Annotated in this window: 44 protein-coding genes and 8 pseudogenes; 26 read left to right on the forward strand and 26 right to left on the reverse strand. The window is 72.8% G+C overall.

What is annotated here, in order from left to right; genetic code table 11:
- Window positions 1-43: 43 nt before the first annotated feature.
- Complete coding sequence (locus ABT048_RS35975) at window positions 44-316, forward strand: hypothetical protein (protein ID WP_350525824.1); 273 nt, start codon at window positions 44-46, stop codon at window positions 314-316.
- Between the two features lie 30 nt (window positions 317-346).
- Here the strand turns inward: ABT048_RS35975 and ABT048_RS35980 are convergent, their stop codons facing one another.
- From ABT048_RS35980 to ABT048_RS36010, 8 genes and pseudogenes are all read right to left on the reverse strand, one after another.
- Entirely contained in the window at window positions 347-880 is a 534-nt protein-coding gene (locus tag ABT048_RS35980) for a CbrC family protein (RefSeq protein ID WP_350525825.1), read from the reverse strand.
- A 169-nt stretch (window positions 881-1,049) separates the two neighbouring features.
- Window positions 1,050-2,220 (reverse strand): annotated as a pseudogene (locus ABT048_RS35985) (ISKra4 family transposase); the annotation flags it as partial.
- Between the two features lie 70 nt (window positions 2,221-2,290).
- Window positions 2,291-2,617: a hypothetical protein gene (locus ABT048_RS35990; protein ID WP_350525826.1), complete on the reverse strand. Its 327-nt coding sequence runs from the start codon at window positions 2,615-2,617 to the stop codon at window positions 2,291-2,293.
- Window positions 2,618-3,092: 475 nt separating this feature from the next.
- A complete protein-coding gene (locus ABT048_RS35995; RefSeq protein ID WP_350525827.1) occupies window positions 3,093-3,764 on the reverse strand; it encodes a deaminase in 672 nt (223 codons plus the stop codon).
- 395 nt (window positions 3,765-4,159) lie between these two features.
- The gene (locus ABT048_RS36000; RefSeq protein WP_350525828.1) at window positions 4,160-4,813 is read right to left on the reverse strand and encodes a tRNA-specific adenosine deaminase; all 654 of its coding nucleotides are present in this window, start codon (window positions 4,811-4,813) and stop codon (window positions 4,160-4,162) included.
- 345 nt (window positions 4,814-5,158) lie between these two features.
- Window positions 5,159-5,644 (reverse strand): annotated as a pseudogene (locus tag ABT048_RS41765) (hypothetical protein); the annotation flags it as partial.
- Between the two features lie 107 nt (window positions 5,645-5,751).
- On the reverse strand, window positions 5,752-6,060 hold the full coding sequence (locus ABT048_RS36005) for a hypothetical protein (protein ID WP_350525829.1): 309 nt from the start codon (window positions 6,058-6,060) through the stop codon (window positions 5,752-5,754).
- 863 nt (window positions 6,061-6,923) lie between these two features.
- On the reverse strand, window positions 6,924-7,664 hold the full coding sequence (locus tag ABT048_RS36010) for a rhomboid family intramembrane serine protease (RefSeq protein WP_350525830.1): 741 nt from the start codon (window positions 7,662-7,664) through the stop codon (window positions 6,924-6,926).
- 1,597 nt (window positions 7,665-9,261) lie between these two features.
- On the opposite strand from ABT048_RS36010, the gene ABT048_RS36015 reads away from it, so the two are divergent.
- Window positions 9,262-9,861: a hypothetical protein gene (locus ABT048_RS36015; RefSeq protein WP_350525831.1), complete on the forward strand. Its 600-nt coding sequence runs from the start codon at window positions 9,262-9,264 to the stop codon at window positions 9,859-9,861.
- A 319-nt stretch (window positions 9,862-10,180) separates the two neighbouring features.
- On the opposite strand, the gene ABT048_RS36020 is transcribed toward ABT048_RS36015, so the two are convergent.
- Window positions 10,181-11,296, reverse strand: coding sequence for a serine hydrolase domain-containing protein (locus ABT048_RS36020; RefSeq protein ID WP_350525832.1), 1,116 nt, complete (start codon window positions 11,294-11,296; stop codon window positions 10,181-10,183).
- 92 nt (window positions 11,297-11,388) lie between these two features.
- On the opposite strand from ABT048_RS36020, the gene ABT048_RS36025 reads away from it, so the two are divergent.
- The 4 genes from ABT048_RS36025 (at window position 11,389) to ABT048_RS36040 (ending at window position 14,617) form a co-directional block, all read left to right on the forward strand.
- The gene (locus ABT048_RS36025; RefSeq protein ID WP_350525833.1) at window positions 11,389-12,279 is read left to right on the forward strand and encodes an AraC family transcriptional regulator; all 891 of its coding nucleotides are present in this window, start codon (window positions 11,389-11,391) and stop codon (window positions 12,277-12,279) included.
- Between the two features lie 128 nt (window positions 12,280-12,407).
- A complete protein-coding gene (locus tag ABT048_RS36030; protein ID WP_350525834.1) occupies window positions 12,408-12,968 on the forward strand; it encodes a DIP1984 family protein in 561 nt (186 codons plus the stop codon).
- A gap of 295 nt (window positions 12,969-13,263) precedes the next feature.
- A complete protein-coding gene (locus ABT048_RS36035) occupies window positions 13,264-13,869 on the forward strand; it encodes a TetR/AcrR family transcriptional regulator (protein ID WP_350525835.1) in 606 nt (201 codons plus the stop codon).
- Between the two features lie 103 nt (window positions 13,870-13,972).
- On the forward strand, window positions 13,973-14,617 hold the full coding sequence (locus tag ABT048_RS36040) for a cysteine hydrolase family protein (RefSeq protein WP_350525836.1): 645 nt from the start codon (window positions 13,973-13,975) through the stop codon (window positions 14,615-14,617).
- Window positions 14,618-14,730: 113 nt separating this feature from the next.
- Here the strand turns inward: ABT048_RS36040 and ABT048_RS36045 are convergent.
- The 3 genes and pseudogenes from ABT048_RS36045 to ABT048_RS36055 all read right to left on the reverse strand — a co-directional run.
- Window positions 14,731-14,868, reverse strand: a pseudogene (locus tag ABT048_RS36045) (IS982 family transposase); the annotation flags it as partial.
- 38 nt (window positions 14,869-14,906) lie between these two features.
- A complete protein-coding gene (locus ABT048_RS36050) occupies window positions 14,907-15,407 on the reverse strand; it encodes a hypothetical protein (protein WP_350525837.1) in 501 nt (166 codons plus the stop codon).
- An 11-nt stretch (window positions 15,408-15,418) separates the two neighbouring features.
- Window positions 15,419-16,519, reverse strand: coding sequence for an AAA family ATPase (locus ABT048_RS36055; RefSeq protein ID WP_350525838.1), 1,101 nt, complete (start codon window positions 16,517-16,519; stop codon window positions 15,419-15,421).
- A gap of 784 nt (window positions 16,520-17,303) precedes the next feature.
- On the opposite strand from ABT048_RS36055, the gene ABT048_RS36060 reads away from it, so the two are divergent.
- A complete protein-coding gene (locus ABT048_RS36060; RefSeq protein ID WP_350525839.1) occupies window positions 17,304-19,295 on the forward strand; it encodes an Ig domain-containing protein in 1,992 nt (663 codons plus the stop codon).
- 512 nt (window positions 19,296-19,807) lie between these two features.
- The gene (locus ABT048_RS36065) at window positions 19,808-19,993 is read left to right on the forward strand and encodes a hypothetical protein (RefSeq protein WP_350525840.1); all 186 of its coding nucleotides are present in this window, start codon (window positions 19,808-19,810) and stop codon (window positions 19,991-19,993) included.
- A gap of 52 nt (window positions 19,994-20,045) precedes the next feature.
- Here the strand turns inward: ABT048_RS36065 and ABT048_RS36070 are convergent, their stop codons facing one another.
- Together ABT048_RS36070 and ABT048_RS36075 are read right to left on the reverse strand one after the other, a co-directional pair.
- Window positions 20,046-22,070: a sensor histidine kinase gene (locus ABT048_RS36070; protein WP_350525841.1), complete on the reverse strand. Its 2,025-nt coding sequence runs from the start codon at window positions 22,068-22,070 to the stop codon at window positions 20,046-20,048.
- A 417-nt stretch (window positions 22,071-22,487) separates the two neighbouring features.
- The gene (locus ABT048_RS36075) at window positions 22,488-22,913 is read right to left on the reverse strand and encodes a hypothetical protein (RefSeq protein WP_350525842.1); all 426 of its coding nucleotides are present in this window, start codon (window positions 22,911-22,913) and stop codon (window positions 22,488-22,490) included.
- A 435-nt stretch (window positions 22,914-23,348) separates the two neighbouring features.
- Between ABT048_RS36075 and ABT048_RS36080 the strand changes: the two genes are divergently transcribed.
- The 3 genes and pseudogenes from ABT048_RS36080 to ABT048_RS36090 all read left to right on the forward strand — a co-directional run.
- Window positions 23,349-24,167: a hypothetical protein gene (locus ABT048_RS36080; RefSeq protein ID WP_350525843.1), complete on the forward strand. Its 819-nt coding sequence runs from the start codon at window positions 23,349-23,351 to the stop codon at window positions 24,165-24,167.
- A gap of 123 nt (window positions 24,168-24,290) precedes the next feature.
- A pseudogene (locus ABT048_RS36085) lies at window positions 24,291-24,605 on the forward strand (hypothetical protein); the annotation flags it as partial.
- A gap of 56 nt (window positions 24,606-24,661) precedes the next feature.
- A pseudogene (locus ABT048_RS36090) lies at window positions 24,662-24,957 on the forward strand (2'-5' RNA ligase family protein); the annotation flags it as partial.
- A gap of 56 nt (window positions 24,958-25,013) precedes the next feature.
- On the opposite strand, the gene ABT048_RS36095 reads toward ABT048_RS36090, so the two are convergent.
- The 4 genes from ABT048_RS36095 to ABT048_RS36110 form a co-directional block, all read right to left on the reverse strand.
- A complete protein-coding gene (locus tag ABT048_RS36095; RefSeq protein ID WP_350525844.1) occupies window positions 25,014-25,520 on the reverse strand; it encodes a flavin reductase family protein in 507 nt (168 codons plus the stop codon).
- A 104-nt stretch (window positions 25,521-25,624) separates the two neighbouring features.
- Complete coding sequence (locus tag ABT048_RS36100) at window positions 25,625-26,824, reverse strand: PLP-dependent aminotransferase family protein (protein ID WP_350525845.1); 1,200 nt, start codon at window positions 26,822-26,824, stop codon at window positions 25,625-25,627.
- 96 nt (window positions 26,825-26,920) lie between these two features.
- Entirely contained in the window at window positions 26,921-27,376 is a 456-nt protein-coding gene (locus ABT048_RS36105; RefSeq protein ID WP_033354340.1) for a nuclear transport factor 2 family protein, read from the reverse strand.
- A 205-nt stretch (window positions 27,377-27,581) separates the two neighbouring features.
- Window positions 27,582-28,646: an aldo/keto reductase gene (locus ABT048_RS36110; protein ID WP_350525846.1), complete on the reverse strand. Its 1,065-nt coding sequence runs from the start codon at window positions 28,644-28,646 to the stop codon at window positions 27,582-27,584.
- Between the two features lie 393 nt (window positions 28,647-29,039).
- Here ABT048_RS36110 and ABT048_RS36115 point away from each other — a divergent pair, with 393 nt between their 5' ends.
- The 5 genes from ABT048_RS36115 to argJ all read left to right on the forward strand — a co-directional run bounded on the left by ABT048_RS36115 (window position 29,040) and on the right by argJ (window position 35,779).
- The gene (locus ABT048_RS36115) at window positions 29,040-30,755 is read left to right on the forward strand and encodes a thiamine pyrophosphate-binding protein (RefSeq protein WP_350525847.1); all 1,716 of its coding nucleotides are present in this window, start codon (window positions 29,040-29,042) and stop codon (window positions 30,753-30,755) included.
- A gap of 2 nt (window positions 30,756-30,757) precedes the next feature.
- Window positions 30,758-32,329 carry an asparagine synthase-related protein gene (locus ABT048_RS36120; RefSeq protein WP_350525848.1) on the forward strand — a complete coding sequence of 524 codons (1,572 nt, stop codon included), beginning with the start codon at window positions 30,758-30,760 and terminating at the stop codon, window positions 32,327-32,329.
- Between the two features lie 113 nt (window positions 32,330-32,442).
- The gene (speB, locus tag ABT048_RS36125; RefSeq protein ID WP_350525849.1) at window positions 32,443-33,393 is read left to right on the forward strand and encodes an agmatinase; all 951 of its coding nucleotides are present in this window, start codon (window positions 32,443-32,445) and stop codon (window positions 33,391-33,393) included.
- Window positions 33,390-34,364, forward strand: a complete 975-nt coding sequence (cs1, locus tag ABT048_RS36130; protein WP_350525850.1) for a clavaminate synthase Cs1 — start codon at window positions 33,390-33,392, stop codon at window positions 34,362-34,364. Before speB ends, cs1 begins: the two co-directional genes overlap by 4 nt.
- A gap of 233 nt (window positions 34,365-34,597) precedes the next feature.
- Window positions 34,598-35,779, forward strand: a complete 1,182-nt coding sequence (argJ, locus tag ABT048_RS36135) for a bifunctional glutamate N-acetyltransferase/amino-acid acetyltransferase ArgJ (RefSeq protein WP_350525851.1) — start codon at window positions 34,598-34,600, stop codon at window positions 35,777-35,779.
- Window positions 35,780-35,920: 141 nt separating this feature from the next.
- On the opposite strand, the gene ABT048_RS36140 is transcribed toward argJ, so the two are convergent.
- Window positions 35,921-36,946, reverse strand: coding sequence for an alpha/beta fold hydrolase (locus tag ABT048_RS36140; RefSeq protein ID WP_350525852.1), 1,026 nt, complete (start codon window positions 36,944-36,946; stop codon window positions 35,921-35,923).
- A 194-nt stretch (window positions 36,947-37,140) separates the two neighbouring features.
- Window positions 37,141-38,325, reverse strand: coding sequence for an LLM class flavin-dependent oxidoreductase (locus ABT048_RS36145; RefSeq protein WP_030554721.1), 1,185 nt, complete (start codon window positions 38,323-38,325; stop codon window positions 37,141-37,143).
- A 211-nt stretch (window positions 38,326-38,536) separates the two neighbouring features.
- Between ABT048_RS36145 and ABT048_RS36150 the strand changes: the two genes are divergently transcribed.
- Window positions 38,537-39,901, forward strand: a complete 1,365-nt coding sequence (locus tag ABT048_RS36150) for an aminotransferase family protein (RefSeq protein ID WP_350525853.1) — start codon at window positions 38,537-38,539, stop codon at window positions 39,899-39,901.
- Window positions 39,902-39,980: 79 nt separating this feature from the next.
- Here ABT048_RS36150 and ABT048_RS36155 read toward each other — a convergent pair whose 3' ends face one another.
- From ABT048_RS36155 to ABT048_RS36165, 3 genes are all read right to left on the reverse strand, one after another.
- The gene (locus ABT048_RS36155; RefSeq protein WP_350525854.1) at window positions 39,981-43,205 is read right to left on the reverse strand and encodes an ATP-binding protein; all 3,225 of its coding nucleotides are present in this window, start codon (window positions 43,203-43,205) and stop codon (window positions 39,981-39,983) included.
- A gap of 682 nt (window positions 43,206-43,887) precedes the next feature.
- A complete protein-coding gene (locus ABT048_RS36160) occupies window positions 43,888-45,120 on the reverse strand; it encodes an MDR family MFS transporter (protein ID WP_350525855.1) in 1,233 nt (410 codons plus the stop codon).
- Between the two features lies 1 nt (window position 45,121).
- Complete coding sequence (locus tag ABT048_RS36165; RefSeq protein ID WP_350525856.1) at window positions 45,122-46,390, reverse strand: ATP-grasp domain-containing protein; 1,269 nt, start codon at window positions 46,388-46,390, stop codon at window positions 45,122-45,124.
- Window positions 46,391-46,975: 585 nt separating this feature from the next.
- Between ABT048_RS36165 and ABT048_RS36170 the strand changes: the two genes are divergently transcribed.
- The 7 genes and pseudogenes from ABT048_RS36170 (at window position 46,976) to ABT048_RS36200 (ending at window position 53,054) form a co-directional block, all read left to right on the forward strand.
- Window positions 46,976-48,388 (forward strand): discoidin domain-containing protein, encoded by a 1,413-nt coding sequence (locus ABT048_RS36170; protein WP_350525857.1) that lies wholly within the window; start codon window positions 46,976-46,978, stop codon window positions 48,386-48,388.
- Window positions 48,389-48,390: 2 nt separating this feature from the next.
- Window positions 48,391-49,686 (forward strand): MFS transporter, encoded by a 1,296-nt coding sequence (locus tag ABT048_RS36175; protein WP_350525865.1) that lies wholly within the window; start codon window positions 48,391-48,393, stop codon window positions 49,684-49,686.
- On the forward strand, window positions 49,683-50,714 hold the full coding sequence (locus ABT048_RS36180; protein WP_350525858.1) for a TolB family protein: 1,032 nt from the start codon (window positions 49,683-49,685) through the stop codon (window positions 50,712-50,714). Before ABT048_RS36175 ends, ABT048_RS36180 begins: the two co-directional genes overlap by 4 nt.
- A pseudogene (locus tag ABT048_RS36185) lies at window positions 50,693-50,972 on the forward strand (MerR family transcriptional regulator). The gene ABT048_RS36180 and the pseudogene ABT048_RS36185 overlap by 22 nt, the downstream one beginning before the upstream one ends.
- Before the next feature lie 130 nt (window positions 50,973-51,102).
- Window positions 51,103-51,465: a GvpU-like protein gene (locus tag ABT048_RS36190; protein WP_350525859.1), complete on the forward strand. Its 363-nt coding sequence runs from the start codon at window positions 51,103-51,105 to the stop codon at window positions 51,463-51,465.
- A gap of 150 nt (window positions 51,466-51,615) precedes the next feature.
- Window positions 51,616-52,302 carry a VanZ family protein gene (locus ABT048_RS36195; protein WP_350525860.1) on the forward strand — a complete coding sequence of 229 codons (687 nt, stop codon included), beginning with the start codon at window positions 51,616-51,618 and terminating at the stop codon, window positions 52,300-52,302.
- A 416-nt stretch (window positions 52,303-52,718) separates the two neighbouring features.
- Complete coding sequence (locus ABT048_RS36200) at window positions 52,719-53,054, forward strand: hypothetical protein (protein ID WP_350525861.1); 336 nt, start codon at window positions 52,719-52,721, stop codon at window positions 53,052-53,054.
- Between the two features lie 40 nt (window positions 53,055-53,094).
- Here the strand turns inward: ABT048_RS36200 and ABT048_RS36205 are convergent.
- Both ABT048_RS36205 and ABT048_RS36210 read right to left on the reverse strand, forming a co-directional pair.
- Window positions 53,095-53,613, reverse strand: a pseudogene (locus tag ABT048_RS36205) (transposase); the annotation flags it as partial.
- A 231-nt stretch (window positions 53,614-53,844) separates the two neighbouring features.
- On the reverse strand, window positions 53,845-54,519 hold the full coding sequence (locus tag ABT048_RS36210; protein WP_350525862.1) for an SMI1/KNR4 family protein: 675 nt from the start codon (window positions 54,517-54,519) through the stop codon (window positions 53,845-53,847).
- 573 nt (window positions 54,520-55,092) lie between these two features.
- On the opposite strand from ABT048_RS36210, the gene ABT048_RS36215 reads away from it, so the two are divergent.
- Together ABT048_RS36215 and ABT048_RS36220 are read left to right on the forward strand one after the other, a co-directional pair.
- Window positions 55,093-55,572, forward strand: coding sequence for an SGNH/GDSL hydrolase family protein (locus ABT048_RS36215; protein WP_350525863.1), 480 nt, complete (start codon window positions 55,093-55,095; stop codon window positions 55,570-55,572).
- A 95-nt stretch (window positions 55,573-55,667) separates the two neighbouring features.
- Window positions 55,668-55,898 (forward strand): SGNH/GDSL hydrolase family protein, encoded by a 231-nt coding sequence (locus tag ABT048_RS36220; protein ID WP_350525864.1) that lies wholly within the window; start codon window positions 55,668-55,670, stop codon window positions 55,896-55,898.
- 110 nt (window positions 55,899-56,008) lie between these two features.
- On the opposite strand, the pseudogene ABT048_RS36225 reads toward ABT048_RS36220, so the two are convergent.
- Window positions 56,009-56,094 (reverse strand): annotated as a pseudogene (locus ABT048_RS36225) (IS5/IS1182 family transposase); the annotation flags it as partial.

Here is a 56,094-nt window from a genome sequence, read left to right on the forward strand (position 1 = left end):
GCGGGTACTTCATCGGTGCAGCCATGGCAGAGGCTCCCTTCTCATGGCCCATCAGGCCATCTCCGGCAACCTTCCGCACGTCGGGGGAACCTCAGTCCGCGGCCTGGGCGACCCCGACCGCGCCACGCTCGGCGACGGCCTGGTCCACCTCACCTGGCCCAACCACCTGGGCGTCCAGGAGCTCCAGCAAGGCGGCCGCCCGGTCGGCTGGATCGAGGAGTACGACGTCCAGCGCGGCATCTGGACCGCCCTAATCGACAGCAGCCTCGTCGCCAACGCCGCCAGCGGCGAACCCCTTCGGGTGCAGTTCCCTTGAAGGGAAAGGCCCGTGCAGGGCTGCGCCTGGCTATGAAGCGTCGGCGTAGGCGAGGTGGGTGCCGCAGACGGTGCAGCGGAAGAGCATCGCGCTTGCGCCCTGCCCGAGGTGGGTCAGGAAGCTCTCGTGCTGGGATGCGTCGTGCCAGCCGCTGATCCGTAGGTCGGTTCGAAGCTGGTCGAGTGCCTCGGGGTGGGCTGTGAGTTCGGTGTATCCGACCTCGCCGATAAAGGCGGCCGCGTCGTTGCAGTGGACGAGCCAGTGCGGGTCCTGCCAGGCGTGGAAGCCCGGGGTGCGGCGAGTGACGTGCTCCAGGGTCTCCTCGCTGACGCCGTCGAGTCCGTATGAGTCGGTGAATTCACCTTCGAATCGTTCGGCGGCGCTCCCGTCGGCGATGCACCAGGGGCAGAATCTCCCGCTGACGTCCTGCGCCGTATAGAAGGTAGCGGTGTAGATCCAGCCCGTGGCGCGCTCGCAGCAGGCACAGGTCTCGGCGCTCTCGCGGATGGATCCGCTGGCGACGGGATCAGGGTGGTAGCGGAAGGCGGGCAGGCTGGCGCTCACTGCTGGGCCTGCCCGTGCAAGGAGGGGGCCGCGTCGACGTGGGTGGTCTGCGCGTCGGTGGGCACGCCTGTGAACCTCATGGGTCGCAGTCTGTCCGCAAGCAGTCCCGTGATCAAGCGGCGAGGTGCAACCGCCGCTGGTCCGGGGTGGGGTAGAGGCGTTCGTGTTCGCGGGCGGCGTGGCCGGCCAGGATCGCGGTCAGGTGGTCGGCGGCCCAGGTCTCGGCCTCGGTGGTGCCGGGTTCGTGGAAGGCATGGGCGGCGGCCCAGACGTATTCGGCGACGTGTACGAAGTCCAGCAGGACGTGGACCGTGACGCCGCGTCGGCCGGTCTCCGCTGTGATCGGGTTGAGCTGGTGGGCGGGCCCCGTCGACCAGGACGATCCACGGCCGCAGGTGTTTCGGGTCGCGTGCCTGGGCCTGGTCGAAGGCGTCGGCGATGACCTGCTCGGGCGAACGCGCCAGCGAGGCAGTGCACCACTTGTTCTCCGCTCTCGGCCCCGGACGGGCGGGGCGTTCGCCGCTTCGGCCGCCGGGCGCGTGGATCACATCGTGCGGGGGCCTGGGCGCCGGACGGGTGTCGAAGACGCAGGCCACGGTCGCCATCCGCTTCCGGTTCGGCTTCTCGCCGGGCGCGAGTCTGCCGCGATGGCCGGTCGCGACCTTCTCGGCGGCCCGGCGGGTGGCCTCCCGCAGGGCCTCCGGGCGCCTCACCACGCCCTTGCCGTCCACCTGGACCACCAGCGGCATCTCGCGGCTGCACGGGACCGGGATCACGGTCCGGTAGAAGTCGTCGACGTCGACCGCGGCCGCGACCACGAGCTCTTCCAATCTGCGCTTGCCGAGCAGGTTCCCGCAGCGGCGCTCGACTGCGTCGTGGGCCTGGTCGAAGGAGCCGCGAACGGCCTCGGTGACAGCGAGCCGCCGTAGTCCCGTCGAGTGCCGGCCTGCAGGCAGGGACAGCGCCTGGTCGGCGGGGTGGACGTTACCCGTGCCCGGCCCCCGGTGGGCGACCCGGGTGACTCGGACCATCCCGAACACGGTGGCCAGCCACCGCGAGTGCCCGGTCTCCCGCCAGGGCCGCACCCGCCCCTCCGGCCCGGTCACCGCCGGGCCGGCACCGGCGCGAACTTGGTGGTCTTCCTGCCAGGCCCGCAGGTCCAGGTGGTCCTGCAGCAGCAGGCGAAGCAGTTCTCGCCCGGCCGCATCGAGGTGTTCCTCCAGTTCGGCGTGGGTCCAGGTGGTCGCCGGATTTCCTGACAGCGTGTGCATCAGCGTCTCGAAGGCGCTGAGGGAGTGTGCAAAGAGGTCAGTGGTGCATCGGGTGTCGTACGGTGTCATCTCCAGGGCTCTTCCCGTCCAGCATCGATTGGGCCGCACCTTCGAATGCAGGCGCGGAAGATCCCTGCTGTTAACGGGAGTTGGGCGATTTGGCCGTCCGACGGCGAGCCAGGGTAAACATCCCTGGGGTGTCCTCCCGCCGCTCGGCGCCCGCATAGGCCGACGCCACCGGCCCACCCACAGTCGCCCCGTCAGCATCGACCGCGACCGCTGGCCTCTCCGAGGTCAACTCCGCGAGCACTTCCCCGACCGTCTCCCGCGCGATCCGCAACCGCTCCAGGCTCTCCCGCGCCAGATCCAGTCTTCCGGACAACTCGGCGAGCTCGGCTTCGAGCTCCTCCGCCCGCCCCCGGGCAGCCACCTCGCGCGCTTCCAACTCCTCGAACAACGAGCCCATCTGCTATCCCTCCTCCACCACCAAGGTAGAGACGGGCAGCCCCGAGCACAGTCCCGCGCAGCCGTCCTCCAGTTCAACCCTTCCCTTGAGAGGAACCGCACCCAACCCCTTCCCTGCCCCGACGCCGAAGGCGCCCTTGCCCTGCTGCGCCGGGCCCTGGGCGAGCATCTCACCCGCTGGTAGACCGGGCCGGCCGACGCGGCCGCGCGCCGGCCCGCGTGCGATGGACAGCTCCAGCAGCGCGCGGCGCGCCTGTGGACAGGCCGCGCGGGTTTTGCGCGCCGACCGCGCCGACCCGGCCGGGGTGCACCACCGGGTCAGCCGCCCGCAGGTGGGGAATCGGGGCGAGCAGGTCTGGCGAACTGCAGAGCGCAGGGTGGCCGTTTTTCGGGAGCTTCATCACGTGGCCACTACCCTGCCGTTGTTGGAGGCCACTGAGCGCGAGCAGGACGCCGGCCGGGCCGTGGCCTTCGGGCTACTTCCTCTCGAAGAGCGGATCCGTCTCTTCGTGGAGCACGCCCCCGACCACCGGCATCCTGGTCCTGGGATCCCCTGGCGGCAACGTCGCGACGACCTGAGGCATTGAGATCCTGGGCACCGTGTTGCCTGGTTGTGCCATAAGGAACTCAAGCGAGGTCCCGTAGGCCACGCCGGCCACGCGCGCAAAGACAGCACACGTCGCGCACATAGGGCATGGCTCGGCCGTCGTCACCAAGACGGTCGTGGAGGCGGCAGTAAAGCTCCCTTTGCTGATGCTGTATCCCCGGAGCGCATTGAGCTCCGCATGCGCCGACGGGTCGGCGCCGCCGGTATTCGCCGCGCTCCAGACGATCTCACCATTGCCCACGTCGACAAGTACGGCGCCGTAGCCGAATGAATGAGCCGCCCGCTTCGCAACGTCGATCGCTGCGCGCATTGCTGTCTCTAGGTTCCTGCGCACGGGCTCCGGCAATGCGTCGGGCGGTGAGGTGGGGAACTCGGGCTGGAGTGGCAGCTTCGTGGGTGGTGTGCACTGCTGGATGGGTGAGTCCTGCGCGTCTGCACGCGCCTCGCCCAAGAGCGACAGTGCCCCAACAGCACCAATGACGATCGCGCCCTGACGCAGCGCCTGGCGGCGATCGAGCGAGTGTGGCATCGACGTCGTCATCGGACATCTGACCCATATAGACCAAAAGGCTGCGGTGCGGGTGCTCCCGGACATGCCGCAAGCCCCCTTGCATCCGACTTCGCGCAGCGCTTGCCGCCCTCGACGACGAGATCACGGTATTCCACGATCATCCTTCGCTTCTCGGTTCTCGACTATGACTGCTCATGAGATCCGGGGTTGACTCGGGAAAAATACGACTACAGGCTTCAAGCCTTTATCCTCGGCCCTCGGGCGCCCGGAGAATGGGAATACGTCGCAGGGGTCAGGCGCAGCCACGATGCCCGCCATACCGGGGTGCGGGGCGCAAGTCCGGACTCGATCCGGAGGCCTGTCCGGAAGATCCTTCAGTGACACCGCCGGCCCCCGATGCCGGCGAGGTCGCGCCCGGTGCAAGGTCACATAAAGAGCGGATCCGTCTCTTCGTGTAGCACGCCCCCGACCACCGGCATGTTCGGCAAGGGGCCGGTCGCGACGACCTGAGGCATCGAGATCCGGACCGGCATGCGGGTGGGTGGATGTCCGATGAGGAACTCGAGCGAGGTTCCGTACGCCACTCCGGCCACTCGCGAGAAGATGGCACACGTCGCGCACATAGGGCATGGCTCGGCCGTCGTCACCAAAACGGTCTTCTGCAAGGCATCCCCATCGGGGTGCAAGAGGCCGAAGTTCCGGATCACATTGAGTTCTGCATGATTCGTTCCAGGGCCGTCGCCCCCCTTCGCTTCTGCGACGATCCGACCATCATCCACGTTGACCAGTACGGCGCCGAATCCGCGGAACCGCGGCGCCGGCGACACCACCTTGATTGCTGCGCGCATTGCTGTCTCTAGGTTCCTGCGCACGGGCTCCGGCAATGCGTCGGGCGGCGAGGTGGGGAACTCGGGCTGGAGTGGCAGCTTCGTGGGTGGTGTGCACTGCTGGATGGGTGAGTCCTGCGCGTCTGCACGCGCCTCGCCCAAGAGCGACAGTGCCCCAACAGCACCAATGACGATCGCGCCCTGACGCAGCGCCTGGCGGCGATCGAGCGAGTGTGGCATCGACGTCGTCATCGGACATCTGACCCATATAGACCAAAAGGCTGCGGTGCGGGTGCTCCCGGACATGCCGCAAGCCCCCTTGCATCCGACGTCGCGTAGCGCTTGCCGCCCTCGACGACGAGATCACGGTATTCCACGATCATCCCTTCTCAATCCCCACCCATGCCGGGGTTGTGTTTGATTCGGCGGGCCGTGGTGCTCAACGTATCGGTGGTTCAGTAGTGCGACTTAAGTGTCGGGCCCGGGTTCCACTCGTTCAGCCGGACGGCGTCCAGCGGCGCGGCCCACGAGGTCCGGCCCGATTCCAGGGTGACGACCCATGAGTAGGGCCAGCCCGGGATCATCAGGTGCTTGTTCTCACCACGGCCGTAGGTGTGGCACAACGACCAGGCGCCGCCGTCGCCGCCGTCCCGCCGCGCCCACCCGGCTCGCTCCCGCCGCCCCGGTCCGCGCGGGGTGGCCGCCAGCCCCGGTGAGGCTGGGAGGCACCGGCTGCTGCCGGACCTGGTCGAGTGAGCACCTGGTCCCGGGCGGGGTGGTCGTCTGCACGACCTGGCACGAGCCCGCCTGCCCGGCCTGGCCCCGGCGACCACCAGCACGGCGGCCGGGCGCTCGGACGGCGGCGCGTCTGACTTCGGACGCGGGATCGCGGGTGCCATCGGCCAGGACGGCCAGGGTTGCCGGGGGATACCCTGCGCCGAAGACGGTACTGAGGGTGCCCGTCGCGTAGGCGCGTACCCGCGGGTCCGGGTCAGACGCCGGGCTGGTGACCGTCCCGACGTACCGCGTCGCGTCGAGGGCAGTGACGCACAGGCCCCAGAGGCCGACCATCCGGGCCCTGGGGTCGCGCGAGGAAACAAAAGTCCAGGGTCAGCCTGAGAGACTCCTCGGGCCGGGCGAGGAACAGCTCAAGGACAACCACCTCCAGCGCATCCCCGTCCTCGTTGCGGTCACTCATCCGCGCGCGCATCAGGACCGGCAAGGGCCGCCGCACCACAGGCACCCGCCAGGACATGGGCGATCTGGTCTCGCGCGAAGGAATCGTCCGCGGCGACGTAACGGGCAAGTCGCTGTTCCAGCTCCGGTCGCAGGAACGCGGCAGCCGGCGCCCGCAGTTCCTCCACCAAAGGCTCGAACCGACGGTGGGTGTCGGGCCCGCGCTCCGCACTGCTGGCGAGCCGTGTGCCCCACTCGCTCAACGCGTGTTCCAGCGCCGCACGCTCTGTCGCTGCGTCTTCGGCCCCACCAGTACTGGCCACGCGGCTCACCCTACGGAGGGTGCTATCGGCCTGCTGCTCTCCGGGGCCAGGGGCAACAACCTGCCCCAAGGGCACAGAGCCGCGTTGGCGGCCCCTCTCCCGGTCGACCGAGCCGGAAACCGTCTCGCGCCCCGAATTATCAAGCAGCTACTGCGAGTTGAGAGGGGAATGCGATGCGCTCGTCGAACAGTCGGCGGTTCTGGAGGCAGTGGTAGAGCTGGCCGAGCATGCGGTTGAACAGGTTGCGGTGAGCGCCCGGCGAACACCGGACGCCCCAGGGGGCCCGTCGGGCCGCTCCGGCTGCTGACCCGCTCGCCGCTGGGTGCCTGCCCGGCCCGGCTGGACCTGTCGACGCCGACCGGACCCGGCGCCGCTCGACACGAAGCTGTCAGTGGAGCGAGTCCCGGTAGCGCGAGGACCAGAACGGACGTCAGTGCCCGACGCCGTTACTGACGTTTCGGTGTCGTCCGACAGGACGCTCCCGGGCCGCTTGGCCCTTTCTCGTTGCGTCCGGCGGGGCCGGCCGCGCGCCCGCTCACAAGCGGGCTGGGGTGGTGGTGGGGCGGGGGGCGCGCTGGGCGGGAACGGGCTTGGCGGCTGTCAGGAACTCGCCTGGTGCCGGCCGGATATCTCTCGAAGGCAACGCCCGACCAGGACCACCGAAAGACGCCCGTGAGCACCCGTGAGCACCCGTCAGCGCCCCGCCGAGCCCGACGACAACGACGACCAGGGCGACCAAGGCGACCAGGGCGACACCGTCGAACCATCGACACCGTCCCGGCCGCCTCGTCGCCGTCCCCTCCGCGCCCCCGGCGCGGCGCCCGGCCCGCTCCCGCCGCGGACCGCGAGGACAGACCGGGCGCTCAGGCAGGACGGCTACGCGGGGCGGCGGATCCTGTCGGCGGACGGCTCCCGCGCGGAACGAGGGCGAGGCCGAGCAGACACCCCGCCACCAGGCCGACACCGTGGTTGTTCTGCATGAGGCACAGCAGCGTTCCTGCCGCAGGGACGAGGAGCAGGTACCAGATGTTCTTGAACGGCCGGGGCGGGGCGGTCGCGCCCAGCAGGCAGCTGACGGCCAGGGCGCCCAACAGCGCGCAGATCGCCACCGAGTCGCCGCCGCCGCGGGTCGACCAGCCGGCCAGGCTGACCACGTGCGCCGACACGCCGCCGACGAGGAAGACGGCCAGGGTCCGCCACCGGCCGAGGACCGCCTCGGCGACCGCGCCGATCACGAGCAGGGCCGGCAGGTTGAACGCGATCTGTCCGATGCCCGAGGACTGCACCAGGAGTGCGGTCACGGCGCGCCACCACTGTCCGTCCGACAGGGCGTCCGGCTGGCGGGCCAGATCCCCGATGACGGAGGGCGCCAGGTACTGGACCACCGCCATCACCGCCATCACCGCGAACAACCCGAGGGTGACCCAGGGGCGCCGGGCCAGGCCCTCCCGGACCACCGCGAGCACCTCGCCCGGGCCGCCGCCACCGGCTGGGACCCCGCCGGCCCCGGCGGCATTCGCGGGGCCGGCCAGCACCAGCGCCCGCAGTCCCACGCCGACCACCACGGCAGCGCTCGCGTACAACCCGATCTCGTGCGGCGACATCGCCGACCCCCGTCCGAACAGCCCCCGGGGCGGTCCCGCCCCCCGATGCGGCCCATCATCGCCGCCGGGCGGCGGCGCCCGCCAGCGTGGATGATCACAAAATGATCATGACAGTCGTCACACTGCCCGGCCGCTCCCGACGTTCGCCGGACGGCCGACGGGTCGGGCGGGGCTGCGATTCAGCCGTCAGTGGACCCGCCAGCCCGGGGGTCGCTGCTGGACCTGCCGCCCGGAACGCAACGAGCGGCTGGAACGGGAGGTCGAAGAGCAGTTGGAGGCCGCCCGGGCCGCGAACGCCGCGCTGCGTCCGTGCTGGTCGTGCCGGGGCTCGATCGGTGGAGGGTGGGCTCGGTGCTTGGAGCTGCAGGAGGAGGCCGGCCTGGACCGGCTGGAGTGCCCGCGGTGCGTCAGCGACCGGGAGAGGAAGGGAACCGGGCCCGCTGGTGCTCCCCGCCCCGGCCAAGCGCGAGCAGATGGCTGCCCTGGTCTCTGCCCCGGACGATCCGTGGTGGGAGGACCGGGCGCTCCACCGAGCGCCCCGGGACAGTCGTCCCGACGGCCGTCGACGCTCGCCGGCGGCTCCGGGAGGCTACCGGCTGTCCCTGGACGCCCACCGAGGGGCCGCAGGCCCCGCTCAGCGGCCACCCACGGGCCCGCAGGGCCCTACCAAGGCGGTGCCGCAGGCGCGCCCAAGCCGCCGCCCGCTGGGCTCGGCGACGTCCTGGCCGACATCCTCGCCCTCGCCCTGGCCTGGCCTGCTCGCTGCCGGCTGCGCCCGGGCCGTCCTCTCGCCGACCGCGGCCGCCTGCCTGCCGTGCCCCGCTTCGGTGTCCGGGCTGCAGTCCTCGACGAGGCACCCGGCGCCAGTGGCACCCACGCAGCCGCGCCAACGGCACCGGGTGACCGGGCGAAAGGCCCGCCGGGTCCACCGCGAGCTGATGCGAACCTTGGCCTGCGCCGACTGCGGCCGGCTTCCGAAGGAGGAGAGCACCGGGGAGTACGGCCCCGAAGGACAGGTGGAGTGGACCCGCCGCCGCGGCGGCCGCTGCTGGGCCTGCCACCAGGACACGACGAACGACTGGAACGGGAGGCCGAAGAGCAACTGGAGGCCGCCCGGGCGGCGAACGCCGCGCTCGCCCGTGCTGGACGTGCGGGGGCTCTTTCGGCGGCAAGGCGGGCTCCGTGCTGGAGCTCACGGAGAAGGCCGAGCCGGATCGGCTGCCGGAGGCGACGGGGGCCCGGCCGTCGGCCTTGCGATTGTCGGGATGCGCGTCTGGTCCGGGGCTCATGACCGTCTCGTTGCCGTTCTTCGCCCGGGCGGTCGTGCTGGTAGGCCTCCTGATCGGGACTGGTGCCCGTGGGGTGGGCCGTGAGCTTGTGCCCTGTCCGGGCGCGAGGGCGCCGTCCGGATGCCATCGTCGTTGGCCTGGGTCATTGGCCTGATGGGTGCCGTGCTGCCCGGCGCCGTCCAGGCCGCGCCGCCGCCGTCGCGGGCCTGCTTGCCGGCCGTCGTCCCGGGTTGCCGGGTTCGCACTGCCGGGTATCCCTTTCCTAGCCCGCCGCCAGGACGGCTGAGGGCGGATCCTAGGGTGATCCCATGGACGTGGGGGCGGTACTGATTGCGATGACCGGGGTGGCGGGGACGTTGGGCGGCGCGCTGCTGACCCAGCGCGGCGCGGACCGGGTCAAGAAGCGTGAGCTGGAGATGAGCCACGCCATCCAGGAACGTCGCGAGAACCGCGAACTGCGGCGGCGGTGCTACACCGAACTCCATCGGGACGCCCGACAGTTCGCCACGGCGCTGAGCCGCCACCTGTACGTCATGCGGGACCGCGCGCCCGGGGAGGAGGATGTCCAGGCGCTGGAAAGGGCGAAGGACGCCCACCGGGACCGCTGGTCCGAGACCTTGATGGTCGCCCCGGACACCGTGATCGTTCCGGCCAACAAATTGAACGACGCACTGACCCGGGTGTACGGGCAGATCAAGCGCATCGAACAGGGGAACCCCCGGCTCGGCGAGACGCTACGGTCGGCCGCCGAGGGTCAACAGGCGCTCTGGCCCCTGATCCGCGCCACCCGCGAGGCGATGCGCGTCGACTTGGGCGTCACGGGCGCCGCCTCCTGGCCCGAGTCCACCTCGGCCGACGACCCGGCCATGATCGGCGACTTCGAGGAGACGGACGGCGAAACCTCCTAGCTTTGGCCTGTGTGATGTCGTGATCAGCCAGTGGTCGGCAGGAGATCATCGATCCAGATCATTGAGGTCGGAGGTATCCCATGCGCGTCCGCGCAGACTTCTCGCCCCGCCCGCGTCGGCTGTCTCGCCCTGGCCGGGGCGGTCTCCGCCACCCCGGTCCGGGGCGACCTGGCTCCGCCCGCTGCCCGTACGCGGCGTCCAGTACTGCGCCGGCGTGCTCGGGCACGTCCCGGGCGCGGACACGGTCTCACCGGTCCTCGGCCGGGCCTGCTCACCGGGCTCCCACGCCGACGCGGTCGCCCAGCACAGCTGAGGCCTGTCAGCGCAGTCCGCCGTACGCCGCCATGACGATCTCCATGCCGCGGTTGTCCTCCTGCCGGCCCCGGTCGATCATCCGGTTCATGACGTAGGCCACCGTCATCCGTGCGTCGGGGTCGCTCGCGACCAGGGAGCCGCCCCAGCCGCCCCAGCCGAAGGTGCTGCCGAACCTGCCGAAGCCGGCCGTCCAGCACATCGGTGTTCCCAGGACGCGGTCCTCGCCGCGGAACACTTCCTGCCACGCGGGCTCGCAGCCCTGCGGGGACAGCAGCCGCACGCCGCCGGCGGCTCCCCGGCTCGCCAGTACCGACTGGACGAGGGCGACGGACCGGGCGTTGCCGAAGCCGTTCACCGCGGGGATCTGCGCACGGCGCCAGGCCGCCGAGTTGACGTCCCTGACCCGGATCGCAGCGCCGGTGGTCTCCGGCGGTGCGCCGTCCGGTCCGAGCGGTGCGGCGGCGACGTACTCGTCGGTCAACGACGGCGGTGGGATGAGCGGTGCGACGCGGTGGTCGTGCGCGGCGGAGAGCCCGATGTGGAAGTCCGCGCCCAGCGGCTCGGCCACCTCCTCGGCGAAGAACTCGCCGAGGCTGCGGCCGGTGATGCGGCGGACGACCTCGCCGATCAGGAACCCGAAGGTGAGCGCGTGATAGCCGGCGGCCGTCCCGGGTTCCCAGTCGGGGGCCTGCGCGGCCAGCCCCGCCGTCACGTTCTCCCAGTCGTAGAGGTCCTCGACCGCCGCCGGCCCGGTCAGGGTCGGCAGCCCGGCGGTGTGGGACAGCACGTGCCGCACCAGCATGCTCTCCTTGCCGGCCGCGGCGAACTCGGGCCAGTAGTCGGCGACTGGCGCGGACAGGTCGAGCCGGCCCCGGTCGGCCAGGATCAGCGCGCTCAGGGCGGTCATGGTCTTGGTCGTGGAGTTCACGCAGGTGAGGGTGGAGCGCTCCCAGCCGACCGAGCGGTCCGCATCGGCGTAGCCGCCCCAGATGTCGACCACCGGCTCGCCGTCGAGGTAGACGGCGACAGAGGCGCCCACGTCGTCCTTGTCGAGCGACGCCGCGAGGGCCGCACGGACTGCGGCGAAGCGGGGCTCGCACGCTCCCTTGATATCGGTCATGGTGTAAGCCTCGGGCGACGGAGGGGCTCGCTGCCTGACACTTCCCGCACCGGTTCGGTCGGGCGTCGCGATCGGATGAAGGGCGGACACGCGTGCTGGAGCCGCTCAATCAGGCGCTGGACCATCTGGAGGCCCACCTCGACCGGGAGGTCGACATCGCCGAGGCGGCCCGGATCGCCGCGATGTCCGAGTACCACTTCCGGCGGCTGTTCTCCACGCTCGCCGGGATGCCGCTCACGGTCTACGTACGGCGCCGGCGGATGACGCTCGCCGGCGCCGAGGTGCTGTCCGGGGAGTTGACGCTGCTCGACGTCGCGGTGCGCTACGGGTACGGCTCGGGCGAGGCGTTCGCCCGGGCGTTCCGGTCGGTGCACGGCATCGGGCCGGGCGAGGCCCGGCGCACGGGTGCGGTGCTCACGGCGCAGCCGCGCATGTCCTTCCGCGTCGTCGTCGAAGGGAGCACGACGATGCGGTACCGGATCGTCGAGAAGGAGCGGTTCCGGATCGTCGGTAGGAAGGCCCGGGTCCCGCTCGTGCACGAGGGGGTCAACGCGGCCGCCGCGGCGCATCTGGAGAGCCTGGACGAGCGGGCGGTCGCCCGGATGAAGGAGCTGTCCGACCGGGAGCCGGAAGGAGTCCTGTCGGCGGCGGTTCACCTGACCGACAGCCGGGAGGACGGCGCGGAGGCGGACTACTGGATCGGCGTGGTGACCGGTCCCGAGGCGACTGCCGAGGATCTCGACGCCCTTGACGTACCGGCCGGGACCTGGGCGGTCTTCGACAATCGCGGGCCCTATCCGCGTGCCCTCCAGGAACTGTGGCGGGACGTGTTCACCCAGTGGTTCCCCTCGAACCCCTACGCGAGCCGGCCGGGTCCGGAGCTGCTCCGGACGCGCCCCGTGGAGATCGGCGCGGAGGCCGACTCCCAGCTGTGGATCCCGGTCGAACTGAGCGGCTGGAGCGCCGGGTCGTCCCCCTCGTGACCGCTACGCGCCGGAGTCGGACACCCCTTCGTGCCCGCGGGGGCAGGAGGGCACAGGGGTGCCGGCGGCCAGGGTGAACCACCCGGTGACCGGTCCGCAGCACGTCTGGGTCGTGTGACGTCGCCCCGATGTGCCTCGCCGAGGAGGACGAGCGGAGCGCCCGCCTCACCCGGCTCGACCTGTTCTTCCTGCTCGGCGGCCACGCACCCGCCGGGCCACGGGCCGCACCGCGCGAACTGACCGAGCTGGTGTCCGCCCACCCGGACGCCCGCCTCACCGCCGCCCATGGGGAGCAGTTGCGGGCGCGCGTCGTCGGCAGTGCCCGCTACCAGGAGGGCGAGGAGCCGGCCGAGAACGCGGCGGAGGTCCTGGCCCAGGCCGGGGAGGTGCCGGATGAGCTGGAGAGGCTGATCCGTCAGATCAACCGGACCAACTCCACCGTGCTCATCGAGGGTGGCGGCACTCTTACCGACGCCCTCGCCCGCCGGGACGTCCTGCGGCTGCGCCACTCGGTGACCACGGCGGCCGCCGACGCCGCCTCCGGACGCGACCAGCGCGGAGCCGTACGGCAGCTGCGGTCCGAACTCAGGATCCTCTCCGCGCTGCCGGTCGCCGAGCTCCGCGCCCAGGCGGATGCCCTGGCCAAGGAGATCCGCGAGGTGGACACCTTCCTCCGGCCGGTGGCCTGATCGCAGGTCGGCAGCCGGTCAGATCCCGGTGAGACGGTAACTGTCTCTTCGGCCATCCTGTTGTCACCGAGATCGGACTCAGCGTCCTCGTCGCACTCCGAGCTGTCCTGTCGCACAGGGGCTGACGAACTCTCACCGGATCTCATCCGTGTTGTCGGAATCTCACCGTTTCACTCCAGGCGATGATGTGGCGCCGGTCCTGCGAGTTCGTGTGGACGGGGCAGAGGACAGTGCTCCCGGGTAGCCGGACGGCCCGATTCCAACCGGCGGGTTGGTTGCTTCGTATGCTGGGTGCATGGCATGGGACACCGCGAAGACCAAGAGGCTGTTGCTCGACGCCGCCGTGGACGAGTTCGCCACGCACGGGCCCGAGGGTGCCCGGATCGACCGCATCGCGGCCGCAGCCGGGGTCAACAAGGAGCGGATCTACCCCTACTTCGGCGGCAAGGGGCAGTTGTTCGCCGCAGCGCTCCAGCGCGAGCTGGAACAGCTCGCCGCCGCCGTGCCGATGGAGGAGGCGGACGGGCGGACGGTAGACCTTCCGGAGTATGCGGGCCGGGTGTTCGACTACCACCTCGACCATCCGCACCTGCTGCGCCTGCTGCAGTGGGAGGCCCTGTACGGCGATGCCGCTGCTCCGGTCGCGGGCGAGGAGCGGCGGGCCGCCCAGTACGCCGAGAAGCTTGCCGCGGTCTCCCGCGCGCGCCGGGGAGAAGTGGATTCCGCGCAGGCCGGGGCACCGCTCGCGCCCGAGGAGTTGTTGTACGCCGTCGTGGCACTGGCCGGCTGGCAGTTCGCCGCGCCGCAGCTCGCCCGGATGATCCTCGGCGGTGCGGTCGACGAGGATCCGGCCACCCGACGGGCCGCCGTCGTGGACATGGTGCGCAGGCTCGCGCTCTGACCCGCCCGGACCCTCATTTCCAACTGTCGGGTTGGAAGTGAGGGTCCGCTAGCGCTAGTGTCCAACTCATCAGTTGGAAATTTTCCGGACAAGGAGCCCGACCATGACGGTCATGTCCGCACGCCCGAACGCCGCCCTCGTCCTCATCGAGTTCCAGCGCGAGTGGCTCGACCCCGATCACGGCCGCCTCAACCACCTCGTCGAGGACCGCGGCCTGCTCGACACCGCCGTGCGCGGCGCAGCCGCCGCACTGGCCGCCGCCCGCGCGCACGGCGTCCCCGTCGTGCACGTGCCACTCGTCCTCACCCCCGGCGCACCGGAACTGGAGAGCTGGACCCCGGCGCGACTCGGCCTGCGCGCGGCGATCCCCAAGGCCGGCACCTGGATCCAGGGCAGCGCCGGCGTCGAATTCGCCGAGGCATTCCAGCCCGCTCTCGGCGAACCGGTCGTGCGCGGCCGCGCCGGCGCCAGCGCCTTCGCCGGTTCCTCCGACTTCGACCTGATCCTGCGCCGACTCGGGGTGACCGACCTGTACCTGGCGGGCTTCGCCACCCACGTATGCGTCGAATCCACCCTGCGCGAAGCCCACGACCGCGGATACACCACCCACGTCATCCACGACGCCTGCGCGGCCTTCACCCGCGCCCAGCAGCAACACGTCCGCGAATACGTGATCCACCACTTCGGCGCCGAAACCGACGCAGCCGCATTCACCGCCTCACTCGACACCGTGACCACCGCACGATGACAGTGAGGAGTACGCCGCCGCCGAAGCCGGTCTGACGGGAGAACGCGGATTCCTCGCCCCGTCTCGGCCGGCCATCCCGGGAAACCGCAGGACCGCCTGGACCATGGCGCGTTTCCGGGGGTTCGGGCCTGGTGGCGTTCGAGGTGGAGCCGGCCCTTGAAGGTGTCGTTGACCGGCTCGATGACCTGCCGCAACGGCCTGAACAGCTGCGATCCGGCCCGCTCGGGCCCGCCCTTTCGGCCGGAATTCAAACGAGGCAACCGAGATCACCGCAAGGAAATTCAACCATTCACAGAGACTGGGAAACCCGCGTCACGGGCACGTGGACCAAGCCCTCACCACCGGACTCGACCCTCTCCGCCAAGACCTCCAACACCCGCTCCGGAGACACCCCCAACTCAGCCGCCAGCACCGCCAGGCGCCGCTCCGCCGTGGCGGACAGCTCCACTGCCAGCCGCCGTCCGGCCTCCCCCCGGGGCATCCGGTGAACCGGCCGCGTCTCCTCCTGCTGCGCCGCGACGAGGTCCCGGTACTCCGCGATCCAGACCTGAGCCTGCTCGTCGCGTGCGACGTCGTAGGTCTCCCACCCCTGGACGCGGACGAGCTCGGCGATCCGCTCCCACTCGTCGGCCTCCTGCGCAGCGGAAGGGCCGTAGCTCAGCAGGTCGGCCTCCCGCTTCGACCAGCGCGCCTGCTCCGACTGGTTGGCGAGATACCCGGACGATTCTCCCTGCGCTTTATGCTGCACAGCGGATCGGGAGAGGTAGATTCCGTAGGAGTCGTCATGCACCGCGCGTCCCTTCACCCTGCTGCGCCGTTGTGGCAATCCATTCTGTCCCTGCCGAAGCCGAGCCAGTACGACCTGCGCGTGGTGACTACGACGGCGACATGCTCCCCTACGGCCGCCGAGTCGCCGCCGACCTCACCACCGCAGGGTCGGCAACCCATACCAGGCACACCCCTGCGCACCCGGTGGTCCACGGCCCCGCCGGCCTCGGACGCCGGCGTGTCGGCCACCGCGGCGACGGTCGCCAGGTCGAACTCCGCTCCGGCCACCGCCGCCGCCCGCAGCACGTCGTGGGCCCGCGCCGAGAGGGTGTCCAGCTCGCCGCGGATCTCCGGACCGGGCGACCACTCCGGCGCGTCGGCGATCGCCCGGGGGTCCCCCGCGGCCAGCCCGCCGACCAGCGCGGCCGGCAGCGGGGCCAGCTCGTGCAGCTGACGGGGGACGCCCGCGCTCGCCCGGGCGAGCCGTCGCCGGTGCTCCGACGAGGCCTGCGGCACCAGGCCGGCCACCTGGTCGGGGGTCAGCGGGCCGAGCGTGATCCGGAGGGCGGCGGCATCCGTCAGGGCCCGCTCCAGCCCGGGCGGACAGCCGCCGCGCCGGTACGCCAGGACGCAGCCGAGCCGCCCGTCCGACGGGCCCCCCACCAGCCGGTCCAGGAGCGGCAGCGACTCGTCGTCCGCCCACTGCAGGTCGTCCAGCAGGAGCAGCGTCCGGCCAGTGGCGGCGGGCGCGCTCCCGGCCGGCCCAGTGAGGGCGTCCAGGAGGCGGCCGTGCCAGCGGTGGCGTCCCAACGGACCGGGCCGCGCCGCCTCGAACTCGGCGGTGAACTCGTCCAGCAGCTGCCGTGCCCCGGCTGCCCACAGCAGGTTCAGCAGGAGCCCGTACGGCGTCTCCCGCTCGGCGGCCGAGGCCCGCGCCGCGACCGCCCGATGCCCGGCGGCGAGGGCCCGCCCCCGCAGCTCGTCCAGCAACCGGCTCTTGCCGATGCCGGGCATGCCCTCCACCACGGCGACGGCCGGCCCGCCCGGCGCACCGTCGGCCACCCGCCCCAGCAACTCCAACTCCCGCCCGCGCCCCACCAGCACGCCCGCGCCGCCCTTCCCCGACCCCACCACTGCGCCTCCCCGGTCCGTCCACCGCGCCGCCGTTGGTGGTGGACATGCCGTCAGCTTGGTGCAACCGGGCGGCCGCTGACAATGCGGCCCCGGCCCGGCGTCAGGCCCTGACCCGCCGCTGGGCTTGTTCGTCCCGGCCGTCGCTCCGTCGCCGATCGCGAACACCATCGCCGAAGAGATCATGAGTGGCGTCGCCGACGTCGACCTCGCACTGCCGCCGCGCGAGCGGACCGCCGAACTCGCCCGACGGCCTCGACCGCCGCACGGGCGCCTGATCGCCGACCAGCGGCCGGGGCCCCTCTCGGCACTGCCGCCCATCCGCTTCTGGCGCACCATCGAACAGCCTGGAAGCCATCGTCCGGGCGGCCGTGACTTCCGACGGGCTCATCCTGACAGGGCCTCACGCCGGAGGTCGGAGGCCCCAGCACCAAGACGAAGTCGGCTTGGGTAAGGCGCAGTTAAAATCCGCGCCCGGACCGCGAGCCCGCCCGCCGGCACCGGCGGCTTCGGTGCGTGGGCGACCGGGCCGGGCGGGGGCGGGCGCGGCGGCGTAGCGGGGCACGGCTGGGCGGCGTGCCGCAGCCGCGCGGGCGCCGGCGGGCGCCGTGCGCGGGACCTTGTGCGCGCGGGTAAGTGAAATATCATATGGCGCATTGCACAGCGGTGCCCGGGTGAGACCCGGTTCCCCGTCCTCCGCCGCGACCCGCTGGCGACCAGTCAGCTCCGCATGCGCGCCGCACCGTGCGTCCCCCACCCTCACGCCACGAGAGACGGAAGCCGACCTGTGTCCAGATTCCGATCCCGCCTGTCCGAACGCGCCCGGCACGGTCGGCGAACCGCCCTGGTGGCGCTCGCGGCCGCGCTGGCCGGCGCCGGGCTGAGCGCCCCGCTGTCCGCCATGGCGGACAGCCACCCGCCGCAGGCCGTCACCGCGGTGGCCCAGCCGGGCACCCCGAAGACGGCCGCCGCCCCGCACAAGCCCGGCCCGCACCGGGCCAAGACCGCCCGCACCGGCCCGGTCGCCGCAGCGAGCACCGACGGCAAGAAGGCCCCCGAACTGGTCGACGGCGCCGACCCGGGCACCGGCAGCAACGGCGACGGCAACGTCGCCAACGAGTACGACCTCCAGGTCACCTACAAGGGCGGCCAGGAGTCGACCGGCGTGGTGATCGGCGCACCCAAGGTCTACCTGGTGCTCTGGGGTTCCCAGTGGGGCACCCCGTCGACGAACCCGGCCGGCGACGTCACGGCGAGCGGCGACCCGGACCAGGCCGCCCCCTACCAGCAGGACTTCTTCAAAGGCCTCGGCAGCGCCGGCGACGGCTGGAGCGCCGTGCTGACCCAGTACTGCGAGGGCATCGCCGCCGGCTCCGTCCAGTGCCCGGCCGGGTCCGCCCACATCCCCTACCCGCAGGCGGGCAGCGTGCTCGCCGGCGTCTGGGTGGACAACGCCGCCCCCGCGCCGCAGGCCGCCACCGAGCCGCAGATCGGCGCCGAGGCGGTGGCCGCCGCCAAGCACTTCGGCAACCTGACCGAGGCGCAGAACCGCAACGTCCAGTACGTCATCGACTCGCCGCAGGGCACCGACCCGGACAAGTGGAAGGAACTGGGCTACTGCGCCTGGCACGACTTCCAGCGCTCACAGTACGGCCGGCTCGCGTACACCAACATGCCGTACCTGACGGACGCGGCCGGTTGCGGCACCAACTGGTTCGGCGAGAACACCCCGCGGGGCCGGCTGGACGGCTACGGGATCATCGGCGGCCACGAGTACGCGGAGACGGTGACCGACCCGAACACCCCGGGCGGCTGGACCGACGCCACCGGCCAGGAGATCGGCGACAAGTGCGCCTGGATCCCGAAGGGCGCCAACGGTGGGCTGTTCTTCGAGAACCTGTCCACGGGCAGCTTCCCGCTGCAGACCCTGTGGTCCAACTCCGACCACCTGTGCGTCGATTCGGACCCCGTCGTGTCGAGCCCGCCGGTCTCGGTGAGCACGATGTGCGACCGCACCGACAAGGCCGGACAGCCGCTGTCGATCCCGGCGGTGGGCGTGTCGAGCACCGGCGCGGCCCTCGCCTACAGCGCCACCGGGCTGCCGCAGGGGCTGGCCATCGACGCGCACAGCGGAGTGATCTCCGGCACCGCCGCCGCGACGGGCAACTACCAGCGGATCACCGTGACGGCGACGGACGGCGTGGGCAACACGGCCTCCACCGGCTTCTGGGAGAACGTCAGCACCTCGGGCGGGACGGGCTGCGGCTCCATCGAGCAGCTGACCGACGCCGGCTTCGAGAACGGCTCGGCGAACGTCAACCACACGGTGATGACGGACACCTGGAACCCGTCCGGGTACAACATCGTCACCCCCTCCAGCCTGCACGCGCCGCACTCCGGCTCGTGGTACGCCTGGCTCGGCCAGAACACCGGGACGGACGACTCCATCACCACCTACCTGAACACCTACCCCGGCTACGGGCAGGCCCAGTTCTCCTTCTGGCTGGACGTCGAGTCCACCAACACCTCCGCCTCCGCACCCGACACCCTCTCCCTGGTCGCCGTCAACCAGTACACCGGGCAGCCGATCGGCACGCTCAGGACCTGGACCAGCCAGACGCCGACCCACGGATACCAGTACCAGGCGGTCGACCTCTCCCCGGTCATCGCCCAGGCCGGCTGGGGCACCACGATCGGTCTCAAACTCGTCTCCCACGAGACCGGAACGACCCCCGCCACCGCCTTCCTGATTGACGACACCTCCGCCCACGAGAGCTGACCCCCCGCGAACGACGGCCCCGGCACCGCAGCCTGCGGCGCCGGGGCCGACGCACGGCCCAGGGCGGGCCCCGCACGGAGCGGTCCCGGCGAGGCAGCCCGGGAGGCGAACGCCGTGCTACGCCCGTGCCGGACGTGCCGGGGCTCGATCGGCGGGAAGGAGGCGCCTCGCCGGAGCTCACGGAGAAGGCCGGGCCGGACCGGCTGCCGAAAGCGACGGGGGCCCGACCGTCGGCCTTGCGATGTTCGAGATCAGTGTCCGGTCCGGGGCTCATGACCGTCTCGTGGCCGTTCTTCGCCCGGACGCGCGGCGAACCGATCGTGATTACGAGTGGGTCGGCCCGGCCAGAAGCACAGAGACAGGCCAGGTCGTGGTTCGGCCCGCGTCGCACCGTGCCGCACCTGCGGCGCACACCGGTTCGGCCGGCTCGGCCGACGGGTTCCGGCAGGGCGTCCGGCATCGCGGCGCGGCAACCGTCCGACCAGAAGAGGCACGGGCCGAGGGAGCACCTGATGAAGATCACCACCAAGATCGCTCTCGGGATCGGGGTCCTCATCGGATACGTCCTGGGGCGACTGAAGAAGGGACGGTGGGCCCTGTCCGTGGCGAGGTTCTTCGCCGGACGGAGCCTCGACCCGCGAGCGCTCGCCATCGAAGCGCTGCAGAAGCTGGGCGAGGAGAGGACCGACACCGCGTAGTGACGGGGTGAGGCCGGCGGCCACGGCGTCGAGGTCCTGACGGCGGCCCGGGTCAGTCGGCCTGACCGCAGGGGAAGACGGCGCGGACGACGGCACCGACGGGGGCGTTACCTGCGGTGAAGGTGCCGCCGAGCTCTTCGACGCGCTCGGCCATGGAACGGAGGCCGACCCCGGACGTGGAGGCACCGATGGGGAAGCCGGTGCCGTTGTCGGCGACCTCGACGGTGACCCGGTCGGGGAGGGCGTGCAGGCTGAGCCGGACGGCCGTGGCACCCGCGTGGCGGACCACGTTGTTCAGGGCCTCACCGCTGATCCGGTACACGGCGACCTCGACCGCGGCAGAGAACACGGGCAGCGGGTCCGGGCACAGGTCGAGGGTGACGTCGAGCGACCGGCTCCCGAGGGTGTCCGCGAGCCGACGGAGCGCGTCGGCCAGACCCTTGCCGTCGAGGGGACCGGGACCCAGACCGTGGGTGATCTGCCGGAGCTCGGTGATCGCGTCGCCGATGCCGACGGAGGCCGCGGTAAGCGAGTCAGCGGCTTCGGAGTCATCGGGCAGGTCGGCACTGGCGGCATCGATCCTCAGGCGCAGGCCGGAGAGGGCGGGGCCGAGACCGTCGTGGAGGTCGTGGCGCAGCCGGCGGCGTTCCTCCTCGCGGGCCTGTACGAGTTGCTCGCGGCTCGCTTGGAGGTCTTCGTACAGGCCGAGCGAGGCGATCGCCGGCGAGGCCTGGTCGGCGAGCAGGCGCAGCACCTCGCGGTCCTGTCGGTCCAGCTCGGACTGCCCGGGGCGGGGCGGCACCAGCAGTTCGCCGATCTCGGCGCCCTCGTAGGTGAGCGGGAATCGCACGCCGGTCGGGTCGGGTGCCCCGATTCGGGCCAGCTCGCGCGGCCCGCTGCGGGTCCGGACCCGGACCGCGGCGGCGGGCAGTCCGAGGGCCTGCACCACGGTCCGGCAGAGCAGCGGCGGCGCGTCCGCCGGGTTGACGGCGTGGCTCATCCGCTCCGCCAGCTGCCGGATCAGCTGGTACGGGTGGGCCCGCTCGCCGTAGTAGTAGCGGTCCACGGCATGCCCCACCGCGTGGGCGGCCGGGCGCAGGAGCGCGCCCAGGACCGCCGCCGTCGCCACCTGCCACCAGCGCGCGTCGGGCCCGGTGTCGGGTAGCAGCCGGTGCGTCAGGTAGGCAGCGAGCAGGGCGCCGACGAACAGCAGCGCGCAGAACACGAACGCGACCAGGTATCGCCGGGTGGCCCGGTCCAGGGAGAATCGGCGGTCGCGCCGGAAGGCGGCGATCGGCACCAGCATCCAGGCGGCCTCGCCCGCCACGACAACCGCGTACGGCAGCCACCCGGGGGAGTCGGTGACGAAGTGCGGGACGGCGGCCAGCGCGGCCCACACCACGTAGGCGGTCATCACCGCCCACAGGTACGGGTGCGCCCCGGGCAGGCGCCACCAGCGGACCGCCGCCACCGTCAGCGTGAGCACCAGGCTCGCGGCGAACAGGTCGAAGGTGTACGGGCTGAGCCACCCGTCCAGCCAGCCGTACAGCGCGGTGTGGTGGAGCGGGTTCGGCAGGCCGTACCACTCGGGCACCCGGGCGGTGTTGGCGAAGGCGAGCAGGACGCTCCACCCGCCCACCAGCACGGTGACCGAGCGCCAGGCTCCACCGGGTAGCCGGGCGTCCGGGAGCCAGAGCGGGAAGCCCACCACCACGAAGGCGTTGGTGATGTCCGCGGCCAGCACCACGACCGCGATGACCCCGACGACCGTCGGCCCGGCCCCGGCCAGCCCGGCTGCCAGTAGCAGCACCATGCGCAGCGACTGCAGGACACCGGCGGCCAGCAATAGTGCCCCCAGGGCCTGGCCGTTCCGGTTGACCACCAGGAACAGGCCGGCGAGCGTGAACGTCAGGCCGACCGCGACCCAGAGGCCGTCGTAGAAGTAGTGCTCGCTGACATCCGCCACGGCGGGGTGGGTGAGCGCGAGGAGCGACCACACCGCCGCGCACAGCAGTGTGGTCCCGGCTGCCGCGAGAGCCGTGGCGACACCGGCACCGCCGACCTTGAACCCTTTCATGCGCCACCACCTGCCTGACCCGTTCCATGCTGCTCGCCCCGTCGTCCCGGCCGCACGGGCCACCGGTCCCGTCCCCCGCCGGGGCGCGGCGGGTGGGCGTACAGCGCTGCGGCCGTCCACCGCGCCCGCCCTGCAACTGAACGCCACCACCCCGCTCCAACGGACTCGGCGCGCCGCGACCACCCTCACGAACGGGCTTCGCGGGGGAGAGCCACATGGGATGCTTCTGGAGCCCTTTGACACCTCGACAACCCACGTGCCTCGTGGAAGCCGCGCCGGCGGCGCGCCAGCATGCAAAGAAACAGCAAAGCCCCCGCATCGCCCCTGGTCGCCGAAGGGTCCTCCCCGCGGGCGCCGGTCCCGCCCGGCGCAGGCCGGCCTCGCCTGTGCTCCCCGCCGCGCGGCGGATCCGGTTGCTCAGTCCTCCGATCCGGCGGCGACCGTCTCGTAGGCGTATCCGTCCCGGCGAAGTGCCTGCACGATGGCTTCGACTTCGACGGCGGTTCCGAGGGGTTCCCCGGCCTTCGCCGCCTTCAGCCTGCCGATCGCCTCGGCCGGGCTGCAGTCGAGGATCTCCCGCAGGTGGCGGGCCGCCGCGACGGTCTCGTCCCGGCCCTCCACGAGCCGGGGCCGGAATCCTCCGAACCTCGCCAGCAGTCCTTGCCTGACGTCCTCCGGCCCGGGCCCGTCGCCGTAGTCGCAACTGACCAGACCGCAGTTCTCGCACTGCCATTCGTCGAACCAACCGAACTCCTCGGCCACGATCTGCTGGCCCTGCGAGCCCGTCACGTCATGACCGCACTTGCTGCAGGTCAGCCGGTAGTCGAGTGCGCGGTAGATCATTTCCTCTTCCCGCTCCCGTTCCGACCCACGCATGTTCACGTACCTCTGGACAATCTCATAGAACTCGTCCGTCTGGGCGAGGTGGGCGGCGTTCCGGGCCTGCGACGGCTTGGGGTGGTGCTTCCCGCGCCGCGCCGGCGGGAAGCTGACCGACCAGCAGACCGCGCTCCTGGATGCGCTCCACCGGCACGCCGAGACCGTCGCCGGCTGACCCGCCCTGCAAGACCCCGCCGTCCCGGCCCGCCCTGATCGCCGTCCTCGGGGTGGCACGGCGGCCGTCCTGCCGGCCGGCCGCGCCGGTGACGTCACGTGGTCGTCCGTGGCGGCCCTCCGCTCGTCGTCCTGCTCGCGGACCTGCTCTCCGCCGGCGCCATTGACCACTGGCTGTGGACCCGCCGGGCCGTCGCGGCCTGACGGAGCCCTACGATCGCGCGTATGGCGAACTGGAGCGTCACCGTCATCGACCGGCAGCGCAAGCGCGGCATGGCCCCGGTCCACCGGGCGCCCCAGGAGCCGTTCGCCGAGCGCGACGGACTGGCCATCGGCGGCCGTACAGGCGAGATCACGTGCACCGACGCCGCGGGGCACGTCCGGTGGACCCGCCCCGTCCCCGGTACGCCCAACACGGCGCACATCTCCTCCGGACGCGTCCTCGTCACCACCAGCTCGATCGACTACCACGCGTGGGGCCACCTCGGCCCCGCCTACCTGCTCGACCTGGCGGACGGCGCGCCGGTCGCCGAACTCCGCGGGGAGCGCGGTGCTGCGCTCGGCGCCGGCCGGTTCGTGCTCGGGCTTGTGGGCTACGACCGCTTCCACACCTGGCAGTACGACCGCGACGGCAACTGCACCGACACCTGGCGCGGTTACGGCCACTACGTCGTCGGCACCGGCCTGCGCGTCGTCGAGGTCGACCGGCCGACCAGGAGCCGCGTCGTGCGGCTCCTGCCCGGCGGCGTGATCGAGCGCAGCGCCCTGCCGCTCACCGGATCCCGGCCGTGCGAGCCGGTCGTCCTGCACGACGGCACGATCCTGGTCCTCGACGCGGGCATGCTGCGCGCCGTCGGCCGCGACCTCTCCGGCGCCACCCTCGCCGAACTCCTCCCGGTGCCCGGCGAGGAGGACTGGCGGTTCGTCGCCACCCTGGAACGGACGGCCGCCGACCGGCTCACGGCCGTCATCGAGGAGCGCGACCCCGAGCGGGGCACGTACGTCACCCACACCTGGACGCTCGCTCTGCACGCGCCGCGGTGACGTTCAGGCCGTCGCATCCCAGCGGCCTTTCTCCGGGCGGGCTTCGAAGTCCGTCCCGGGCCACGGCGGCATCGTGACGGCCACGACGCGCAGCGGCCGGCGCTGACGGCGCTGGTAGCGCGGATGACGGACGCCTGGGCTTCCTTCGCCCGCACCGCTGACCCCGGCTGGCCCCCGTACACGGCGGAGAGCCGGGCCACCCGGATCTGGGACCTCGAACCGGGCGTGCGCCACGGAGGCTGGCTGCCCGCGGGTCCCGGCGCGGCCTCGGCACGCGTCGTCCGGGCCGGCGTCCCGACCGAACCCGGCGGGCCCCTGCGGTTCGTCGGCTCCGTCGGCACCGGATTCGCCGGACCGCACCGACGGGCCCTGGCCGCCGTACTGCGCCGAATCGACACGCCGGCGTCGCCGTTCACCGCAGGCGCCGGGCTGGGTCTGCCACCCGGCACCGTGGTCCGGTTCGTCCGACCCGGCCTGCGCGCCGAGGTCGAGTTCTGCACCGGCTCACGGCCGACGTCCGGGCCTGGTCCGGTCCTGCGGGATCGAGTTCGGCGAGCGCCCGCTGCGGCCCCACCTGACGCCGGCGCGCTCCCGCCGCGACGACTCCACCAGCGTGCCGCAGGCCGCGGCCGGGCTCGCCGACTTCGTGGGCCGGCGGTGGCCGGCGGAGCGGCTCCACCTGGTCGGCAGCACCATCGGCCGCGGGCCCGGGCCGATCCGCTACCGTGACATCGAGGCGTGGCGGTTCGGCGTCGGGGTCCGGGCCGGGGGCGACGGTGCCGGGCAGTGACGGGCCGCGCCCGCCCGACGTCGGCAGGCGGTCGGGCGGGTGGCCGGCGGCCCGGGTCAGACGACGCAGCGGCCGTAGTCGCCCCGCAGGAAGACCAGCGGCGGGCCGGTCCGCTGGACGGCGAGGTCGCGGACGGTGGCGGTGACGAACCAGTGGTCGCCCGCCGCCACCTCGCCCGCCGGCTCGCAGTCCAGCCAGGCGAGCGCGTCGACCAGCGCGGGGCAGCCGGCCGGGGTCAGCCGGTACGGCACCTCCCAGCGGGCCGGGTCGCGGGCCGCGAACCCCCGGCACACCTGCTGCTGGTCCGCGGCCAGCACGTTGACGCAGAACCGGCCGGCCGCGCGGATCCGCGGCCAGCTGGTCGAGGACTTGGCGGGCAGGAAGCCCACCAGGCGCGGGTCCAGTGACACCGAGGTGAAGGTGCCGACGATCATCGCGGGCGGTGGCTGCGCCGGGGCCGGCGGCGGTGCGGTCACCAGCACCACCCCGGTGGGGTAGTGGCTGAGCACCGACCGGAACCGGTCGGCGCAGACCGGTGCTCCGCTCAGGGTGGAATCGGACATGGCAGCAGTGCTCCTTCCCTCCCGGGTCGCCGCGGGGACGTGCCGACCGGCTCGTCCCCGCGGCCCCGCCTCACCCCGCCCGTGCCCGCGGCCGGTGCGGTGCGTCAGGCCACGGCCAGCGGTGCGGGCCGGTCCGCGAAGGCGACCCCGGGGAAGGACCGGGCCAGGTCCCGGACGTCGGCGGCCACCGACCGGGACTGCTCGCCGCGCAGCAGCAGCCGGGCGAGCAGCTCGGCCACCGTGGTCATGTCGTCCTCCGTCATGCCCCAGCGGGTCAACTCCTGGGTGCCGAGCCGCAGTCCGGAGCGGGCGGTGCTGGGCAGCACCACCGTGGTGGTGCGGATGTCGGTCGCGGTGAGCAGCCGGCCCCACTCGTGCGGGGTGTTGCCCTCGGGGTGGTGCACCCAGACCTGGTGGGTGTCGGTGAAGCCGAACGCCTCGCCTGCCACGTCGAAGCCGCGGGCCGCCAGCTGCCGGGCCAGTTCGCGCGCGTTGGCGATCACCTGGCGTGCGTAGTCCCCCCGGTGCGGCAGCAGCTCCTCCAGGGTGATCGCCAGGCTGCCGACGCTCGCCGAGTGGGAGCTCGACGCGGTGAACGGGATCCTGGCGCCCACCTGTTCGGCGATGGCGTCGCTGTTGGTGACCAGCAGGCCCTTCTGCGGGCCGGGCAGGGTCTTGTGGGTGCTGCCGGAGATGCTGTCGAACCCGCCGTCCAGCACGAGGGTCCCGGGCGCGGCGGGCAGCAGGCCCAGCAGGTGCGAGGCGTCCAGGCAGAGCACCGCGCCGGGGGCGGCGGCGCGCAGCGCCCGGGCGTCCGGCATCCGCAGCACGGTGGACGCGTCCAGGTAGATGACGTCGGCGGGGTGTTCGGCCGTCCGCTCGGCCAGCGCGGTGTAGTCGATCTCCAGGTTCTGCCGGTCGAACGGCACGTACTCGACCCGGTAGCCGAAGCCCTGGCAGATCGTCACGGTGGCGTAGTGGCCGCCGTCCTCCGGGGCGATCACCATGACCCTGCCGCCGGGGGGTGTGACCGCGGTGAGCACGGTGTGCATGGTGTGCAGGCCGGAGAGGAACTGCACGTAGGCGTGCCGGGCGCCGTAGAACTCCTTGGTGAGGGAGACGCAGTGGTCGTACACCGCGTTCAGGTCGCTGACGTCGCCGTAGACGGCCACGTCGGTCTCGGAGTACGGGTACCGGTTGACCGCGTCGCTGGCCAGCGCCGCGGCGGCTCGTGGCGACAGCCGGTTCTCGATCGGGAACAGGTTCAGGCTGTGCTTGCGTTCCAGGGTGGCCAGGACGTCCATGATGCTCCTCGGGCGGTGCGGTGGGCGGGTGCGGTGCACCGGGGGGACGGTGCACGCGGCGGTGCATGCGGTACGGGGAAGCGGGCGCGTCCGGGCTCAGAGCCAGGGGTAGCGGGCGGTGTCCCCGCCGGCGTAGTCGGGGTCCAGGTAGATGAAGGCGCGGTGGATCAGGTGGTCGCGGACCTCGAAGACGCCGCAGAACCGGCCGGCGCCCCACTCGGGCTGCCCGACCCGCCAGGGGCCGTCCCGGTGCTCGCCGTGCGTGGTGCCCTCCACCGCGAGGAGGTCCGTTCCGGAGAGGACCCAGGTGAAGGCCCAGGTGTGGTGGCGGACCGACGTGATGGAGCCGCCGAGGTCGCCGAACATCTTCGCGATCTCCGGCTTGCCGTGCGCCAGGCCCCACTTGGGGAAGAAGAAGTCGGCGTCCTCGGCGAAGAAGTCGAGCACCGGGGTGCCGTCGTGGCCGGTGCCGCCGTTGTCGAAGGCCTTGAGGTAGGCGGTGACGAGCGCCTTGCGCTGCTCGTCCGTCATGTCCGTGGCTGCCGTGGGCATGGAGGGTCCTCCGTGAGTCCGGGCCCGCAGGGCTGGTGCCCGTCGAGGGGGGTGGACGCCCGCCGGGGGGACGGGCCCGGCCCGTGACGGCCGTCGAGCGGGCCGCCGCCGGCCTGGTCCCACCGTGGCAGCGCCTGCTTGGACCATCCTTGGCGTCCGGCCGTCCAGCGCTTTTCAAGTGCCGTTCCACCGGGCCCGGCGCGGCTCAGTTCCCGGTCATGGCCAGCAGGTTCGGTGCGTAGCGCGCCCCGTGGACCGGTACGGCCGCCGCCTCGGCCACCTCGGCGAGGTCCTGCTCGGTGAGCTCGACCGCGGCGACCGCCAGGTTCTCCGCGAGGTGGGTGCGCCGCCCGGTGCCCGGGATGGCGACCACGTCCCGGCCGCGGTGCTGCACCCAGGCCAGGGCCAGCTGGGCGAGGGTGAGCCCGAGCCGGTCGGCGACCGGCTGTAGCCGGTGCAGCAGCGGCCGGTTGCCGGCCAGGCCCTCGGGGCTGAACCGCGGCTGGGAGCGGCGGAAATCCTCGGAGGCCAGGTCGGCGGTGGTGCGGATCGTGCCGGTCAGGAAGCCGCGGCCGAGCGGGGCGTAGGCGACCACGCCGATGCCCAGGTCGCGGCAGACGGGCAGCACTTCGGCTTCCAGGTCGCGGGTCCACAGGCTCCACTCGCTCTGCACCGCCGTCACCGGGAACACCGCGTCGGCCCGCCGGAGGGTCGCCGCCGACGGCTCGGAGAGGCCGAAGTGCCGGACCTTGCCCTCCGCTACCAGGTCGGCCACCGCGCCGACGGTCTCCTCCACCGGCACGGCCGGGTCGATCCAGTGCTGGTAGTAGAGGTCGATGTGGTCGGCGCCCAGCCGCCGCAGCGAGCGCTCGCACGCGGCGCGGACGTAGGCCCGGTCCCCCCGCAGGCCCCGGAAGGCGCCGTCCGGGGAGCGCACCATGCCGAACTTGGTCGCCAGCACCACCTCGTCGCGGCGGCCCGCGAGCGCTCGGCCGAGCAACTCCTCGCCGGCGCCCAGCCCCTGGACGTCGGCGGTGTCGAGCAGTGTGACGCCGGCATCGAGGGCGGCCCGGATCGTGGCGACGGCCTCCTTCTCGTCGGGCCGCCCGTAGAACGCGGTAGTGGGCAGGCAGCCCAGCCCCAGCGCGGACACCCGCAGACCGCGCAGGTCGCGCGCCGGCAGACCGGCCGGCGACGGGCCCGCGGGCGGCGGGAGGGCGGAACCCGGCGGCGGGACGGCGGAACCGGGCGCGGGCACGGCTGACGGCATGGCTGACCTCCGGTGAAGGGGAGACGCACGGGTACGGGCGGGCCCCGGGCGGCAAGGGCGACCCGGGCCATCGGGGCCATCGGGGCGATCGAGGCGTGGGCGCGCGAGCCCCGCCGGCGCGCGGCAGGCCCGACCCCAGCACGGTAGCGCCGTCCCCCGGGCGTCACAACAGCCGCCCCGCAGGCCGCTTGACGATTCGCTGACCACCCGCCGTCCGGCCCGGCGGGCAGCGGGTGCCGCAGCGCCAAGGCGATCGTCCATGCGCCTGCAAGCCCCCGGCCGCAGAGTCGAGACGCGGCGTCCCGGCCGGCCGAGTCCCGGCGGCGCGCCGCCTTCCGGCGCCGGCCCTCCGGCGCCCGCACCGATACCCCCCTTCGTGCCTGAGGAGCTGCCATGTCCCGTGTGTCCAAGAGCCCGAGCACCAACCCGACGACCGCCCACGCGCTGCTGCAGCGGCTGCGCGACCACGGGGTGCAGACGGTCTTCGGCGTGGTCGGCCGCGAGGCCGCCTCGATCCTCTTCGACGAGGTCGAGGGCGTCGACTTCGTGCTGACCCGCCACGAGTTCACGGCCGGGGTGGCGGCCGACGTCCTGGCCCGGATCTCCGGCCGGCCGCAGGCCTGCTGGGCCACCCTGGGGCCGGGCATGACCAACCTGTCCACCGGGGTGGCCACCTCGGTCCTCGACCGTTCCCCGGTGATCGCGCTGGCGGCGCAGTCCGAGTCGCACGACATCTTCCCCAACGACACCCACCAGTGCCTGGACTCGGTCGCGGTGATGCGCCCGATGACCAAGTACGCGGTGGAGCTCCAGCGGCCCGACGACATCACCGACCTGGTCGACTCCGCGGTCGCCGCCGCGATGACCGAGCCGGTCGGCCCGAGCTTCATCTCGCTGCCCGTCGACCTGCTCGGCAGCGACATCGACACCACGGTGGTCCACCCCGCCGCTCGGACCCCCGCCAAGCCGGTCGGCGCGGTGCAGGACGGCTGGCAGGACGCCGCCGAGCAGGCGGCGGAGCTGGTCGCGTCGGCGCAGCACCCGGTGCTGGTGGTCGGCGCCGCCGCGATCCGCTCCGGTGCCGTCCCGGCCGTCCGCGCGCTCGCCGAGCGGCTGAACATCCCGGTCATCACCACGTACATCGCCAAGGGAGTGCTGCCGCACGGCCATGCCCTCAACTACGGCGCCGTCACCGGCTACATGGACGGCATCCTGTCGTTCCCGGCGCTGGAGACGCTGTTCGGCCCGGCCGACGTCATCCTCACCCTCGGCTACGACTACGCGGAGGACCTGCGTCCGTCGATGTGGCAGCGCGGCGGCGCCAAGACCACCGTGCGGGTGTCGCCCACCGTCAACCCGATCCCGCGGGTCTACCGGCCGGACGTCGACGTCGTCACCGACGTGCTCGCCTTCGTGCAGCACCTGGAGGAGCGGACAGCCGACGTCCCGGCGAAGACCCCGCACGACATCACCCCGCTGCGCGAGCGGATCGCGGAGTTCCTCGCCGACACCGAGCGCTACCAGGACGGCATGCGCGTCCACCAGGTGATCGACTCGATGAACACCGTGATGGCGGAGACCGCCGAGCCGGGCGAGGGCACGATCGTCTCCGACATCGGCTTCTTCCGGCACTACGGTGTGCTGTTCGCCCGCGCGGACCAGCCGTTCGGCTTCCTCACCTCGGCGGGCTGCTCCAGCTTCGGCTACGGCATCCCGGCGGCGATGGGCGCCCAGCTCGCCCGCCCCGGGCAGCCCACCTTCCTGATCGCCGGCGACGGCGGCTTCCACTCCAACAGCGCCGACCTGGAGACCGTCGCCCGGCTCAACCTGCCGATCGTCACCGTCGTCGTCAACAACGACACCAACGGCCTGATCGAGCTGTACCAGAACCTGGGCCACCGCCGCTCGCACGACCCGGTGGTCAAGTTCACCGGCGTCGACTTCGTCGACCTCGCCCGCGCCAACGGCGTGGAGGCCGTCAAGGCGACCACCCGGGAGGAGCTGCTCGCCGCGCTGCGCAAGGGCGCCGCGCTCGGCCGGCCGTTCCTGATCGAGGTGCCGGTGAACTACGACTTCACGACCGGCGGCTTCGGCGCGCTGAGCATCTGACGATGGCGTCGACACTGCCCGCCGTCACCGGGTTCCTGGCCGCCGTCCAGTGCGACGGCGGCCGGTCCCCCGGGGCGTTCACCGCCCCCCGGGGAGCGGACCCCGCCGCCCCCGGGACGGTGTTCGCCTCCGCCGGCCCGCGCGCCGTCCTCCGGGCCCGGCCCGGCGGACCGGGCCTGGACGCCGTCCTGCTGCACTCCGGCGCACCCGACGCCGCCCACGCCCACCGGCAGGGCCGCACGGTGCTGCTCGCCGGGGAGCTCTACAACCGGGACGAGCTGCTCACCCTGCTCGGCGCGCAGGCCGGGCCGGTCACCGACGCGGACCTGCTGCTCGCCCTCGTCGACACCTACGACCTGCACGCGTTCCGGCTGCTCAACGGGCGGTTCGCGGCCGTGGTCGCGGACGGCGGCCGGGTGCTGCTGGCCACCGACCACGCCGGCTCCGTGCCGCTGTACGTGAGCGCCGTCCCCGGGACCGTCCTCGCGGCGACCGAGGCGAAGGCCCTGCGGACCGCGCCGGTCGGCCGGCGGATCACGGCCGCGCGCCGGGTCCGCCGGCTGCCCGGCACCCACCAGGTGCCCGCCGGGACCGTCCTGGAGATCGGGGTGGCCACCGCGGACTGCACCGACCACCGCACCTGGGCGCCCACGCCGGCCCGCCGGATCATGGCCGAACAGGAGGCCACCGAGGCCGTTCGGCTCGCCCTGGACCGCGCCGTCCGCGCCCGCACCGGCCCGGACACCCCGCTGGTGGTGCTCTCCGGCGGCATCGACTCCTCCAGCGTCGCCGCACTGACCGCCCGCCACCGGACCGGGCCCGTCGACACCGTGTCGATGGGCACCGACCTCGCCGACGAGTTCCCGCAGGCCAGGGTGGTCGCCGAACACCTCGGCTCCGCCCACCGGGAGCTGACCGTCCACACCGACGACCTGCTGCGCCGGCTCCCGCACGCGGTCTGGGCCGCCGAGTCGCTCGACCCGGACATCATCGAGTACCTGTTGCCGCTGACCGCCCTGTACCTGCGCCTGGAGGGCCCCGGGCGGCGCATCCTCACCGGCTACGGCGCCGACATCCCGCTCGGCGGCATGCACCGGGAGAACCGGCTCCCGGCCCTGGACACCGCCCTCGCCCACGACATGGCCACCTTCGACGGCCTGAACGAGATGACGCCGGTGCTGTCCGGGATCGCCGGGCACTGGTCGACCCACCCGTTCTGGGACCGCGAGGTGCTGGACCTGCTGGTGTCGCTGGAGTCCGGGCTCAAGCGGCGCCACGGCCGGGACAAGTGGGTGCTGCGCGAGGCCATGACGGACCTGCTCCCGCACGAGACCGTCACCCGCCCCAAGCTCGGCGTGCACGAGGGCTCGGGCACCACCAGCTCGTTCAGCCGGCTGCTGACCGACGCCGGGGTGCCCGGGGACCGGGTGCACCGGGCCAAGGAGCTCGTCGTCCAGCACCTGTTCGACCGGGTCATCGTCGACGGCCGGCACCCCGACGAGGTGGCCACCGCCGACGTGGTGCAGCTGGTCGCCGACGCCCTGGAGCACGACGCACTGCCGGCCCACCCGTGACGCCCGCCCGCCGCAGGCCCGGCCGGGCCACCGGACGCACCAGCGGCACCCCCGGCGCCGACCGCATCAGCACGACCGACCGCAGCAGCACGACAGAGAGGAGCGAGAACCGCGTGGAGCGCATCGACATCAAGGTCTCCCCCCGGTACGCGCAGATCCCCACCTTCATGCGCCTGCCGCACGACCCCGACCCGCACGGCCGGGACGTCGTGGTCATCGGCGCACCGTACGACGGCGGCACCAGCTACCGCCCCGGTGCCCGCTTCGGGCCCCGCGCGATCCGCAACGAGTCCGGGCTCATCCACGGCGTCGGCATCGACCGCGGGCCCGGCACCTTCGACCTGATCAGCTGCGTGGACGCGGGGGACATCGACCTCACCCCGTTCAACATGCACATCGCCATGGAGCACGCCCAGCTGCGGCTGACCGAACTGCTGGACGACAACGGCGCCTTCCTGATGCTCGGCGGCGACCACTCGCTGACGCTCGCCGCACTGCGCGCCGTCGCCGCCAAGCACGGGCCGGTCGCCGTCCTGCACCTGGACGCGCACTCGGACACCAACCCGGCGTTCTACGGCGGCGAGTACCACCACGGCACGCCGTTCCGGCACGCCATCGAGGAGAAGCTCGTCGACCCGCAGCGCATGGTCCAGATCGGGATCCGGGGCCACAACCCGCAGCCCGACTCGCTGGACTACGCCCGCGGCCACGGCGTGCGGATCGTCACCTCCGACGACTTCTGCGAACGCGGCCCCGCCGCGACCGCCCGCCTGGTACGCGAACTCGTCGGCGACGCGCCCCTGTACGTCTCCGTCGACGTCGACGTGGTCGACCCGGCCTTCGCCCCCGGCACCGGCACCCCCGCCCCGGGCGGCCCGACCTCCCGCGAGGTGCTGGCGCTGCTGCGCGGGATCGGCGACCTCTCACCCGTCGGCTTCGACGTCATGGAGGTCTCCCCGCTCTACGACCACGGCGGCATCACCTCCGTCCTGGCCACCGAAATCGGCGCGGAACTCCTGTACCAGTACGCCCGCGCCCACACCCGAGAGAGGACCACCCCGTGACCGTCCTGGACTGCTCCGAGCACGCGGCCGCCCTGCGGACGCTCGCCGCCCGGCTGCCGCGGATCCCGCGCGCGGACCTGCCCGCCTTCCTCGACACCGCGCACGCCGCGGCCGCCGACCTCCCCGCCGGCCTGGCCGCGGCACTGGACGACTTCAACAGCCGCGGCAGCACCGACGGCTACCTCCTGCTGCGCGGCCTGCCGGTGGACGCCGACGACGCGCTGCCCGCCACCCCGAGCAGCACCCCCGCGCCCGCAGACCGCCCCCTGCTGCTCATGGAGGCCATGCTCGGCATCGTCGGGCGCCGGCTCGGCCTGCACACCGGCTACCGGGAGCTGCGCTCCGCCACCGTCTACCACGACGTGTACCCGTCGCCCGGCGCCCACCACCTGTCCTCGGAGACCTCCGAGACGCTGCTGGAGTTCCACACCGAGATGGCGTACCACGTGCAGCAGCCCGACTACGTGATGCTCGCCTGCTCCCGGGCCGACCACGAGCGCAAGGCCGCCACCCTGGTCGGCTCGATCCGCAACGCGCTGCCGCTGGTGCCCACCCGGTTCCGCGCCCACCTGTACGACCGGCCGGTGCCCTGCTGCGTGGACGTGTCCTTCCGCGGCGGCGTGGAGGACCCGGGCGCGATCGCCAACGTCCGCCCGCTGTACGGGGACCCGGCCGACCCGTTCCTCGGCTACGACCGCGAACTGCTCGCGCCCGAGGACCCCCGGGACGTCGAGGCCGTCGCCGCGCTCTCCAAGGCGCTGGACGAGGTCACGGAGGCGGTGCACCTCGTCCCCGGGGACGTCCTGGTCATCGACAACTTCCGGACCACCCACGCCCGGACGCCGTTCACCCCGCGCTGGGACGGCAAGGACCGCTGGCTGCACCGGGTCTACATCCGCACCGACCGCGGCGGCGCCCTGTCAGGCGGCGAACGGGCCGGTGACGTCGTCGACTTCACCCCGCGCCCCTGACCCGCCGCGCCCCTGACCCGCCGTTCGGCCCGGAGGGCCCGCAGGACCGACCGTCGTCGGCCGCCTGCGGGCCCTCCGGCCGTACGCCCGCCCGGCGCGGACGAGTTGGCCGGGCATCGCCGGTCGGCACCGTGCCGACTCGACCTGACAGACCGCACATGATGGGATCGACCGGACACCGCACCGGCGTGTCGGCACGCCGGTGCACCTGGCCTCTCGGGAGACGATGGACCATGACCGAAATCGCAGCGGACGAGCCACGGGGGTTCGCGGTGCACACCGCGCCGGTCGGACTGGGTGACGACGGGCGGGACGACTTCACCGTCCTGGTCTCGACCCGACCGGCCGTGGTCAGCGCGGTCTTCACCCGTTCCCGCTTCGCCGGCCCCAGCGTCACCCTCAGCCGGGCCGCCGCCGCGGACCGCAGCGCCCGGGGCGTCGTCGTGCTGGCCCGCAACGCGAACGTCGCCACCGGCGCCCAGGGCGAGGCGAACGCCCGCGAGGTCCGAGCCGCCACGGCGCGGGCGCTCGGCCTCGCCGAGGACGAACTGCTGATCGCATCCACCGGTGTGATCGGCCGTCAGTACCCGATGGCCGGGATCCTCGACCACATCGGGACGATGGCCGGCCCGCTGCCCGAGGGCGGCTTCGACCGCGCCGCGCGGTCCATCATGACCACCGACACCCGGCCCAAGACCGCCCGCGCCCGGGTCGGCGACGCCGTGGTGATCGGCATCGCCAAGGGCGTCGGGATGATCGAGCCCGACATGGCCACCCTGCTGACCTTCTTCGCCACCGACGCGCTGCTCGACCCCGAGGAGCAGGACCGGATCTTCCGCCGGGTGATGGACCGGACGTTCAACGCGGTCAGCATCGACACCGACACCTCCACCAGCGACACCGCCGCGCTGTTCGCCAACGGCCTGGCCGGCGCCGTCGACCCGGCCGCCTTCGAACAGGCGCTGTACGACGTGGCGCTCGCCCTGGTCAAGGACATCGCGAGCGACGGCGAGGGCGCCGGCAAGCTCATCGAGGTCCAGGTCTCGGGCGCGCGGGACACCGCACAGGCCAAGCGGATCGGCAAGGCCGTGGTCAACTCCCCGCTGGTGAAGACCGCCGTGCACGGCGGCGACCCGAACTGGGGCCGGGTCGCGATGGCGATCGGCAAGTGCTCCGACGACACGGACGTCGACCAGGAGAAGGTCACCATCCGCTTCGGCGACGTCGAGGTCTACCCGCCGAGCGGGCGCGGCGCCGAGGGGGAGGGCGAGCTGCGCGCCGCCGTCGCCAAGCAGATGCAGGGCCCCGAGGTGGTCATCGGGATCGACCTCGGCATCGCCGCCGGTGCCTTCACCGTCTACGGCTGCGACCTGACCGAGGGCTACGTGCGGCTCAACGCCGACTACTCGACCTGATCCGCCCCGGCTGGCCCGCGGCGCGACGTCACCAGCCGTGCCGTGAGTGACGTGACCGGGCCGTCGGCGGTCCGGCATCCACGGCGGCGCCCCCGGGAGGTCCGCCTCCCGGGGGCGCCGCCGTGCACGGGGCCGGCTGCCTCAGACGGCCGCGGGCTGCGTCGCCAGCAGGGCGGTGATCGCCTCGCCGATGAACGCCCGGTCGGCGGCGGTCGCCCCCGCACCGGCCAGGTGGCCCCACACGCCCGGGATCACCCGCAGGGAGGCCCGGGGCATCAGGGCGGCCGCCCTCGCCTCGTCCTCCACCGCGAAGCACAGATCACGGGCGCCCGGCAGGAGCACCGCCTCGGCGGTGACCGAGCCCAGTGCGGCCTCCGTCCGGCCGTCGAAGCCCGGCGTCGCCCCGACGTCGGCCCGGGCCCATGTGTCGATCATGGTCAGCAGGTCCTCGGTGGACGGCCCGGCGACGAAGAACTCCTCCCAGAAGCCGGTGAGGTACTCCTCCCGGGAGGCGAAGCCCAGCTCGCGGTAGCCGCCCTGGGCCCAGAACGGGTGCGAGGCCGCCCACCCGGCGAAGACCCGGCCCGCCGCCCGCCGGCCCCGGTCGGCGCCCCCGTCGGGGCCCCCGTCGGCGCCCCCGTCCGCGCTCCCAGCGGCGCGCAGCGCGGCGGCCAGCGCCGCCAGGAACACCCGGTTGTGCTCGCTGGTCGCCGCGGACCCGCAGAACGGGGCGATCCGGCGGACCATCCGCGGGTACGACACCGCCCACTGGTAGGCGTGCGCCGCGCCCATCGACCAGCCGGTCACCAGCGCCAGTTCGGTCACCCCCAGCTCCTCGGTGAGCAGCCGGTACTGGGCGTCGACGTTGTCCCGCGGGCTGATCCGGGGGAAGGCCGCCCCCAGCGGGTGGTTGCTCGGCGAGCTGGAGACGCCGTTGCCGAACAGGCCGACGGTGACGACGCAGTACCGCCGGGTGTCCAGCGGCCTGCCCTCCCCGATCAGCCAGTCGTACGCGGTGTGGTCGCCGCCGAAGTAGGACGGGCACAGGACGGCGTTGCGGCCGTCGGCGTCGAGCGTCCCGTGGACGGCGTAGGCGATCCCGGCCGAGGGCAGGGTCCCCCCGTCGGCCAGCGGGAGGCTGTCCAGTGTGAAGACGCGGTGGTCCACCGGCTTCTCCTCCGTGATGAGCGGCCCGCGGGGGCCGGACGGTCGGTCGGTGTCGTGCATGACGTGCCAGGACGTGACGTGCCCGGATGTACCCGGATGTACCCGGACGTACCCGGACGTGCCCGGACGTGCCCGGACGTGCCGTGCCGGGACGGGACCGTGCCGCGGCGGGGTGCCGGGCCGCCCCGCCGGTCTCACAGCCAGTTGGGCGCGATCTCCGTCGCCCAGAGCTCCAGGCTGCGCATCTGCACGTCGTGCGGGATCAGGCCGGAGTACTGGCACTGCAGCAGGTACTCGGGGTCGTGCTGGGTCACCAGCTTCTCGATCTTGCGGTTGATGTCGTCGGGGGTGCCGACCCATTCGAGGCCGCGCTCGACCAGGGTCCGGTAGTCCGCGCCGATCGGGCCGGTCTCCCCGACCCGGCGCAGGCTCTCGGTGAAGCCCATCGGGCCGAACCAGTTCTCGAAGACGAAGCCGCCGCCGCGGGCCGCCCAGTGGTGGGCCTCGTCGGCGTCCCTGGCCACCAGCACGTCCTTCATCACCCCGATCCGCTCGCCGCGCCGCAGCTCGCCGTGCCCGGCGGCCGCGGCCTCCTCCCGGTAGAGGTCCATCAGCCGGCTCACGATCCGGTCGTCGGTGTTCATCAGGATCGGCACCACGCCCTCGCGGGCACAGAACCGGAAGGTGTCCTCGCTGAAGCTGAACGGCTGGAACACCGGCGGGTGCGGGTGCTGGTAGGGCTTCGGGGCGATGCCGACCTCCTGCACCACGCCGTTCTCGTCGAGGCCGCGGCCGAAGCTGCGGACGGCGTCGTAGGGGAACTCCAGGCCCTTGGGCGGGATCGTCCACTGGGCGCCGCTGTGCGAGAAGGTCTCGGTGGTCCAGGCCTTCTTGAGGATCTCCCAGTGCTCCTCGAACAGCGCCCGGTTGCGCCGGTCGTTGGCGCCGGCGTCGGAGAGCGTCCCGCCGACCCCGAACGGCTGGCCCATGATCTCGGCCCACCGCTTCTGGAAGCCGCGCGCGATCCCGACGAAGGTCCGGCCCCGGGTCATGTGGTCGAGCATCGCCAGGTCCTCGGCGAGCCGCAGGGGGTTGTGGAAGGGCAGCACGTTGGCCATCTGGCCGACCCTGATCTCCTTGGTCTGCATGGCCAGGTACAGGCCCAGCATGATCGGGTTGTTGGACACCTCGAAGCCCTCGACGTGGAAGTGGTGCTCGGTGAACGAGAGCCCCCAGTAGCCGAGTTCGTCGGCCGCCCGGGCCTGCTCGGTGAGCTGCCAGAGCATGTTCCGGTAGTTCTGCCGGTTCACCCCGGACATGCCCTTGAGCACCTGGTCGTGGCTGCCGACCGTCGGCAGGTAGAAGAGGATGGACTTCACGGGTCGTCCTTTCGTGCCGTGCGGCGACGCCACGGCTGGAAGCGGAGGAGGGTGCGGTCGACGGTGGCACCCGGCTCTTGCGAATCGTTTGACGCGCCGCCTCCGCCGGTCCGGAATGGCCGGGCGGCGGCGCGGAGCGGGACGTCCAACGGACGCCAAGGGGTCGCTGACAGCGTGGTGGCGGGCCTCACCCGATCCTTAGGAGCTCGCCTTGAACCCAGCAACTGCCACCGCCCCCGGTGCGACCGGCACGGGGCTCGCGGCCGCGGACCGCGCGACGCTCATCCACCCCACGCTGCCGGCGCACCGGACCGACCGCACCGTCCTGGTCTCCGGCTCGGGCTGCCGGGTCACCGACGCGGCCGGCCGCGAGTACCTGGACGCCTCCGCCGTCCTCGGCGTGACCCAGGTGGGCCACGGCCGCGCCGAGCTCGCCCGGGCCGCCGCCGAGCAGATGACCCGGCTGGAGTACTTCCACACCTGGGGCACCGTGACCAACGACCGGGCGGTGGAACTCGCCACCCGGCTCGCCGGGTTGGCCCCGGGAGGGCTGCGCCGGACGTACTTCACCAGCGGCGGCGCGGAGGGCAACGAGATCGCGCTGCGGATGGCCCGCCTCCACCACCACCGGCGCGGCGAGCCGCAGCGCACCTGGATCCTGGCCCGCACGATGGGCTACCACGGCATCGGCTACGGCAGCGGCGGCGTGTCCGGATTCCCGGTCTACCACACCGGGTTCGGCCCCAGCATGCCGGACGTGCACTTCCTGACGCCGCCGCACCCCTACCGCCGGGAGCTGTTCTCCGGCGCCGACGTCACCGAGTTCTGCCTGGCCGAACTGCGGGAGTCGATCGAGCGGATCGGGCCGGAGCGGATCGCCGCGATGATCGGCGAGCCGGTGATGGGCGGCATCGGCGCGGTCGTCCCGCCGGCCGACTACTGGCCGCGGGTCGCGGAACTGCTGCGCTCCTACGGCATCCTGCTGATCCTGGACGAGGTGGTCACCGGGTACGGCCGCACCGGGCACTGGTTCGCCGCCGAGCACGTCGGGGTGGTGCCCGACATCCTGGTCACCGCCAAGGGCCTCACCTCGGGGTACCTCCCGCACGGGGCGGTGCTGGTCTCCGACGAGGTCGCCGACACCGTGACCGGCGAGCAGGGTTTTCCGGTGGGCTACACCTACACCGGGCACCCGACCGCGTGCGCGGTCGCCCTGGCCAACCTGGACATCATCGAGCGCGAGGGGCTGGCGGCCAACGCGGCCGCCGTCGGCGCACACCTGAAGGACGGGCTGACGCGGTTGCTGGACCTGCCCGTGGTGGCGGAGGTCCGCGGGGTCGGGCTGATGCTGGCCGTCGAGCTGACCTCGGACAAGGAGGCCCGGCGGCCGCTGCCGCAGGGCACCACCGAGGTGGCGGACGCGCTGCGCGAGCAGGCGGGCATCATCCTGCGGACCAACCCGTACGCGCTGGTGATCAACCCGCCGCTGGTGTTCACCCGGCAGGACGGGGACCTGCTCGTCGACGGCCTGCGCTCGGTGCTCTCGCGGGTCGGCCCCGACGGCCACGTGCGCTGACCCGTCGGCGGGCCGGGCCCGGGGCCGCGGCACGGCAGCGCCGCCGTGCCGCCGCCCCGGGCTACCGCGCCGCCCCGGGCTACCGCGCCGCCCCGGCGAGCACGGCCGCGAACGGCCACTGCGGCCGCCGCAGCACGTGCTCGCCGCGCAGCTCGATCTCGTCGGCCATGGTCCGCGCCGTCGCGCGGGCCAGGTCCGGCTGTCCGGCGTGCTGCTCCGCCTCGGCGAGCAGCCCCAGGTGCAGCGCCCGCCGGAAGACCGTGCCGGAGCGGGCCGCGGTGTCCAGGGCCCAGCGCATCCGCCGCAGTCCGACGCCGGGTCGGCCGCGGCGCACCTCGGCCCAGCCGAGCAGCACGGACAGCATGTTCTGCCAGTGGCCCAGCTGGCAGCGGACGGTGAGGTCGACCCCGGCGGTGGAGGCCTGCCAGGCCCGTTCCACGTCCCCGTCGAGGACGGCCAGCAGGGCGTCGGCGTAGAGGGCGAAGGTGCGGTCCCACGGCCGGTCGCAGCTGTCCGACTCGGAGAGCTGCAGCAGCTCCTCGCGGTAGCGCTCGGCGGCGGCGGTGTCGCCGAGCAGGACGTGGCTGACGGCCAGGTGGACGCGGTAGTTGATCCTGGGGTCGCTGCGGGACAGACCCATGAACCGGTCCGGCCGCTCCTCCGCGCCCTGCGCGTCGACCAGCGGGAGCCCGCGTTCCAGTTCGGCGACGGCCTCCTCCAGCCGGTCGGCGGTGAACCACAGCACGCCCTTGCCGTAGCAGGCGGCCGTCCGGGCCTCGGTCCCGCCGCCGTGCTCGGCCGACTCGTCCAGCAGCGCGACGATCCCGGACACCCGGGGCAGGTCGCCGCCGGCCAGGTGCATGATGACCCGGGAGGCCAACAGCGCGGTGGGCCGGCTGTTGTCGAGGGTCTTCTGCAGCACCTCGACCCGGGTGCAGGCGTCGGTGACCGCCGGGGACCCGTAGCCGAGGGTCATCGACAGCAGCCACACGACCCGCTTCTGCAGTTCCAGCTCGGCCGCGACGGACCGGTTCCGGGGCTGGCCGCGCAGTACGTCGATGGCCTGCGACAGCCAGGCGTGCGCCTCGGAGTGCAGCCGCCGGCGCTCGGCGAGGTCGCCCATGCCGACCAGGGGCTGCACCGCCTCGCGCAGGTCGAGTTCCTGTGCCGCCCGGCCGCAGTGGTAGCCGATGGTCTCGGCGCAGTCGGTGCGGGCCCTGCCGACGGCGCCGTCGGCCAGCGCGACCGCCACCCGGTGGTGCAGCCGGGCGCGGTGGACCGGGTCGAGGTCGGCGAGCAGCATGTCCCGCACCAGCCCCTGCGCGAACCGGAAGCCGTGCGGGTCGACCGGGTCGGGGCGCAGCAGCCCGCTGTGCAGCGCGTCGTGGACCAGGCCCGGTGGCTCGCCCAGTCCGGTGAGGACGTCGGTGAGCAGCCGGCGGTCCACGGCCGGGCCGATCACCGCGCAGGTCTGCAGTACCCGGATGACGCCCTCCGGGCACTCGGCCAGGCGGGCGCCCAGCACCAGCCGCAGGTCGAAGGAGAGCGGGGCGGCCGGTTCGGCGGGGCCGGTCACGGCGGTGGCGGTCGGCCGCAGCTTGGTGAGCAGGTAGGGGTTGCCGCCGGTGGCGCGGTGGGCGGCCGACACCAGGTCCCAGGTGGGCGGCTCGTCCCCGGTGCGGTTGATCAGGGCCCTGGTCTCGGCGAGCGAGAGCACGTCGAGGTGCAGGTACTCGGCGGCGACCTCCTGGAGCAGGTCGGCGACCGCTCCGCCGAGTTCGGGGCGCTGGGCGAGCCGGTGCTCCCGGACGGTCGCGACCACCAGCAGGTCGCTGTCGCCGAGCTCCTTGGTGAGCAGTTGGAGGAGGGCCAGGGTGCCGGTGTCGGCGAGGTGCAGGTCCTCCAGGAAGAGCACCAGCGGGCGGCGGGCGGCGGTCAGCAGGGCCTGGCAGACGGCGTCCTGGAAGGCCAGGTGCCGGGCGGGGGAGAGCGGCGCCTCGGCGCCCGCGGGGCCCGGCGCGCGGTCCGGGCGCAGCATGCCGAGGGTGTCCAGGACGGGCTCGGGCAGGGTGGCCAGTTCGGCGGCCCTGGTGCGGCGGAGCTTGCGGACGACCCGGGTCCACAGCCAGTACTCGGGGAGTTCCGGGCCGGCGGCGCAGTGCGCCCAGACGGCGTCCAGTCCGGCGGCCGGCAGTCCGCCGGCCAGTTCCTGGAGCAGCCGGGTCTTGCCGACGCCCTGTTCGCCGATCACCAGGACGGTGCGGCCGCGGCGTCCGGGTGCGGTGAGTGCCCGCAGGGTGGCCAGTTCCCGGGTGCGGCCGATCAGCCGTCCGGCGGGCGGGGCGGCTGGTGCGACGGCCGGGGCGACGGCCGCCGGGGTGGGGGAGGGTGCCGACGCCGGTGCGGGGCGCGGCGGTTGGGGCACGGCGGCGGGGGCGGGGGTGAGCGCCGGGGCGGGGCCCGGGACCGCCGGGCCCGGGGTGGGCGGGCGCAGCGCGTCGACGTCGGCGACCAGGGTGAGGCGGGGGCGCAGGCCGGCCGGGGAGGCGGGCGGACCGCCCGCGTGCACGAGGTCCTGACGCAGGATCGCGCCGTGCAGCTCCTGGAGTTCCTTGCTGGTGTCGGCGCCCAGTTCCTCGGCGAGGTGGGCCCGGATCCGTTCGAAGGTCAGCAGTGCCTCGGCGGGCTGGCCGCAGTGGTACTGCGCCAGCATGAGCTGGCAGCCCAGCCGTTCCAGCATCGGGTTGCGCCGGACCTCGTCGTCGAGTTCGCGCACCACCTCGTCGTACCGGGCCAGGCCGAGGCTGGCGTCGGCCCAGGTCTGCAGGCCGACCAGGCGCAGCTGTTCGAGCCGGGCGGACTCCAGTTGGGCGAAGTCGTAGGCGGCCAGTTCCCCGTACGGGGTGCCGTGCCAGAGGCCGAGCGCCTCGTCGACGGTGCCGCGGGCCGCGGCCAGGTCCCCATGGGCGAACTGCGCGCGCCCGGCCTCGACGGCGGACTGGAACCGGCTGGCGTCGATGCAGTCCCGGTCGACCTCCAGGACGTAGCCGGGGGCCTGGTACCGCAGGGCCAGCAGCCTGTCCTTGGAGGGGACGGGCGAGTGGCCGTCGATCGCCTTGCGCAGCCGGGAGACGTACGACTGGAGGGTGCCGACGACGGCCTGCGGCGGTGAGGAGCCCCAGATGGCGCTGACGATCCCGGAGACCGACACCACCCGGCCCGCGTTGATCAACAGTAGGGCCAGCAGGGCCCGTTGACGCGGCGGGCCCAGGTCGAGTGCCCGTCGGCCGGCCAGCACGGACATCTGTCCCAGCACCCTGATCGGTGCGGGGCTCCGTAACACGAGATCGGAAGCGGCGTTGTCGACTCGGCTCATCTCATCACATCCCGTCAGGCAAGACAGCTGGTGCACCCGCCGTGACCGCCGGGGTGAGCCGGGGCACGGCGTGATTCGGGTCATGTCCGAACATGGCCGGGGATGTTGCGGCGCCGGCCGTCCGGGGGCATCGACGGCGGGGCCTCGGGGGAGTCGCCGGTTCCGTGGGGTCGCCGTTCCCTGCCGTCACCGACGGTTGCCGGTTCGGCGGTGCTGGGGGGAGCTGGGGAGGGCGCGGGAACCGTCGACGGGTGTGTCTCGGGCGCAATCAGGCCGGGCGTCTGGACGGGGCGCTGCGCGGACGGCGTGGAGTGGTGATGGCGGAGCCTCCCTTGGTGTGACCAGCCGCGATCCGTCTGCGTCCGAGGCAACGGCACAGCGCTTTGCTGGTCATGTCACTGTCATGTGAATCATGAATGCTGGCAGGCTACCCCGGATCGGGCGACGGTGAAACCCGCCGTCGGACCGGGAGGTTCCCCTCCGGACGACTACGGAAGGTGACGGCGGGTGGGCGTGCGTCGGCTCCCCCCGCGCGGTCGTCCACGGGAGGAGCCGACAGGCCGTCGGAAGCGCGGCCCCGCAACCGGTCGGGGCGGCGGCCGGAGCCGGATCAGGAGTGCGTGACGCTTGCCCTCTCGCCGGGGACGGCCTCGGCCCGGCGCTCCCCGCGCAGCCGGGCCAGCAGCAGGTGGCAGCCCGCGCAGACCACGGCCAGGCACAGGCAGGCGCCCCACACCGCCGTGGTGCCGGACGCCTCGATCACCCGCGCGCTGAGCACCGGGGCCAGGGCCACCGACACGCTCCAGACCGACAGGAACCAGCCCTGGTAGCCGCCCTGCCGGTCGGGGGGCGACAGTGCGGCCACCAGCGCCATGCACGTCGGCCAGACGACGATCTCGCCGAGGCTCCACAGCACGACGGTCGCCCCGTACCCGACGGTGCCGTGCACGGTGGCCGTCAGCCCCATGCCGAGACCGGTCACCAGGGTTGCCACAGCCAGCGCGTGTTCCGGTCGGAGCCGCCCGGCCAGCCGGGTCAGCGGGAGCTGGAGCACCGCGATGACGAGACCGTTCATCATCATCGCCGCGCCGTAGTCGGCGGCCGAGAGACCCTCCCCCGTCATTGTCAACGGCATTGCCACCAGAGGCTGTTGGAACATCAGGCCGAGCATCAGCACCGAACCCAGCAGGACCGGGAAGCCCGGCGCGCGGTGCGGCGGGCGCTGCGCACCGGCCGCGTCCGTCACCCCGGCGCTCCCCGGCGGCGGGCGGGTCTCCGGCACCCGCAGGTACACCATGACGCCGGCGAGCAGATTGGCCACCGCGTTGACCAGGAACAGCAGCAGGAATCCGTGGGAGGCGGCGAGCCCGGCCGTCACGGCGGCCACCGAGAAGCCCAGGTTGGTGGCCCAGTAGATCAGCGAGTACGCCCGCGGCAGGTCCTCCGGGGCCACCAGGTCGGCGACGGCCGCCGCGCGGGCCGGGCGGGTGGCGTTCAGGCCGACCCCCACCGTGAGGGTGAACAGCAGGACCGGCACCCGGCCGTGGGCCAGGCCCAGCCCCACCATGCCCGCGACGGTGAGGACCTCGCTCGCCAGCAGCACCGTCCGCCGCCCCACCCGGTCCGCCAGGATGCCGCCGAACAGCGAGGCGATCCCGCTGCCCACCCCGAACGTGGTCAGGGTCACGCCGGTGAAGAAGACCGAGTAGCCGCGCACCGTGGTGAGGTAGATCGCCATGAACGGCACCACGAAGCCGCCCGCCGAGGTGACCAGCGTTCCGCCCCAGAGCCACCAGAACGGCCCCGGCAGCCTCCCCGGTGCCCCGGCCGACCGGAGCGGCACCTCAGCTCCGCCCGTCGTACTCGACCCTGAGGGTCCGTGCCAGGTGGTCGCGGAACTCCACCGCCGCGGCGTCCGACGCGTGGTGCGACAGCACGATCGCCGGGTACCCGGACCAGTCCGGGTACGGCCGCAGCAGCGCGCCGGGGCCGACCGTCCGCACCACGTGGTCCACGCACGGCTCCTCGCGCACCTCGTCCAGCCCGTGCACCCGGGCGATCCGGCCGCCGCCGCCCACCGGCACCAGGTATGCCGCCGCGTGCCCGGTGCCCACCGGCTCGGTGCTCCAGCACTCGGGCTCCCGGCCGAGGTGGATGCGGACCGCCTCCGCCGCGAGGTCGATCCCGCTGCTGACGTGCACCAGGTGGTGCATGAACCCGCCGCCGCCGATCCGCGCCCCCATCTCCAGCAGTACCGGCCGGGTGCCCGAGACCAGACGCAGCTCGGTGTGGGTGGTGCCCTCGGTGACGCCGAAGGCGTGGTGCGCACCGACCACCTCCCGCTCGACGGCCGCCAGGACGTCCGCCGGGAGCCGGGCGGGCGCCCGAAGCGTGGTCTCCTCGAAGTACGGGCCGTTCAGCTCCCCCTTGTAGCTGACGGCACAGACCCGGACCCGGCCGTTGTGCACCAGCGACTCGGCGGAGATCTCGGGGCCGTCCAGGTACTCCTCGACCAGCACCCCGGTGCCGTCGGCCGCCGCGTCGTCGTACCCCAGGTGGGTGTCGCACAGCGCCCAGGTGGTGCGCACCGCCCGCTCCAGCTCCCCGGCGGAGTCGACCCGGATCACGCCCAGGCTGGAGTAGCCGTCGGCCGGCTTGACCACGACCGGGAAGCGCAGGCCCGCCGCGTCCGCCCAGTCGTCCGGGTGGCCGACGGCGACGAACCCGGGCACGGCCAGACCGGCGGCGGCGAGCAGCCGGCGCATGCTGCGCTTGTCCCGGACGACCGCCGCGGCCTCCTCGGTCAGGCCGGTCAGCCCGAGCACCCGCGCGGCCCGGGCGACGAAGGGGACGACCTTCTCGTTGCCCGCCATGATCCCGTCGAACGGCTGGCGGGCGAACCGCTCCGCCAGCGCGGCCACCGCCGCGTCGGGATCCCCGTCGACGTCCAGCGGCAGGAGTTCGACCACCCCGGGGGCCTTGCGGGCCCGCTCGGGGTCGTCGTCGCCCCGGGGCGCCAGGATCAGATCGACACCGGCGCGCTCCGCGCCTTCGAACACCCAGGGAAGAGCGGAGAACTGGCCGACCAGAACGAGTTTCGGACGCTGCCGCATAGGGATCTCCGTACGAGAGTGTGGGATGTGTCGGTGCCCGGTGACCGGGCTCCCGCCACGGCCGCTCGACGGCCCGGGTCGCGGGCCGCGTCCGGGCGGCCGCGCGGAACCCGACCAGCCTTTCCCGGCGCTCTTGGCGGATCCTTGCAAACGGTTTGACGCCCGCCACCAGGATCCGGGCCACGGCACGCTGTGGGGCATCGGGCCCGGGCATGGGCTCCTGCACGTCCTCGGTCATGAGTCCGTGTCGTGCTCCGTTCCTGGTGCGCGGTCCGCGCGTCGTGCTTCTGTCAAAATACCCCAGGGGGTATTTTCGGGTGGTCGCCCCGGGGCGCCCGTAGGCCGGTGCCCGTCGATCCGCGGGATTTCGGCATGCCCGGACTATTGTCAGGAAACTTTACTTTTCACTAGGCTCTCGGCGGCGGCTCGGCGCGGCGCCCCCTCGACCGGGGCGTGACGCGCTCAGCGAGAGCTCTGACCCGGCCGCCGCAGTGGTGAGGGAACCACCGCTCGACCGGCGGGGATCGCGTGCGGGCCCCGCCGGAGTCCAGCTCTCGCCGTCGTTCGAGGTCAGGGAGTTCAGGGATGCGTCCCCAAGTCTCGGTAAGGCCTGTTCACATCGGAGTGTTCGCCGCGGTGCTCGTGCTGGTCGGCGGAGTGTTGCTCGGCTGGTCCGGGCGGGCGGGAGCGGCGGCCGATCCGCTGCTCTCGCGGGGCAAGGCCGCCACGGCCTCGTCCACGGAGAGCTCGTCCTACACGGCGGGCAAGGCGTTCGACGGGAACACCGGTACCCGGTGGGCGAGCGCGGAGGGCAAGGACCCGCAGTGGTTGCGGGTCGACCTCGGGGTGAACGCCACCGTCTCGCGGATCAAGCTCTCCTGGGAGGCCGCGTACGCGAAGGCGTACCGGCTGGAGGTGTCGGCGGACGGGGCGACCTGGATCACCGTCGCCGAGGAGAAGGCCGGCAACGGCGGCACGGACGACTGGGCCGGGCTGACCGGCAAGGGCCGGTACGTCCGGATGTACGGCACGGCCCGCGGTACGTCCTACGGGTACTCGCTGTTCGAGATGGAGGTCTACGGGGTCACGGACACCACGCCCTCGCCGACCGCCACGCCCTCGCCGACCGCCACGCCGTCGCCGACCGTCACGCCGTCGCCGACCGTTACGCCGTCGCCGACCGCGACCGCCCCGGGCGGGGCGTTCACCGTCGTCGCGGCCGGTGACATCGCGGCGCAGTGCACCGCCTCGGACAGCGCCTGCGCGCACCCGAAGACCGCCGCCCTCGCCCAGAAGATCGACCCGAAGTTCTATCTGACGATGGGTGACAACCAGTACGACGACGCCCGGCTGTCGGACTTCCGCGCCTACTACGACAAGAGCTGGGGCGCGTTCAAGGCGAAGACCCACCCCGTCCCCGGCAACCACGAGACCTACGACCCGGCCGGCTCGCTCTCCGGATACAAGGCGTACTTCGGCAGCATCGCCTACCCGCAGGGCAAGAGCTGGTACAGCTTCGACGAGGGGAACTGGCACTTCGTCGCCCTCGACTCCAACGCCTTCGACCAGAGCGCCCAGATCGACTGGCTCAAGGCCGACCTCGCGGCCAACACCCGCAAGTGCGTCGCCGCCTACTGGCACCACCCGCTGTACTCCTCCGGCGGGCACGGCAACGACCCGGTCTCCCGGCCGGTGTGGCGGATCCTCTACGACGCCCGGGCGGACCTGGTGCTCAACGGGCACGACCACCACTACGAGCGGTTCGCCCCGCAGGACCCTGACGGGAAGGCCACCGCCGACGGGATCGTCGAGATCGTCGGCGGGATGGGCGGCGCCGAGCCGTACCCGATCGAGCAGGTCCAGCCGAACAGCCAGAAGCGGATCAGCGGCGACTACGGCGTGCTGAAGCTGGACCTCACCGACTCCGGGTACGGCTGGAGCTTCGTCGGGACGGACGGCAAGGCCAAGGACACCAGCCCGACCTACAGCTGCCACTGATGATGTACCTGGCCACCACGGGCCGTCGTCCGGACGCGCCGCCCCACCCGGCCGGGGTGGGGCGGCGCGTCCCGGGCACGGTCGTCGCGCTCGGCGCGGTCAGCCTGGTCACGGACGTCTCCTCGGAGATGGTCACCGCCGTGCTGCCGCTCTACCTGGTCCTGGGTCTCGGCCTCTCACCCCTCCAGTTCGGCTTCCTCGACGGACTGTTCAACGGAGCCACGGCACTGGTCCGGCTCCTCGGCGGGCGGCTCGCCGATCGCGGCTCCGGCCGGCACCGGACCGTCGCCGGGGCCGGATACCTGCTGTCGGCACTCTCCCGGCTGGGCCTGCTGATGGCCGGCGGGGCCGCCGGCGGCATCGCCGCCGCGCTGGCCGCGGACCGGCTCGGCAAGGGCGTACGCACCGCACCCCGGGACGCGATGATCACGCTCAGCGCACCGCCGGAGACCCTCGGCCGGGCGTTCGGCGTGCACCGGGCGATGGACACGACCGGGGCGCTGCTCGGCCCGCTGGTCGCCTTCGTGGTGCTGTGGGCGACCGCGGACGCGTACGACGCGGTGTTCGTGGTCAGCTTCGCCACCGGCTTGCTCGGTGTCGTGGTGCTGGGCCTCTTCGTCCCGGCCGACCCGTCGGCACCGCCGCCGCGGGCCGCATCGACCCGCCCGGTCCCGTCCGCGCTCCCGGCCGCGGGGCCGAACGCCGCACCCGGCCCGACCGGCACGGCCGCCCGGTCGACTGCCGACCCCGCCTTCCGGCGGGTGGTCGCGGCCGCCGCGCTGCTGGGCACCGCGACCGTCGGCGACTCCTTCCTCTACCTCCTGCTCCAACGCGGCCTCGACCTGTCGGCCGCGCTCTTCCCCCTGCTGCCACTCGGCGCGGCGGCCTGCTACCTGCTGCTCGCCGTCCCCGCCGGGCGGATCGCGGACCGCGCCGGACGGCGGATCCCGTTCCTCCTCGGCCACGGCGCGCTGCTCGCCGCCTACCTGACGCTCCTGGCCCCGCCGAGCCTGCCGACCGCCGTGCTGATCCTGGTCCTCCTCGGCGTCTTCTACGCCGCCACCGACGGCGTGCTGATGGCGCTGGCGGCGCCCGCGCTCCCGGCCGCCGGACGCGCGAGCGGCCTCGCCGTCCTGCAGACCGGACAGGCCCTGGCCCGCCTGGTCGGCGCGGCCGGGTTCGGCGCGGCCTGGACGTGGTGGGGGCCGCGCCCGGCCCTCGTCGCGGCCACCCTCGCCCTGGCCACCGCACTCACCGCCGCCTGGCGGATCCTCCCGGGAAGGAAGGCGCGCCGATGAAGTCGCGAACGGTCCTGCTGGTCCTCGCCGCCCTCGTCCTCCTAGGCGGCTCCCTCGGCTACGTGGTGCACGCCCGCCAACGCGACGGCGGACCGCAACTCGTCGCCGCGAACGACTCGTTCACGCTCGATCAGCCCGGTCTCTACTACCGCGACAACGCCACCGGCCGCGTCGCCCGCAGCCCGGGCGGCGAGCCCGGCGGCCCGTCCTGCGCCCGCTTCTACGCCGCGAACGACCACGCCCTGTGCCTGCGCGCCCTGCCGGGCACCCCTGCCCGGACCCAGGCGGTGGTCTACGACCGGCGGTTCACCGAACTCCGGTCGGTGATCGTCCCCGGGATCCCCAACCGGGCCCGGGTCTCGCCCTCCGGCCAGGTGCTCTCCTGGACCACCTTCGCCGTCGGCGACTCCTACGCGGCGGACCGCTTCTCCACCCGCACGTCGATCCTCGACCTGCGCACCGGCTACCTGATCAAGTCCGTCGAGGAGATCCCGCTGACGATCGGCGGCACCCGCTACCACGCCGCCGACGTCAACTACTGGGGCGTCAACTTCGCCGCCGACGACAACCGCTTCTACGCCACCGTCTCCACCGCCGGCCGCACCCACCTGGTCGAGGGCGACCTCAAGGCCTGGTCGGCCCGCACCCTGCGGGAGAACGTGGAATGCCCCTCGCTCTCCCCGGACGGTACCCGGATCGCCTTCAAGAAGAAGGTCTCCGCCGATCCCGCCGCGCCCTGGCGCCTCCACGTCCTCGACCTGGCCGACCTCCACGAACACCCGCTGGCCGAGACCCGCAGCGTCGACGACCAGGCCGCCTGGCTCGACGACGCCACCCTCGCCTACGCCCTCCCGGCCCGGGCGGGCAAGGCCACCGACGTCTGGGCCACCCCCGCCGACGGCACCGGCACGCCCCGCCTCCTCCTCCCCGGTGCCTCCTCCCCGGTCGCCCTCCCGCCCCCCCGCCGGCCTGACACCCCGCCGGCCCGCCGCACCGGCCCGGGACGGTGGGCCGCGCCGCCGAGATGACCGGTACCACACCCGGCTTCCTGCGCTCCCCGGGCGACCACGGCCTCATCACCCCGCTGCGCTCCGAGGGCGGCCACCGTCGCTACTCCCGCTACCGACTGCCATCGCGATTCGCGCCCGCGACCTCGTCGACCAGGGCACCGCCATCGACGCCGCCTGCCGCATCGTCATCCTCGAAGACCAATCGAGGAAGCCCTGCGCATCAACGAACGACTCCGCCGCTCCCAGCCCGGCCGGCAATCCGCCGCCGACACCTGACCGAGGGCAGAGCCCGTTGCCACGGGCACCCGCCGGAGTCCGGCCGCTCAGACCGGCGAAGCACCCGCACTCATCACACTCACCGCCCCGGGCGGCACCCGGACGTCGACGTGTTCTAGCCTTTGGTGCCATGTCGAACCCAGACGGGCTGCTCGTCGACATCGCCGCGATGGTCGAGTCCGAGCACAGCAACCAGATGTCCCTGACCGTGGTCGTCCCCGGCGCGGTGATCACCGGCCGGCTCGCCCCGGTGGCCCTGTGGTGGGAACGGGTGGCGGAGGTCCTCCAGGCCTCGGACCACCTGAAGCCCTTCGCCGCTCTCTTCACCCTGCGCGCCGAAGGAACGCCCGCGCGGCCCACCCACCTCCACCTGCACCGGGCGAAGATCCTGCAGGGCGACTTCGGACTGCCCCACACCGGCGGCATGTACCGCATCGCCATCGAAGACATCAGCGCCTGGACCGTCGGGGACCTCAGCTACTCCGACACCTGACGCCCCCGCACCAGGCCCAAGGTCCCAGATGCCCCCTTCGGCCGAGCCGACCGGGACGGTAGACGGCTCAAACTCAGCCGTCGCCATGCGCCGAACCGGGGCGCTGGGGGCATGCACCGCCGCTCTACCGCAGCCGTTTGAATGGTGCCCATGGACCACACCGCATCGCTGCCGACACCGCAAGTCCGTCGCACGCGCCGGACCCTGTTCGGCGGCCTGGCGCTGCTCGCTGCGGCATTCGTCGGCTTCTACGTGCAGCGGCCGCTCCGCCACCACGGCAACCAGCTGCACTCCTACTTCGACACGATCAACGGGATCGTCTTCCTCACCGTGCTCGCGCTGCCCCTGGCGGCGCTGGCGACGTGGCTGCTGACCCGCCGTCGCACGGCCGCCGGCTCCGCGCCGGCGTGGGCACGACGTGCCTCGCTGGCGGAGGTCTGCATCGTCCACGGGACGCTGCCGTGGGTGTGGATGACCATGCTGCCGGGCGACCAGGCCGGCCCGAACGCCCCGACACAGGTGAGCCTGGTGCCGCTGCGGGACCTGATCGCGACCGTCGAGGCCGGTCCGGGGTCCGCGATCGTCCAGGTCGGCGGGAACCTGCTGGTCTTCGCGGCGCTGGGATTCTTCGGCCCGGTACGGTTCGCGGCGCTGGCCTCTCCGCGGCGGGTCGCGGCGCTCGCGGCAGCCTGCTCGACGGCGATCGAGGTCCTGCAGTACGTGCTCCAGCTGGACCGGGTGTCCTCGGTGGACGACGTGCTGGTCAATACCGTGGGCGCGGTGCTGGCTGCCTCGGCCTCGCGCCGCTGGTGGCGCGGTACGCCGCATACCTGCTGAGGTCCGTCGAGCCTCTGCCCGGAGAGCAGCCCATGTCGGTCGGCGAGCATGCGGTGACGTTCCGGCGCTGCCTTTCGTGACCGTCGAGACTCACTGCCGCCGTTTTCGGCCGTGTTGCCACGACCGAGGGCGGTGCCGTGATCGACTCAGCTTCCTCCCAGTGACCTATTACTGCTCCGGGCCGCGCGTGCTTTCGGTCGCCGGGAGCAACTGAAACCGCCAGAGGCGCAGTACACGCGCTGGCCGGCCCCAGTAGTCCTCGGGAATCAGTCGGGCGAGGACGGCAGGGGGCTTCCAGCGGGGCGTAGACCAGAGCTCGGCCGGAGCAATCGTCAAGGCTTGTGGATCACGGGGCAGCGATCGGACCATAGACGGAGCTGGGCACGTTGGGGTGACTCGACCCGAGGGGGACAACTTTGAGCGCGCGGCCGTATCCCTTCCATGAGGGGAAGAACGTCGCATGGGACCTTGTGGTCTGGCGCGGCGACTTCGAGCGGGTCGTGGTTGCCGTACTGGGCCGAGAGGACATCGTTCAGGTCCGCGGAGGTTTTGACCGAGGCGACGACGTGTGGATGTACAACGTCTACCCTGTTCCAGATGCAGTCCTGCCAACGATTGCTGATCTTGTGCCGGGGGTCCAGCTCGACCGCGAGGTTGAGTACTTCATAGAGGCTCGCCAGGATATGCCGGGCGGAGAACTCTGGTTCCCCGAGCGTGGCGAGCTTCCACCCGGTCACGTGCCGCCTCGGTGAGGACAATCGTCGAGGGTTCTCGATGACCGATGCGACGTGGTCAGGCGGCAGCGGTCTCCTCGCACTCGACCATGACGCCGTTCTCGAACCGTGCGCCTGAGCGGACGAGGGCGACGAGGTGGGCGCCGGTGATCGCGCGCCAGCAGACCTGTGCGGACTCGACCAGCTTGAACACCATCGCGAGTGCGGCGGCCGGGCGGCCGGCTCCGCGGGTGACCTTGGTCCGCAGCTTGACCGTGGAGAACGTCGACTCGATCGGGTTCGTGGTCCGCAGGTGGATCCAGTGCTCGGCTGGGAAGTCGTAGAACGCCAGCAACTCGTCCCGGTCGTCGGTGATTTTGGCGACGGCCTTGGGCCACTTGGCGCCGTAGGTCTTCGCGAACGCCTCGATCGCCTTCTCGGCGTGCGCGCGGTCCTCGGCGTTGTAGATCTCCTGCATCGCCTTCGTCACGCCAGGCTGTGCGGACTTCGGCAAGGCGTTCGTCACATCCCGGGCCTTGTGGACCCAGCACCTCTGGTGCCGGGCGGCGGAGAACACTTCCCGCAGCGCGGGGAGACCCCGGTGTGCCAGACCAGCCGGCCGATCACGGACGGTTGACCCCCGCTGGCGCGGGGACGAGGGTCCTTGAGGTCGTTGCAGTAGCGCTCGACGAGGCGACCGCCTGCTCCTACTCCGCCCTCGCTCTCGCCCTCGCCGCTTGACCATCCAGCTCACGGGTGGGGTCGTTCCTCCTGTCGCGCACGAGTTGAGGCAGCCTCGGCACAGTCACAGTGGTGTACCGGATCGTCGTTACCTGGTCCAGGGCATCTCCGTCGAGCCGGTGGGCCGGTACCAGGAGATGCCCCACTCCGCGCCCCAGTCCTTGCCGGTCCAGTCGTAGGCGGGTGTCCAGAGTGGTCGGACCGGTTGAGATCCCCACTCTTCCGGGTCCGGGCGCACCAGCAACTCATCCTCATGGGCGTAGGCGCCGGTGAGTACGGTCGCCACGAACTCAGCGAAGCCGCCGTCGAAACGGGCGAGTTCACCGTCGGCGATGCCGTCGAAGTCGCAGAACACGGCCACCGGCCACTGCTCCGGGTCCGGGCCGGTGGTCAGCCAGCAGCAGTAGTTGTGATTGCTGTTCATGCCCCAGGGCAGCAGCCCGCCCGGGTCCGGAAAGACAGGGGTGTGTTCCTGGTCCCAGAACTCGTCCTCACCCTCAACCTGCTCCCGGAACTCGGTGTCGGTCTCAAAGCGCCACCCAGCCAGGCCGCCCGGAGAGTCGGCTATGCGGGAATGCTTCGTCGGTGATCGCACGCCCCACTCGCCGTTCAGGTTCACCGCGCCGTACAAGTCGACGAACGCCCGGTAGTCCGACGGCAGCTGGACCCCGAGTTCGGCCGGTGCCAGCTCCCACGGCACTCGCGCCGGGATGTAGACCGGCTCGCCCATGATCGCCCGGAGCCGGTCCCACGCCTCGGTCATCGCCCAGCCCCTCTCCGGCCGTCAGCCCGTCAGAGGCTGCACTCTAGGCCACGGGCTCCGACAAGCCACTGACCTGACCGGAAGAACGTCGGCTGGCGAGCCCCGCTCGATCCGAGGAGCTATGGGCATCGGCCAGGTCGAGCAGCTTCGCCGGCTGACCCCCGCGCGTGCGGGGACGCGCTTCGCCCGCTGTCGCTTCCTGGCTGGTTTCGGCCGATGGGGCGAATGGATCTGGAGGGGTTGTCGGGATCGCCCGGGTGCGGCGCGCCCGCTGGATCGTAACGGAAAGCGCATCCATGAATACGTGCAGTTGCATTCTGTTCGTCCCGTCACGGATCCGACGAAAGGGCACCGCCATGCCTTCAGCCACGCGCACCACGGCGACCGCCTCGCGGGCCCGGATGGCCGCTGTCACTGTCGCGCTGGGCAGCTGCCTGGCGCTCGCCCTCCCGGCGGCTGCCGCCGGCGCGGCGGACGCTCAGCCGGTGCCGACGGTGTTCTTCGGCGACTCCTACACCTCGAACTACGGCATCGCCACCTACGGCAACCGCCACACCCTCTGCTTCCAGGCCGATGAGAACTACCCCACCGTCGCCACCCGGACCCTTGGCGGCCAAGGGCGTCACGCTCAACGTCCAAGCGGACGTCTCCTGTTTGGGCGCGCTGATCGACAACTTCTGGCAGAAGCAGAGCCTGGGGTTCTTCCAGTCGGTTTCGGCGCAGGAGAACGCCCTCAACGCCGACACCCGCCTGGCCGTAGGCAGTCTGGGCGGCAACACGCTGGGATTCATCCGCATCCTCAAGCAGTGCTCCGACAATCTCCGGGGCGCGGCCGGAGTGCCCGGGGAACCGGTGGACGCCTCCTCCCCGTCCGCGGAGTGCGGGGCCTTCTTCACGTCGGGAGACGGCAAGACGTGGCTGGAAGGCCGACTCACACAGGTCGGCAGCGACCTGGCCACGATGTTCCAGCACATGGCCTCGCGCTCCCCCGACGCCAAGCGCGTGCTGGTCGGATACCCCCGCCTGGTGCCCAGGACGCCACCAAGTGTCTGACGGCGGCCCCTGGCCAGAAGAGCCTGCCGTTCTCCGACGTCCCCCAGGACGCCCTGCCCGTTCTGGACCAGGCCCAAAAGCGCCTCGACGACACCATGGAGAAGGCCGCCGCCGACGCCGGCGCCGACTTCGTCGACCTCTACGACACTACCGGCGCCAACACGGCGTGCGACGGCGCCGAGCGCGGCATCGGCGGCATCTTCGAGCCCTCCCAGGTCACAATCCTCGGCCAGCCGATCCCCTTCTACGCACACCCCAATGAGAAGGGCCGCGACCTCCAGGCCTCGCGGGTCGCCGCCCGGATCCAGGAGATCCTCAACTCCTGACCCTGAGTACCGCCCGATCTGCCAGATGCAGGCCGGCTCCGGGGACCGTAGCACCTTCCGGGCCTCGGGTCCGTCGCGACCGTAGTCCGGGCTGCAGCCAGTGAGCTCTTTCAGCGTTGAAGCTCCAGGGTGAGGACGGCTTTGGCTGCTGACGTAAGCCAGTTCGGGCTGCACCGGGCGTGGCGGAAGATCCGCC

It is taken from the genome of Kitasatospora sp. NPDC096140, from assembly GCF_040303045.1.
Taxonomy (GTDB): Bacteria; Actinomycetota; Actinomycetes; order Streptomycetales; family Streptomycetaceae; genus Kitasatospora.

Bases quoted from the DNA above. Each gene is read 5' to 3' on its own strand.
- ABT048_RS35975 (WP_350525824.1), top strand. From the start codon at position 44: ATGGCCCATCAGGCCATCTCCGGCAACCTTCCGCACGTCGGGGGAACC.
- ABT048_RS35990 (WP_350525826.1), bottom strand. From the start codon at position 2,617: ATGGGCTCGTTGTTCGAGGAGTTGGAAGCGCGCGAGGTGGCTGCCCGG.
- ABT048_RS35995 (WP_350525827.1), bottom strand. From the start codon at position 3,764: ATGACGACGTCGATGCCACACTCGCTCGATCGCCGCCAGGCGCTGCGT.
- ABT048_RS36000 (WP_350525828.1), bottom strand. From the start codon at position 4,813: ATGACGACGTCGATGCCACACTCGCTCGATCGCCGCCAGGCGCTGCGT.
- ABT048_RS36010 (WP_350525830.1), bottom strand. From the start codon at position 7,664: ATGTCGCCGCACGAGATCGGGTTGTACGCGAGCGCTGCCGTGGTGGTC.
- ABT048_RS36015 (WP_350525831.1), top strand. From the start codon at position 9,262: ATGGACGTGGGGGCGGTACTGATTGCGATGACCGGGGTGGCGGGGACG.
- ABT048_RS36020 (WP_350525832.1), bottom strand. From the start codon at position 11,296: ATGACCGATATCAAGGGAGCGTGCGAGCCCCGCTTCGCCGCAGTCCGT.
- ABT048_RS36030 (WP_350525834.1), top strand. From the start codon at position 12,408: ATGTGCCTCGCCGAGGAGGACGAGCGGAGCGCCCGCCTCACCCGGCTC.
- ABT048_RS36035 (WP_350525835.1), top strand. From the start codon at position 13,264: ATGGCATGGGACACCGCGAAGACCAAGAGGCTGTTGCTCGACGCCGCC.
- ABT048_RS36040 (WP_350525836.1), top strand. From the start codon at position 13,973: ATGACGGTCATGTCCGCACGCCCGAACGCCGCCCTCGTCCTCATCGAG.
- ABT048_RS36065 (WP_350525840.1), top strand. From the start codon at position 19,808: ATGAAGATCACCACCAAGATCGCTCTCGGGATCGGGGTCCTCATCGGA.
- ABT048_RS36070 (WP_350525841.1), bottom strand. From the start codon at position 22,070: ATGAAAGGGTTCAAGGTCGGCGGTGCCGGTGTCGCCACGGCTCTCGCG.
- ABT048_RS36075 (WP_350525842.1), bottom strand. From the start codon at position 22,913: ATGATCTACCGCGCACTCGACTACCGGCTGACCTGCAGCAAGTGCGGT.
- ABT048_RS36080 (WP_350525843.1), top strand. From the start codon at position 23,349: ATGGCGAACTGGAGCGTCACCGTCATCGACCGGCAGCGCAAGCGCGGC.
- ABT048_RS36095 (WP_350525844.1), bottom strand. From the start codon at position 25,520: ATGTCCGATTCCACCCTGAGCGGAGCACCGGTCTGCGCCGACCGGTTC.
- ABT048_RS36100 (WP_350525845.1), bottom strand. From the start codon at position 26,824: ATGGACGTCCTGGCCACCCTGGAACGCAAGCACAGCCTGAACCTGTTC.
- ABT048_RS36105 (WP_033354340.1), bottom strand. From the start codon at position 27,376: ATGCCCACGGCAGCCACGGACATGACGGACGAGCAGCGCAAGGCGCTC.
- ABT048_RS36110 (WP_350525846.1), bottom strand. From the start codon at position 28,646: ATGCCGTCAGCCGTGCCCGCGCCCGGTTCCGCCGTCCCGCCGCCGGGT.
- ABT048_RS36115 (WP_350525847.1), top strand. From the start codon at position 29,040: ATGTCCCGTGTGTCCAAGAGCCCGAGCACCAACCCGACGACCGCCCAC.
- ABT048_RS36120 (WP_350525848.1), top strand. From the start codon at position 30,758: ATGGCGTCGACACTGCCCGCCGTCACCGGGTTCCTGGCCGCCGTCCAG.
- argJ (WP_350525851.1), top strand. From the start codon at position 34,598: ATGACCGAAATCGCAGCGGACGAGCCACGGGGGTTCGCGGTGCACACC.
- ABT048_RS36155 (WP_350525854.1), bottom strand. From the start codon at position 43,205: ATGTCCGTGCTGGCCGGCCGACGGGCACTCGACCTGGGCCCGCCGCGT.
- ABT048_RS36165 (WP_350525856.1), bottom strand. From the start codon at position 46,390: ATGCGGCAGCGTCCGAAACTCGTTCTGGTCGGCCAGTTCTCCGCTCTT.
- ABT048_RS36170 (WP_350525857.1), top strand. From the start codon at position 46,976: ATGCGTCCCCAAGTCTCGGTAAGGCCTGTTCACATCGGAGTGTTCGCC.
- ABT048_RS36175 (WP_350525865.1), top strand. From the start codon at position 48,391: ATGTACCTGGCCACCACGGGCCGTCGTCCGGACGCGCCGCCCCACCCG.
- ABT048_RS36180 (WP_350525858.1), top strand. From the start codon at position 49,683: ATGAAGTCGCGAACGGTCCTGCTGGTCCTCGCCGCCCTCGTCCTCCTA.
- ABT048_RS36190 (WP_350525859.1), top strand. From the start codon at position 51,103: ATGTCGAACCCAGACGGGCTGCTCGTCGACATCGCCGCGATGGTCGAG.
- ABT048_RS36195 (WP_350525860.1), top strand. From the start codon at position 51,616: ATGGACCACACCGCATCGCTGCCGACACCGCAAGTCCGTCGCACGCGC.
- ABT048_RS36210 (WP_350525862.1), bottom strand. From the start codon at position 54,519: ATGACCGAGGCGTGGGACCGGCTCCGGGCGATCATGGGCGAGCCGGTC.
- ABT048_RS36215 (WP_350525863.1), top strand. From the start codon at position 55,093: ATGAGAACTACCCCACCGTCGCCACCCGGACCCTTGGCGGCCAAGGGC.
- ABT048_RS36220 (WP_350525864.1), top strand. From the start codon at position 55,668: ATGGAGAAGGCCGCCGCCGACGCCGGCGCCGACTTCGTCGACCTCTAC.